The organism is Streptomyces sp. NPDC107498 (assembly GCF_055582805.1).
Genome location: NZ_JBVJPE010000001.1, coordinates 613,593 through 671,263 on the forward strand (window position 1 = coordinate 613,593; position 57,671 = coordinate 671,263).

Below are 57,671 nucleotides of genomic sequence, written 5' to 3' on the forward strand. Positions count from 1 at the left end.
CGGTACCGCGGAGGGGGTGCGGCGCGGGGACGAGTGCCCGGTGTGGGGGTGCGGGCACGGTTCACCGTCCCGGGTGGTGCCGTACGTCTTCTGCGCACGGCACCACCCGGTCGGGCTGCCGCGGACCCCGCTCGGGTCCGCGGCGACCGACCGAGGGCCGTCCCCCTCGGTCGGACTCCATGGGGAGGGTCAGCTCTGGGCCGTGATGCGGGCCAGGCGCTGCGCCTCCGCGCGCGCGTCGCGCGCGATCTGCTCCTCGTCGGCGAACAGGAGTCGGTTGTTCTCGACGATCTGCTTGCCGTTGACGAAGGAGGCGGTGACCGGGGCCGCGGCGCCGAAGACGACGGCGGTGACCGGGTCGGCGATGGAGGAGTGACCGAGGCCGTCGATCTTCCAGAGGACGAAGTCGGCGAGCTTGCCGGCCTCCAGCGAGCCGATGTTGTCGGCGCGGCCGAGGACCTGGGCGCCGCCGTAGGTGCCGAGGCGCAGGGCCTGGCGGGCGTTGAGCGCGGCCTCGCGGTGGGCGCCGAGGCGGTTGATGAGGAGCGCGTTGCGCAGCTCGGTGTGGAGCTCGCCGGACTCGTTGGAGGCGGTCCCGTCGACGCCGAGGCCGACGGGGACGCCCGCCTTGAGCATGTCCGGTACGCGGGCGATGCCGGCGGCGAGGCGCGCGTTGGAGGACGGGCAGTGCGCGACGCCGGTCTTGGTGCGGGCGAAGGCCTCGATGTCGGAGTCGTTCATGTGGACGCAGTGCGCCATCCACACGTCCTCGCCGAGGAAGCCGGTGGACTCGAAGTAGTCCGTCGGGCCCATGCCGAAGAGCTCGTGGCAGAACTTCTCCTCCTCCACGGTCTCCGAGCCGTGGGTGTGCATGCGCACGCCGAGGCGGCGGCCGAGCGCGGCGCCCTCGCGGAGCAGGTCGGTGGAGATGGAGAAGGGCGAGCAGGGGGCGACGGCGACCTGGGTCATCGCGTCGAAGGAGGCGTCGTGGTACTTCCGCACCGTCTCCTCGGTCGCGGCGAGCGCGCCCTCGGTGGTCTCGACGGCGAAGTCCGGCGGCAGGCCGCCGTCCTTCTCGCTGCGGTCCATGGAGCCGCGGGCCAGGGTGAAGCGGACGCCCATGTCGGAGGCGGCGCCGATGATGGCGCCGGACAGGTCGCCGGAGCCCTGCGGGTAGACGTAGTGGTGGTCCATGGCCGTGGTGACACCGCCACGGGCCATCATCGCCAGGGAGCCCTGCGCGGCCGCGCGGACCATCGACTCGTCGATCCGGGACCACGTCGGGTAGAGCGCGACCAGCCAGTTGAAGAGGTTGTGGTCGGTGGCCAGGCCCCGGGTGATCCACTGGTAGAAGTGGTGGTGGGTGTTGATCAGACCGGGCGTCACCAGATGACCGGTGGCGTCGATCCGGCGGACCACGTTCTCCAGGCCCTCGGGCGCCTTGCCGGCGCCGATGGACTCGATCCTGTTGTCGGCGACGACGAGGTGCCCGGAGGCGTACTCGGTGTCGTTCGCGTCGACGGTCGCGATCGCCGCGTTCTCGATGACGATGCGCTGGGCTGCCGAAGGTGCTGCCATGGCGGTGCTTCCTTCATTCCTCGGGGATGGTTCGGGCACGGCAGGACCCTAGGAGGATTTGAGTGCCGGAGCGGTGTGACGGCTCCGGGTGCCGAGATGGTGGAAGAACAGGTTCAGCAGGACGGCCACGAGCGCGCCTGCGCTGATGCCGGAGCCGAGCACCGTCTGCGCCCAGGCGGGGAAGCCGGCGTAGAAGGTGGGCGCGGCGAGCGGGATGATGCCCGCTCCGAGCGCGACGGCCACCAGGATGATGTTGGAACTGTCGTCGAGTCCGGCCTCGGACAGGGTACGGATGCCGCTGACCGCGATCGAGCCGAAGAGGACGATGCCGGCGCCGCCGAGGACGGGCATCGGGACCATGGAGACGACCGCGCCGAGGACCGGGAAGGCGCCGAGGACGAGGAGGGCGCCGCCGGCGGTGGCGACCACGTACCGGGAGCGGACCCGGGTCAGCGAGACGACGCCGACGTTCTGCGCGAAGGCGGAGGTCGGGAAGCCGCCGAAGACGGGGCCGAGCAGGGTGGCGATGCCGTCGGTGCGCAGACCGCGGGTGATGGTCCTCCCGTCGCTGCGGCGCTCGCAGATCTCGCCGAGGGCGAGCATGCCGGCGCTGGACTCGGTCATGAGGACCAGCATCACGATGCACAGGGAGAGGATCGCCGCGGGCTGGAACTCGGGGGCGCCGAAGGCGAAGGGGGCGGGCAGGGCGGCGACGGGGGCCTCGCGCAGGGCGGTGAAGTCGGCCATCCCGAAGGGGATCGCGGCGAGGGTGCCGATGAGGAGGCCGAGCAGCAGGGCGATCTGCTTGACGAAGCCCCTGCCGAAGCGCTGGAAGAGCAGGACGACGACGAGGGTGAAGCCGGCGAGGGCCAGGTACCTCATGGCGCCGAAGTCGGCGGCGGTCTTGTCGCCGCCCTGGGCCCAGCTGACGGGCACCGGCATCAGGGTGACGCCGATCAGGGTGATGACGACACCGGTGACGAGCGGCGGGAAGAAGCGCAGGAGGCGGCCGAAGAACGGTCCGACGGCGAGGCAGAAGACTCCGGCGACCATGACCGCGCCGTAGATGGCGGGGAGTTGGTGTCCGGGGGCGCTGGTCTCGGCGATGGCGAGCATCGGGGCGATGCCGGCGGACGAGGCGGCGTTGACGAACGGGAGCCGGTTGCCGGCGAAGCGTCCGAGGCCGAGGGTCTGCAGGATGGTCGCGCAGCCGGCGATGAGCAGGCTGGCCGCGATGAGCCGTGTCATTCCTGCGGCGTCCAGGCCGACGGCCTGGCCGATGATGAGCGGAGGGGTGACGACGCCGGCGTACATGGCGGCGATGTGCTGGAGTGCCGCGGGGACGAGCCGCGAGGCGGGGAGCTTCTCGTCCACCGGGTGACAGTCGGCCGAGACCGGTCCGGGGGTGGACGGAGGGGTGGAACACGGGCCTTCGGCGGTTGCCGGCCCCTTTGCAGGCTGTGCCATGAGATTCCCTCCGGTCTGGCGCGGCCCCCGCCCGACTGCGGGCGGGCGGGGGCCGTCGCTCAGATGCCGCTTAGAGGTTGGTCATGTCGACCGGGATCTGTGCCGTGGCTCCGTCGCGGAGGACGGTGGCCTCGATGAGGCCGTACATGCGGTCGGCGGCGTAGTAGACCTCGTTGTCGTTCTTCAGGCCGAAGGGCTCGAGGTCCACCAGGAAGTGGTGCTTGTTCGGGAGCGAGAAGCGGACTTCGTCGATCTCCGAGCGGTGGTTGATGATGCGCGTGGCCATCTGGTACAGCGTCTGCTGGAGGGAGTACGAGTACGTCTCCGAGAAGGCCTCGAGCATGTGCTTCCTGGTCTGCTCGTAGGACCGCTCCCAGTTGGGCATGCGCTGGTCGTCGTCGGTCCAGTTGAACCGCCAGCGGCCGGACACCTGGGTGGCCAGGATGCGGTCGTACGCCTCCTGGAGCGTCGTGTACTGGTCCTTGATGTAACCCCAGAACTCCGAGTTGGTGGAGTTCATGACGACGAGGTCCTTGAGGCCGGAGATGACCTCCCACTTCTCGCCGTCGTAGGTGATCTGGCTGACGCGGGTCTCCTGGCCCTTGCGGGCGAAGGAGTGGTTGACCTCGTCGGCGCCGATGAACTTGGAGTTGGCCTCGGAGGAGGCGATGCGCTCCCAGGAGTACTCCTCGATCCGGATGCGCGCCTTCTTGATCGGCTCCTGGCTCGTCACGAAGTGGCGGGCGAGGTGGATGCCGAACTGCTCGGCGGACTCGATGCCGTACTCCTTGGCGAACGCGAAGACGGTGTTCTTCGTCGTGTCGGTGGGGAGGCAGTGGGCGTTGGAGCCGGTGAGGTGGACGTCGTCGAGGTCGCCGGAGAGGGCGACGGAGACGTTCAGGTCCTTGATGTGGTGGGTGGCGCCGTCCCGCGTGATCTTGACGACGCGGTTCTCTGCTTTGCCGTACTGGTTCTGGCCGAGAATCGTGGGCATGTCTGCTAGCTCCCTCGGTAAACGGAGTAGCCGAACGGGTTGAGCAGCAGCGGTACGTGGTAGTGCTCGCCCGGCTTGACGGCGAACGTGATCGCCACCTCCGGGAAGAACGCACCGCTGTCCCTTACGCGGGGGGCGTCCTGCTGCGCCTCGGCTTGCTTCTTGGCGAAGTACGTCTCGGTCTCGAAGTCGAGACGCACGTGGGTGGTTTCTTCCGGCAGCGCCGGCAGGTCCTTGCAGCGCCCGTCCGCGTCGGTGGCGGAGCCGCCGAGCGTGATCCACTCCGCGCCGGAGCCGCTGCGGGCCGCGAGCGTGATGGCCACGCCCTCGGCCGGGCGACCGATGCTGGTGTCCAGGATGTGCGTGGACACCGAGGCGGTGGTGTCGGTGCTCATGCGGAGCTCTCTTCCTCGGAGGTCTCGGTGGTCCCGGGGTTCCCGGGGGCCTCCACGAGACGGGTCAGCCGGATGCGGTTGATCTTGCCCAGTTCGGTGCGGACGATCTCCCGCTCCTCCTCGGGCGAGTTCTCGATCCGCTCCCGGACCGCGTCGCGCATCTGCTCGCCGGTCCTGCCGGTGGCGCAGATGAGGAAGACATGACCGAACTTCTCCTGATAGGCCAGGTTGAGTTCGAGCATCTCGGCCTTGAGCTCCGCGGAGGCGCCGGCCATCCCGCTCTGCTCGCGGGAGGAGGTCGGGTCCCCTGCCTTCGGACGACCGATCGGCGGGTGCCCCGCCATCGCCTCGGCCAGGTCCTCGTCGGTCAGCTCGGCCATGGCGGCGTCGCCGGCGAGGAAGAGGGCTTCGGCGGTGGAGTACGGGCGCTGGGCGAGGAGCTTGCTCCCCCACGCCGAACTGGAACACACCTCGTGGAGCGCGGCTGCGGCCTCGCTGTCCGAGGAGGTGTTGAACCGGGCGAGGCCCGGTGTCGTACCTGAAGTCACGGGAAGCCTCCGTGGCTGTTTTTCGCTGTGCGTCGGACGGGCTGCGGATAGCTAACGCCCTCCGCAACACAACGTCAACACTTTGTTGAAAACTCGGCCATACAAAAGCCGTCGTCCCGACATCTGGACGACGGCTCCTGCACGCACATGATCAACTAGTCGCCCTTGGCGGCCTTTTCCCTGTTCAGGGCGGTCTCCCGGTTCAGGTAGTTGTAGACCGTGAAGCGGCTGACGCCGAGCGCGCCCGCCACCGTCTCCACTCCATGGCGCACCGAGAAGGCACCGCGTGCCTCCAGCAGCCGGACGACCTCCTGCTTCGCCTTGCGGTCCAGCTCGGCCAGCGGCATTCCGTGCCGCCGCTCCATCGCCGCGAGGATGCGGTCCAGGGAGTCCGAGAGCTGGGGCAGGCGCACGGCGAGCACGTCCTCGCCCTCCCAGGACAGGACGACGTCGTCGCCCTCCGCCTGCGCGGGGACGAGCAGCTCGGCGCCCATGGCGTCCACCAGGGGCTTCACGGCCGCGACCAAGGGGTGCTCGCTCACTTCCCACCTTCCCCGATCACGTTCACCTGGAGCGAGACGCGCGTGGCGCCCGCCGCGAGCGACTCGCGCAGCAGGGTGTCGACGGCGGTGAGCACCGCGTCGGCGTCCCCTTCCGCCGTGTTGCCGAAGGGACCGACGTCGACCGCGTCCAGTGCGGCCGCCTGGATGACCTCACGGGCCACGACCGCGTGCGCCGGCGCCTCGTCGAGGTCGAACGGCTCGGTCGTGAACTCCACTCTCAAACGCTCCATGGCCCCACGCTACGGCCCCGCCCGGCCCCACGGGAGCCCCGGACCTGCGGGGACCTCTTGACAAGTGCGCCACCCGCCTTGCAACATTCCGTCAGACAGAAACTTACTTCCGCAATACGGAAGGAGCGCCGCCCCTCATGGGATACACGGACCAGCGCTTCGATGTGAACCTGTCGATCCTCTTCACGGAACTCCCGCTCCTGGAGCGCCCCGCGGCCGCCGCCGCGGCGGGCTTCACCGCGGTCGAGCTGTGGTGGCCCTGGATCGACACCGCCACCCCCGAGCAGAGCGAGCTCGACGCCCTCAAGAAGGCCCTTGAGGACGCCGGCACCCAGCTGGTGGGCCTGAACTTCTACGCCGGGCAGCTCCCCGGCCCGGACCGCGGAGCCCTCTCCGTGCCCGGGGAGGAGTCGGACCGCTTCCGCGCCAACATCGAGGTGGCCGCCGACTTCGCCGCCTCCGTCGGCTGCAAGGCGCTCAACGCGCTCTACGGCAACCGCGTCGAGGGCGTGGACCCGCAGGTCCAGGACTCCCTCGCGCTGGAGAACCTGGTCCTGGCCGCCCGTGCGGCCGACCGCATCGGCGCGATCCTCCTCGTCGAGACCCTCAACAAGCCGGAGTCGCCGCTCTACCCGCTGGTGAGCGCCCCCTCCGCGATCGAGGTCATCGACAAGGTGAACGCGGCCACCGGCCTCGGCAACGCCAAGTTCCTCCTCGACATCTACCACCTGTCGATGAACGGCGAGGACGTCAGCCGGGTCATCGCGGAGTACGCGGCCAAGACCGGCCACGTCCAGATCGCGGACAACCCGGGCCGCGGCGCGCCGGGCACCGGCGACCTGCCGCTCGAGCAGCTCCTCGACGAGCTGAAGAAGGCCGGTTACGACGGCTGGGTCGGCCTGGAGTACAAGGCCGCCGATGCCGCCGCGTCCTTCGAATGGCTGCCGGCCGAGGCCCGCGCCGCCCGCTGACGCAGGACTCCTCCCCGTACCACCTTGCTTTGAGAGGCACCCTCACCATGAGCACTCTTCCCAAGATCGCTTGGATCGGCCTCGGCATCATGGGCTCCCCCATGTCCGAGAACCTGATCAAGGCCGGCTACTCCGTCACCGGCTTCACCCTGGAGCAGGACAAGCTGGACCGCCTGGCCAAGGCCGGCGGCGCCGCGGCCGGCTCGATCGCCGAGGCCGTCAAGGACGCCGACGTCATCATCACGATGGTGCCCGCCTCCCCGCAGGTCGAGGCCATCTCCTACGGCCCCGAGGGCATCCTGGAGAACGCCAAGCAGGGCGCGCTGATCGTGGACATGTCCTCGATCACCCCGCAGACCTCGGTCGACCTCGCGAAGAACGCCAAGGAGAAGGGCATCCGCGTCATCGACGCCCCGGTCTCCGGCGGCGAGGCCGGCGCCATCGAGGCCGTGCTCTCGATCATGGTCGGTGGCGAGCAGGCCGACTTCGACGAGGCCCTCCCGATCCTGGAGGCCCTCGGCAAGACCATCGTGCTCTGCGGCCCGCACGGCTCCGGCCAGACGGTGAAGGCCGCCAACCAGCTGATCGTCGCCGTCAACATCCAGGCGTGCGCCGAGGCCGTGGTCTTCCTGGAGAAGTCGGGCGTGGACCTCAACGCCGCCCTCGACGTCCTCAACGGCGGCCTGGCCGGCTCGACCGTGCTGACCCGCAAGAAGGACAACTTCCTGAACCGGGACTTCAAGCCCGGCTTCCGGATCGACCTGCACCACAAGGACATGGGCATCGTCACCGACGCCGCCCGCAACGTCGGTGCGGCCCTCCCGGTCGGCGCGGTCGTCGCCCAGCTCGTCGCCTCGCTGCGCGCGCAGGGTGACGGCGGCCTGGACCACTCGGCCCTGCTGCGCGCCGTCGAGCGCCTCTCCGGCCAGCAGGTCTGATCCCTGGGGCCCGTCTTCCGGGTCAGGCCCCAGCCCCTTCCCGGGGCCCCTGATTTCCGGTCGGCGGCGGCGCTGACAACCTGTCCTGTCGCGCCCAGGCGTCGCCGCCGACCGGAACACCACACCTCATTTTCAACAAACTGTTGACGTTACGTTCAGGCCGAATTTACGCTCCTCGGACCGTCAGCAGAGCTCCCGTACGGAAGGTCACGATGTCGAAGCGCGTGCTTACGACCGAGTCCGGCGCCCCCGTCGCCGACAACCAGAACTCCGCCACCGCCGGCGTCGGTGGCCCTCTCCTCCTCCAGGACCAGCACCTGCTGGAGAAGCTCGCGCGCTTCAACCGTGAGCGGATCCCGGAGCGCGTGGTGCACGCGCGCGGCTCCGGCGCGTACGGCTACTTCGAGGTGACCGACGACGTCACCGCGTACACCAAGGCGAACTTCCTCGGTGAGGTCGGCAAGCGGACCGAAACCTTCATCCGCTTCTCCACCGTGGCCGACTCGCTCGGCGGCGCGGACGCGGTCCGCGACCCCCGCGGCTTCGCCCTGAAGTTCTACACCGAAGAGGGCAACTACGACCTCGTCGGCAACAACACCCCGGTGTTCTTCATCAAGGACCCGATCAAGTTCCCCGACTTCATCCACTCGCAGAAGCGCGACCCCTTCACGGGCCGTCAGGAGCCGGACAACGTCTGGGACTTCTGGGCGCACTCCCCCGAGTCCACCCACCAGATCACCTGGCTCATGGGCGACCGCGGCATCCCGGCCTCGTACCGCCACATGGACGGCTTCGGCTCGCACACCTACCAGTGGACCAACGAGGCGGGCGAGGCCTTCTTCGTCAAGTACCACTTCAAGACGAACCAGGGCATCCGCTCCCTCTCCGCCGAGCAGGCCGCCGAGCTCGTCGGCAAGGACGCCAACTCGCACCAGACCGACCTGCTCCAGGCCATCGAGCGCGGCGTGAACCCCTCCTGGACCCTGTACGTCCAGGTCATGCCGGCCGCCGAGGCCGCGGACTACCGCTTCAACCCGTTCGACCTCACCAAGGTGTGGCCGCACGCCGACTACCCGCTGCAGCGCGTGGGCCGTCTGGTCCTCGACCGCAACCCGGACAACGTCTTCGCCGAGGTCGAGCAGGCCGCGTTCTCCCCGAACAACTTCGTCCCGGGCATCGGCCCCTCGCCGGACAAGATGCTCCAGGGCCGCCTCTTCGCCTACGCGGACGCCCACCGCTACCGCCTCGGCGTGAACCACACCCAGCTCCCGGTGAACGCCCCCAAGGCGACCGTGGCCGAGAACTACGGCCGCGACGGCCTCATGGCCACCCGCAACGGCTCGCGCCACGACAAGAACTACGAGCCCAACTCGTACCAGGGCCCGGCCCAGACCGACGCCGCGCTCTCCGCGCCGCTCGCGATCCACGGCTGGACCGGCACCCACGAGGCGCCGCAGCACACCAAGGACGACGACTTCTTCCAGGCCGGCGAGCTCTACCGCCTGATGTCCGAGGACGAGAAGAAGCGTCTGGTCGCCAACATCGCCGGTGGTCTGTCCCAGGTGTCCCGCGAGGACGTCATCGAGAAGAACATCGCGCACTTCGCCGCCGCCGACGCGGACTACGGCAAGCGCGTGGCCGAGGCGGTCAACGCCCTGCGCGAGGACTGACCGAACAGCAACACCCAGACTGCGTAGCGCACCTGACGGGAGGTCAGTGCGGTACGCGGTCCGGATCGCCGGCCCGGATGAGGGGTGGCCGGCGAACCGGACAAGCGTGAGGACCGCGGCGGCTCCGAGCCAGTGCGGTGGTCAGGACGCCGGGCCCCCTTCTTGACCTGAAGGAAGGGGAACCGCCACGGCGCCCGTCGGCACCGCCGCGGTCCCAACGCCCCCTTCCCGAAGGGGCCCCGAGACTCCGCCCGGCGACGCGAACGTCCTGTCGCGCCAGCCTCGTGCCGCCGGGCGGTCACCAACGGGAGAGCGCGGAACCAGGTTTACGGTCCCTGGTTCCGCGCTCTTCTCCTTTCACGGGTACGGAAGCCGGCGCGCGCCGGCCGGATCGCGGTCGAGCGGCGCCTCCCCGGCCCTCCCGTCCGCCCGGGCGAGCAGGAACGTCACCGTGAGCGAGGCGAGGGAGAGCAGCACCATCCCCGTGCGCGGTGACGTGTACTGGGCGAGGGCCCCGGCCAGGGCCGCGCTCACCCCCTGGAGCGCCAGCATCCCCGAGGTGTGCAGCCCGAGGGCGTGACCGCCCAGCTCCTCCGGCACCAGGGCCATGAGCCGCTCCTGGTGCAGCAGGCTCGCCCCGTACCCGACCGCCGACACGGTCACGAGGACGAGCGCGAGGGGCAGCCCCGGGTCGAGGGCGAACAGCGGGAACGGGGCCGCGAGCAGCGCCTGGAGCGGGAAGCGGGTCCGGCCGCGCAGCCGCACCGGCAGGAAACGGCCGACGACGGTGTCCCCGGCCAGCATCCCGAACGCGCCGCAGGCGAAGAGGAGCCCCGCGCGCTCGGGGGCGTACGGCACGAAGAGGGACTCGCAGCCGACGACGAGACCGTTCGGCACCCAGAGCGCGAGGTAGGCGCGGCGGCGGGCGGGCACGGCCCAGAGCCGCCCGTTGGTGCGCCAGGTCCCGGCGACCGAGGGCCGTCCGGCCGCGCGCGGCGGACGCGCCCCGAGGCCGAGGCGGGCCGTCAGGGCGGCGGCGAGGTAGAGGCCGGCGCCCGCCAGGACCGTGCCGCGGGGCGAGAGCAGGGCGACGAGGAGCCCGCCGATGGCGAAGCCGCCGATCTGACAGGCGCCGGCGGCCATGTTCGTCACGGAGCGGCCGAGGAGGTGCTCCTCGCGCGGGAGGATCTCGTTCAGGAGCCCGTGGCGCACCCCGCCGCCCAGCGAGGCCGCGAGCCCCTCGGCGAGCAGGATCACGAAGACCGCCCGGGTCGGCAGGCCGGGGACCGCCAGGACGGCGGTGCCCAGGGCGAAGAAGAGCGCGACGCCCCCGAGCGCGGCGCGCGGCGGCAGCCGGTCGGCGGCGGAGAGCAGCGTGGTCGCGCCGAGGAGCTGCGCGAGCGAGGGGCCGAAGAGGGCCAGGGCGGAGAGGAGGGGGGACCCGGTCGCGCGGAGGACGAGCGTGGCGAGGCCGAGTCCGGCGACGGTCTGGGCCGCGGTGTGGGCGGCACCGGTGAGGAAGAGCGGGGTGAACTCGGGGGTGCGGAAGAGCGCGCGGTAGCGGGGCATGCGGGGAGTCTCGGAGGGCCGACGGGCCGGCGGTAGTGTTTCGCGGGGAGGCGAAACGTGGGCTGGTGGCGGATCGGCACGGACACCCTGGCGGGGAGCTCGTTCCTGCTCTCCCCGCTCGCCGAGGCGGTCGCCTCGCTCAAGACCCTGCACGCGGCGGCGGCGACGCACCCGGGCGAGCGGGCCTGGCTCGACCTGCACCTGCCCGCCTACCGGGAGCGGCTCGCGGCCGAGCCGCTCGACGCGCTGCGCGTGCGGGCGGCGATCGGAGCGACCTGGAACGCGGACTTCCTCACCCCGACGCCGCTGGGCGACCGCGAGCGGAGCTTCGAGGAGGAGGTCGAGGCGGTCCTGGCGACCGGACCGGACGACGCCGTGGACCAGTTGGCGGTGGCCGTCGGCGGGCCGGTGCCGGAGCCGCTGCGCTCGGCGCGCGACCTGCCGGAGCGGCTCGCGGGCGTGCTCGGCTGGGTGTGGCGGGAGGCCGTCCTGCCGGAATGGGCGCGGCGGCGACGGATCCTGGAGGCCGACGTGCTGGCGCGGACGGCCCTGCTGAGCCGCGGCGGCTGGGCGGCGGCGCTCGACGCGCTGTGCCCGGGGAGGACGCGCTGGCTCGGCGACGGACGGCTCCAGGTCAACACCCGCGCCTACCCGCCGCGTTCGGTCGACCGGGGGCGGTTGCTGTGCGTGCCGGTGACACCGGCGACCGGCTGGGTCTCCTGGGAGGGGACGGAGCGGTACGCGATCGTCTACCCCTGTGCGGGGGTCCTGGCGGACGCGGCGGGACCGAGGGTCCCGGAGGCCCTGGGGGCCCTGCTCGGGACGGCCCGCGCCGGAGTGCTCGTACGGCTCGGGACCCCGCTGTCCACCAGCCAGCTGGTGGCGCTCACCGGCCAGGGCCTCGGCTCGGTCGGCCGCCATCTGAAGGTGCTGCTCGACGCCGGGCTCGTCCGGCGGGGGCGGGCGGGCCGCTCGGTGCTGTACGAGTGGACGGAGGCGGGCGCGGTCCTCGTGGCGGCACAAGGAGACCCCCGCCCCGGTGCTCCTCGGGGCGGGGGCCGTCTCACGGCTCCGTGATCGGACGCTCCGCGATCAGACCTGGAGGGCCTTGATCGCGGTCGGCGCGTGACCGGGCTCGGTGGCCAGGTCCTCGAACTCGGTGACGTCGCTCATGTCGACCGTCTTGCTCATGGCGATGTTGGTGATGCGCTCCAGGATCGCCTCGACGACGACCGGGACCTGGTGCTCGACGGCCAGCTTCTTGGCCTCCTCCAGCGCCTCGCCGAGCTTGTCCGGGTCCTCGACGCGGATCGCCTTGACGCCCAGGCCCTCGGCGACCTTGACGTGGTCGACGCCGTAGACGCCGATCTCCGGGGTGTTGATGTTCTCGAACTCGAGGTTGACCTCGAAGTTGATGCCGAGACCGCCCTGCGCCTGCCGGATCAGACCGAGGTAGGCGTTGTTCACGAGGACGTGGACGTAGGGGACCTTGTGCTGGGCGGCGACCGCCAGCTCCTCGATCATGAACTGGAAGTCGTAGTCGCCGGAGAGCGCGACGACCGGGGTCTCCGGGTCGGCGGTGGCGGCGCCGATGGCGGCCGGGATCGTCCAGCCGAGCGGGCCGGCCTGGCCGCAGTTGATCCAGTGGCGCGGCTTGTAGACGTGCAGGAACTGCGCGGCCGCGATCTGGGAGAGACCGATGGTGGTGACGTAGCGGGTCTCCGGGCCGAAGGCCCGGTTCATCTCCTCGTAGACGCGCTGCGGCTTCATCGGGATGTTGTCGAAGTGCGTGCGGCGCTGGAGGGTGGCCTTGCGCTCCTGCGCGGAGGCGGCCCAGGCGGAGAAGTCCGGCAGCTTGCCCTCGGCCTTCAGCTCCTCGGCGATCTCGATGAAGAGCTCCAGGGCGACCTTGGCGTCGGAGGCGATGCCGTAGTCGGGGGCGAAGATCTTGCCGAGCTGGGTGGGCTCGATGTCGACGTGGACGAACTTCCGGCCCTTGGTGTACGCCTCCAGGTTGTAGCCCGTGTGGCGGTTGGCCCAGCGGTTGCCGATGCCGAGGACGAAGTCCGACTCCAGGAAGGTCGCGTTGCCGTAGCGGTGCGCGGTCTGGACGCCGACCATGCCGGCGGCGAGCTCGTGGTCGTCCGGGATGGTGCCCCAGCCCATGAGGGTGGAGATGACCGGGATGCCGGTCAGCTCGGCGAACTCGACGAGGAGGTCGGAGGCGTCGGCGTTGATGATGCCGCCGCCGGCGACGATCAGCGGGCGCTCGGACTCCAGGAGGAAGCTCAGCGCCTTCGCGGCCTGCGCGCGGGTGGCCTGCGGCTTGTAGACCGGCAGCGGCTCGTAGGTCTCCGGGTCGAACTCGATCTCGGTCAGCTGGACGTCGATCGGCAGGTCGATGAGGACCGGGCCGGGACGGCCGGAGCGCATCAGGTGGAAGGCCTGCTGGAAGACGCCGGGGACCTGCGCGGCCTCCAGGACGGTCGTCGCGGCCTTGGTGACCGGCTTGGCGATCGTGGCGATGTCGACGGCCTGGAAGTCCTCCTTGTGGAGCTTCGAGACCGGGGCCTGGCCGGTGATGCAGAGGATCGGGATCGAGTCCGCGATCGCCGAGTACAGGCCGGTGATCATGTCGGTGCCGGCGGGGCCGGACGTACCGATGCAGACGCCGATGTTGCCGGCCTTGGCACGGGTGTAGCCCTCGGCCATGTGGGACGCGCCCTCGACGTGGCGGGCGAGCGTGTGGCCGACGCCGCCGACGTTCTTGAGCTCGCGGTAGAAGGGGTTGATCGCCGCGCCGGGGACGCCGAACGCCTGGGTGACGCCTTCGCGCTTGAGGATCTCAACGGCCGCTGCGGCGGCGGTCATACGAGGCATGGGAGTGCTCCTGCTTCGGCCGGGCGGATCCAGGCGGGCGCCTCGTCTCGGGAGGCCCCGGCACCTGTTTCCGTAATGCGGAAATACTGTTCTGCTATACGGAAGCAATGTAGGTCGGGGGTCGGAGAGCCGTCAAGAGAAGTCCGCCCGCCGGGATCACGGAAGTGGCCGAACACCCTCCCCCGGGCCCCCGGATGGGTGGACGATGGGACGGAACGACAGGGGGTTGGGCTGTGGGCGAGTCGGTACCGGTGCGCTGTCCGGAGTGCCTGCGCACGCAGGCGTACGCGGCGCCCGTCTTCCCCTGCGCGTGCGGGAGCCCCGTCGCGCCACCGGTCCTGGCGGGCGCGGTCGCGGAACCGATCACGCACCGGAACTGGGCGGACGAATGGGTCACCGTCCGCTGCGGGGCCTGCGGCCACGAGAACGACTGGCCGCACCCGGAACTGGGCTGCTCCTGCGGAGCGGTGCTGCGGGTCCCGGTGCGCCCGGCGGAACCGGGCCCGACGGCGCCCGGAACCGCCACCGACGCTGCGGACGGCACGGCGGACGGCGTGGCCGGAACGGTGACGCCCCCGCTGCCGCCGCCGACGCGCCCCGGCGCGGCGCCCCCGCGAGCGGTGGAGGGGCGGGGTGAGGACGGGACGGGGGGTCTCGGCGTGGATGGGGGCCGCGCCGGTGGGGCCGGTGCGGACGCCCCCGGTGCGGACGCCCCCGGTGCGGGAGCTCCCGGGAGTGGCGGAACCGGGACGGCCGGCGGGGGCGGGGGCGCCGGTGGGCGGGACGGGGGCGCGACGCCCCTCCGTGGGGTGCCCTCCGCGCCCGGGGAAGCCGGATCCCCGTGGTTCGAGCCCGGGCCGAAGGTCCGGGGCCCCGTCGGCCCGGCGGCGCGCGGCGCGGACGGGACCGGACCCGCGGGGCCCCGGACCTTCGCCGAGCGGTACCCCGCGCACGTCCCGCTGCCGTCCACGGCTCCCCACCCGGCTCCCCTGCGCGGGACGTTCCGGCCGGTGACGATCCGGACCTCGCGGGACGCGGTCGCGGCGGCGGCCGGGTACCTGCGCTGGCTCGGCTTCAAGGACGTCGTGCAGCCCGAGGAGCGTCCCGCGTCCGGCGTGGACCTGCGCGCCCCCGGCCTGGTCGCCCAGGTCGACCCGACCACCCGGCCGACCGGGCTGCGGGCCGTCGAATGCCTCTGGCTCAACGGGCTGAGCACGGCCGCCGCAAGCGTGTTCTTCTCGCTCGCGGGCTACACCCCGGAGGCCCGTTCGCGGGCCGCCGAGGTCGGCCTCCCGCTCTTCGTCCTCGACCTGACCGGCACCCCGCAGCCGGTCAACGACGCCGCGGACGAACTGACGGCGGGCGGCGCCTGAGCCCCCTCGTTCCCCGGCATCCGAAATCGGCCATTCACGCGTGACGATCACGCTCCGCCGGGCACAACACTCTCGGGGGGTGGGCGTCATGCCGACGGGGACGTGGTGGTTCATCGGAGCGGCCTGGGGCGGACTGCTGCTCGCCGTCCTGCTGTTGAGGGGCGACGGAACCCGCAGCGCGGAGAGCGGGACGGCCCACACGCCGCCGCCGCAGGCCCTCGCGCTGCTGCGGGGCGGGCGGCGGGCGGCCGTCACGGTCGCCCTGGTGGCGCTGCACCAGCGCGGGGCGGTCGCGGCGGGGCGCAAACATACGATTCGGGCCAACGGCGGACCGGGCCGCACGCGTGACCCCGTACAGCTCGGGGTGCACCGGGCACTGCACCGGGCCCTCGCGCTCGGGGCCCTCGCGCAGCGCCCCGAGGCCCGGCGGGCCGTGGACGCGCTGCGCGGCGAGCTGTGCGGGGCCGGGTTGCTGCGCCCGCCGGAGCGGTTGTGGACCGCCCGGGCGCTGCTGGGCTGCGTACCGCTGACGACCCTGGTGGGGCCGTTCGCGGCCGGGGCGTCCGGAACGGGCCTCGTCATGGCGCTCGCGGCCGGGGCGCCGCCCGCGGTCGCGGCGTTGGCGCTGCTGCGGCTGCCGGACACGACGGGAGCGGCGCGGCGGCTCCTCGCGGGCCTGCGGGAGCGGTATCCGCTGCCGGCCCACCGGCGGGAGGTGACGGACGGCGGGCTGGTCCAGCTGTACGTGGCGCTGTACGGGGATCCGGCCCTGGCCCTGTTCCTGCCCCGCTTCTCGCGCGAGGGCGGCCTGCTCGACCGGCCGCCGGAGGACGACCGGGACCGCCCCCCGGCGGCCGGGGGCCCGGGCGCGGACGGCGTCCCCTGCTGAGGCCGCGCCATACTGTCGTATGCGCATCAGAGCGGCCGCTCCGGCCGAACTCCCGCTGCTCCAGGACATCGAACGGGCGGCGGGCGAGCCGTTCCGCACGCTCGGCATGGCGGCGATCGCCGACGACGACCCCCTGCCCCTGGACGTCCTGGAGGCCTACCGGCGTGCGGGCCGGGCGTGGGTGGCGGTGGACGCCGCCGACCGCCCGGTCGCGTACCTGCTCACGGACACGGTCGACGGCGCCGCCCACATCGAGCAGGTGTCGGTGCACCCGGACGCCGCCCGCCGGGGCGTCGGCCGGGCGCTGATCGAGCACCTCGCGGCAGCGGCCGGGGACCGGGGCCTGACGGCCCTGACGCTGACGACCTTCGCCGAGGTCCCCTGGAACGCCCCGTACTACGCGCGGCTCGGTTTCCGCCCGCTCGCCGACTCCGACCCGGAGCTGACGGAGGGCCTGCGCGCCATCAGCCGCGCCGAGGCAGCCCACGGGCTGTCGGCCTGGCCCCGCGTCTGCATGCGCCGGGAGGTGGTCCGGGGGGTGTCCGACGGACCCGGGGAAATGTCCGGCAGACCCGGGGAAGCGTCCGACGGGACCTAGGGGTGTCCGAACAGACCTCAGGGGTGCCGGCAGACCTCAGGACCCCTCGCCGTACCTCTGTCGCAGCTCCACCTTCCTCACCTTGCCGCTCACCGTCATCGGGAACTCGGCCAGGACCTCCAGCCTGCGCGGGATCTTGTAGTGGGCGAGCCGGTCGCGGCAGAAGGCGGTGATCTCGTCCAGGGTGGGCGGGGCGGCGGGGTCGCGCGGGATCACGCAGGCCAGGATCTCCTCGCCGTACCGCTCGTCGGGGACGCCGACGACCTGGACGTCCGCGATCCCGGGGTGTGCGTAGAGGAACTCCTCGATCTCGCGCGGGTACACGTTCTCCCCGCCCCGGATGATCATGTCCTTGATGCGGCCGACGATCTGCACGTAGCCGTCGTCCCGCATGACCGCGAGGTCCCCGGTGTGCATCCAGCGGCCGGTGTCGATCGCCTCGGCGGTCTTCTCCGGTTCGTCCCAGTAGCCGAGCATCACGCTGTAGCCGCGGGTGCACAACTCCCCCGCCGTGCCGCGCTCGACGGTCAGTCCGATCGCCGGGTCGACGACCTTCACCTCGACGTGCGGCATGACCCGGCCGACGGTGCCGGTGCGGCGCTCCAGGTCGTCGTCGCGGCGGGTCTGGGTGGAGACGGGCGAGGTCTCGGTCATGCCGTAACAGATCGACACCTCCGCCATGTTCATCTCGGCGACGACCCGTTTCATCACCTCGACCGGGCACGGCGAGCCCGCCATGATCCCGGTGCGGAGCGTGGAGAGGTCGTACGCGGCGAAGTCGGGCAGGTTGAGCTCGGCGATGAACATCGTCGGCACCCCGTACAGCGAGGTGCAGCGCTCCTCCTGGACGGCCCGGAGGGTGGCCGCGGGGTCGAAGGAGGCGGCCGGGATGACCATGCAGGCGCCGTGCGAGGTGGCCGCGAGGTTCCCCATGACCATGCCGAAGCAGTGGTAGAAGGGCACCGGGATGCAGACGCGGTCCTGCTCGCCGTAGGCGATCATCTCGCCCACGAAGTAACCGTTGTTGAGGATGTTGTGGTGGGAGAGCGTGGCACCCTTCGGGAAGCCCGTCGTCCCCGAGGTGTACTGGATGTTGACGGGTTCGTCGCAGGAGAGCGGCTCCGGGCGCAGCCCCCCGGCCGTCCGGGCGAGCAGCGCGTCCCAGCTCGGGTCGCCGAAGTAGACCGCCTCGCGCAGCTCCGGGCACTCGCCGCGCACGTGCTCGACCATGGCGCGGTAGTCGCTCGTCTTGTGGGCGAGGGTGGCGAAGAGCAGGGAGACGCCGGCCTGCTTGAGCACGTACGCCAACTCGTGTGCGCGGTAGGCCGGGTTGATGTTGACCATGATCGCGCCGATGCGGGCGGTCGCGTACTGGACGAGCACCCACTCGGCGCAGTTCACCGCCCAGATCCCGACCCGGTCGCCCTTGCGGACCCCGCTGCCGAGGAGCGCGTCCGCCAGCCGGTCGACGTCCGCGCCGAACTCCGCGTACGTCCAGCGGCGGCCGGCGGGGACGTCGACGAGGGCCTCGCGGTCGGGCCAGGCGGCGACGGCCCGGTCGAGGTTGGCGGCGATGGTGTCGCCGAGCAGCGGCGTCTCCGACGCCCCGTGCGCGTACGAGAGTTCCGTGGTGCTCTCCGTCGGGCCGGTCACGTGAGGTCCCCTTCCGTGTACTCCGTGCCGCCGCCCTCCGCCGTGAGCCGGCGCAGTTCGACGCGGCGGATCTTCCCGGAGACGGTCTTGGGCAGGTCGGCGAACTCGATGCGCCGGATCCGCTTGTACGGGGCGAGGACCGCGCGCGAGTGGGCGAAGAGGGCCTTCGCGGTCTCCTCGCCCGGCTCCCAGCCCGCCGCGAGGACGACGTACGCCTTGGGGACGGCGAGCCGCAGCGGATCGGGGGCGGGGACGACGGCCGCCTCGGCGACGGCCTCGTGCTCCAGGAGGGCGCTCTCCAGCTCGAAGGGGGAGATCTTGTAGTCGCTCGCCTTGAAGACGTCGTCGGCGCGCCCGATGTACGTGATGTAGCCGTCGGCGTCCCGGGAACCGATGTCGCCGGTGCGGTAGTAGCCGCCCTCCATCGCCTCCGCCGTGCGCTCCGGGTCGCCGTGGTAGCCGGTCATCAGGCCCACCGGAGCGGCGGCGAGGTCGAGGCAGATCTCGCCCTCCTCGACGTCCGGCCGGCCGCTCGCCGGGTCGACGAGGGTGACCTTGAAGCCGGGGCTGGGGCGCCCCATGGAGCCCTCCTTGAGCCGCTGGCCGGGGCTGTTGGAGACCTGGACCGCGGTCTCGGTCTGGCCGAAGCCGTCCCGGATGGTGACGCCCCAGGCCCGCCGCACCGACTCGATGACCTCGGGGTTGAGCGGCTCGCCGGCGGCCACGACCTCGCGGGGCGGGGTCTTCAGCCGGCCCAGGTCGGCCTGGATCAGCATCCGCCACACGGTCGGCGGGGCGCAGAAGCTGGTGACGCCGTTGCGCTCCATCTCGTCCATGAGGCGGGCCGGGTCGAAGCGGGTGTAGTTGTGGATGAAGACGGTCGCCTCGGCGTTCCACGGCGCGAAGAGGTTGGACCAGGCGTGCTTGGCCCAGCCCGGCGAGGAGATGTTGAGGTGCACGTCGCCGGGCTTGAGGCCGATCCAGTACATCGTCGAGAGGTGCCCGACGGGGTACGAGGTGTGGGTGTGCTCGACCAGCTTGGGGCGGGCGGTCGTGCCGGAGGTGAAGTACAGCATCAGGGTGTCGTCGGCGAGGGTGGCGCCGTCGGGCTCGAAGACGTCCGACTCCTGGGCGGCGAGCTCGTACCCCAGCCAGTCCGTCCCGTCGCCGCCGACCGCGATCCGGGTGTACCCGCCGGGGACGTCGTCGAACTTGGCGGTGTCCTCGACGCGCACGATCACGTGCCGGGCGCGGCCCCGGTCGACGCGGTCGCGCAGGTCGGCGGGACCGAGGAGCGGGGTGGCGGGGATGAGGACGGCGCGCAGCTTCATCGCGGCGAGCACGGTCTCCCACAGCTCGACCTGGTTGCCGAGCATCAGGACGATCCGGTCGCCGGCGCGCACGCCCCGGGCCCGGAGCCAGTTCGCGACCCTGTTCGAGCGGGCGGACATCTCGGCGAAGGACACCTTCGTCTCGGAGCCGTCCTCCTCGAGGATGTGCAGCGCGGTCCGGTCGTTGTCCCGCGCGATGACGTCGAACCATTCGAGCGCCCAGTTGAAACGGTCGGGCCGGGGCCAGGCGAAGCCCTCGTAGGCCGTCTCGTAGTCCTCGCGATGCCGCAGCAGGAAGTCCCGGGCGGCCCGGAACCTCTCCGTCGCACCGGTCGCGCTCGTGGCCGTCATGTGTCCTCCTCGTTGCGGGACTGTCCCGGACATCGTGTAATCGGTGACCCAGGTCTCACTACCCCCGTTCGGGGGTGAAGGAGTGGTTCCGTGCCCGAGATGGTGGAAGCGGTGGAGTTGCGCACGGCGCTGCTGCGGCTGAGGCGCGCCAGTGGGCTGCCCGTCGTCTTCGGAGGGCTGCTCCAGGAGGGCCGCGCGATGCGGATCGCCGAGCTGAGCGGGGCCGTCACGCCCGCGCTGCGCGGCCTGGCGATCTCGGCCGGATCCGGGCTCGGCGGGAAGTGCCTGGCGCTGTCGCGGCCGTGCGCGGTCACGGACTACCCGTCGTCGCGGCACATCACGCACGAGTACGACGGCCCGGTCTCGGCGGAGGGCCTGCGCGCGGTGATCGCGGTCCCCGTCGTCGTGCGGCGCAAGGTGCGCGGCGTGCTCTACGGGGCGCTGCGCGAGTCCCTCCCGATCGGCGAGCGCGTCTTCGACGCGGCGATGGCGGCGGCCCGTGACGTCGAGCAGGCCCTCGCGGTACGGGACGAGGTGCGGCAGCTGCTCGCGCCCCCGGCGCCCGGCCCCTCCTGGGAGGAGGTCCGCCAGGCGTACGGGGAGCTGCGCGAGCTCGCGCCGAAGGTACTGGACCAGGGGCTGCGGGCGCGCCTGCTCGCGGTGTGCGGGCGTCTGGAGACGGCCGCTTCCGCCCCGTCGCCGGTGCCGGGCGTGGCGCTCACGCCCCGCGAGACGGACGTCCTCGCGGCGGTCGCCTCCGGCGCGACGAACGCGACGGCGGCGGAGCGTCTGGGCCTCCGCCCGGAGACGGTGAAGGGCTACCTCCGCTCGGCGATGCGCAAGCTGGGCGCCCACACGCGCCTGGAGGCGGTGGTGGCGGCCCGGAGGACGGGGGTGCTGCCGTGACCGACCCGGCCAGGGCCGCCGGACCGCCGGACCGCCGGACCGCCCGGAACGGCTCCGACTGCCGGCCCGTCCCGGTCGGCCTCGGTCTCCTTCCTCGTCGTGCGCGGTACGTCAGCCCTCCGCGCCGTCCGCGTGGACGATGTCGTACGGGGTGCCGGGAGGCGTCACGATCCGGAGGATCCGCTCGGCCTCGGTGGCGAGCGCGGTGCGCGTCGCGCGCGTCACGGGCGCGAAGGGCTCGACGACGAGCGTCGTGCGGTCCTTCGCCTCGTCGAGGTGCCAGATCCCGGCGAGGAACCCGTCGACGAGGAACGTGCGGTGCGCCTGGTTGCCGGTCCAGGTGCGGCCGTGGTGCTCGACGGGGACGACGCGGCCGCGGTCGGCGTGCGAGAGGAGCAGGTTGTCGAACTCGGGCAGGAAGCGGGGCGGCGCGGGGGTGTCCCCGTCGGGACGGGGCGCGTCGGGGAGGTCGAAGAGCTCGGTGCCCCGCTCGTCCCGGAGGACGAGCAGCTCGGGCCGCAACCGCTCGAAGGCGGGACGCAGTCGGGTGAGTCCGCACCAGGTCTGCATGTCCTTGACGGAGGCGGGTCCGAAGGCGCCGAGGTAGCGCCGTACGGTCTCGTCGAGGTCGGCGGCCTCGTCCTCGGGCCCGTCGAACCACGTACGGGCGGTGGTGAGCGCGACCTGCCCGCTGCGCCCCCACAGACCGCGGGGGGTGACCTGCACCATCAGGAGCAGGCAGCGGGCGGCGACGGTCAGCGCCTGCGGATCGGCCTCCGGCCACTCCCGGAGCAGTCGTTCCCGCAGCTCCTTGGGGGTGCGGGGCCGCTCCTCGACGTAGGCGGTCGCCAGGGAGGCGAGCCGGTCGAGGTCGACGCCGTCGAGCCCCTTGCGGAACGCCTTCAGCTCCCGGTCGACGGCCCCGGCCTGGACGAGCCGGCGCAGTCCGACGGCGTCGCGGGCGGTGTGGGTGTGGACGGTGGACCGGAGCGAGACGATCCGGGCGACCCGCCGGGACTCCATGAGGACGGACAGGTCCTCGGGCCGGAACCCGTCGAGGCGGGCGGCGAGCGCGTGGTACGGGGGCTTGGTGTTCTGGGCCTGAAGACCGACGAGCCGGTCGACGGCCTCCTCGACGCCGAGCGGGGCGGGGCGCAGGAGCAGCTGCCGGTCGAGGGTGGCGCGGTTCAGGGCGCGGGGGCCGAGCACGGGGTGGGTCGTCCTGGGGGCCATGGTCGGCACGCTATCGACAGTTGCGGACAGCTGCCGTCCGCAAGGGTGACCGGCGAGATCCGGACGGGAAGGATTCACCCCATATATCCTGCTCTAGCCCCGCATCCGTTCTCCCCCGCATCCCCCTTCCCCACGGAGGAACCGAGCCCCACGGGCACACGAGACCCGCAGGCACACCGAGACCCGCAGGCCCCCCGAGCCCGCAGACGCGCCGAGACCACCGACCGAGGAGGAGGTGAGCGACGATGTCCGACCGCCGCCCCCGCGCGACCTGGCGCCGCCGCCCGGAACCACCGCCCGGGGCCCCGCCCACGCAGCCGCCCCCGGCAGCGCCGGGCGCGACGCCGGCGAACGGGACGCAGCCGGGCGGCGTGCGGCCGAGCGTGGTGCAGTCGACGCTCTACCGCGACGGTCGCCGGGTCTCCTCCCCCCTCACCCTCGCGGACACCTTCCACCAGCTGCGCGAGCACCCCGACGGCATGGCCTGGATCGGGCTCCAGCGCCCCACCGACGAGGAACTCCACTCCTTGGCAACCGAGTTCGACCTGCACGAGCTGGCCGTCGAGGACGCGAGGGAAGCCCACCAGCGCCCCAAGCTGGAACGGTACGGCGACACGCTCTTCGTCGTCCTGCGCGCCGCCCGCTACCTCGACGGCCCGGAGGAGGTCGAGTTCGGCGAGCTCCACGTCTTCGTGGGCCCGGACTTCCTCATCACGGTCCGGCACGGCGCCGCCCCGGACCTCTCGGCCGTCCGTCGCCGCATGGAGGAGAACCCGGACCTGCTGGCCCTGGGGCCCGAGGCCGTCCTGTACGCGATCCTCGACGCGGTGGTCGACGGCTACGCGCCGGTGGTGGCGGGCGTCCAGAACGACATCGACGAGATCGAGACGGAGGTCTTCGGCGGCGACCCGGCGGTCTCCCGCCGCATCTACGAACTCTCCCGGGAAATGGTCGAGTTCCAGCGCGCCACCCGCCCCCTGGTGGGCATGCTCCACGCCCTGATGGCCGGCTTCGCCAAGTACGGCACGGACGAGGAGCTCCAGCGCTACCTCCGCGACGTCGCCGACCACGTCACCCACACCAGCGAACGCGTCGACGGCTTCCGCCAGGCCCTGACGGACATCCTCACGGTCAACGCGACCCTGGTCACCCAACAACAGAACGCCGAGATGCGCGCCTTGGCGGAAGCGGGCTTCGAACAGAACGAGGAGATCAAGAAGATCTCCTCGTGGGCGGCCATCCTGTTCGCACCCACGTTGGTGGGAACGGTCTACGGCATGAACTTCGACCACATGCCGGAGCTGCACTGGGCGGGCGGGTATCCGTTCGCGGTGGTGCTGATGGCGGTGGTGTGCACGAGCCTGTACGTGGTCTTCAAGAAGAAGGACTGGCTGTAGGCGGTGAGTCGGGCAGCCGACCGGCTTCGCAGCGACGAAGGCCGATGAGGGGCCCGTCCGCGCGCCCGGGGAGGACGCGCGGCACCGGGGGAAGGACCGGGTGGCCGGGGGTCCGTCCGCCGTACGACCGGACTTCATGGTTCCGTCGCCGCCGCGGAAGGCGGCCGTCGGCGTATATGAAACGTAGATGGACGGCTGCGAGGCTCTTCGGCACAGCCCGCAAGCCGACCGGGAGCCGCACACGGCGCCTGGACCGACAGACAGGATCCACCGTGCCGCACCTCCGCACGTCCGTCACGCGCCGTCTGGCCCTTCTCGTCCCCGCCGCGCTCGTCGCGCTGCTCGCCGTCGGCGCCACCGCCGGCGCCCCCGCCCTCACCGCGGACCGCGGCACGAACGTCTCGGCCGACGACGTCACCGGGCCCCACCCGCGCCTGGACCACAACGAGTTCAACACCCGGGCCTGACCGCCGCGCCCGTCCCCAGCAGGGCGCGGGCCTCCTCGGCCTCCGGGAGGCCCGCCCGCTCGAACACCTCCAGGGCCTCGCCCGCGTGCCCGAGCCCCTCCTCGCGCCGGCCCGCCGCCAGGCAGACCCCGGCGTGGATCAGCAGGGCGTAGCCGCGGTCCCGGCCCCGGCCCGGCACCGTGCGCAGATGGGCCACGGCCCGGGCGGAGGCCTCCAGTGCCTCCCGGGTCCGGCCGAGGTCGCTCAGCGTCCGGGCGCAGCGGTACTCGGCCTGCGCGCGCTGGCCCGGGATCCGGACCGCGTCGCACAGGTCGAGGCACTCCTCGTACGCGGCCAGCGCCTCCTCCAGCCGGCCGAGCTCGTGCAGGGCCTGCCCGCGCACGCACAGCGCGTGGGCGACCCCGTGGTGGTCGGCCATCTCCCGCAGCGCCGCCAGGGCCTCCTCGCACGCGGGCAGCGCCTCGGCCGCCCGACCGCCGCGGACACGGGCCAGGGCGGCGTTGAGGGTGATCGTCAGGGCGCCCGAGCGGTGGCCCTGCTCCCGCGCCAGGACGAGCGCCTCGTCGAAGCACGCGGCCGCCTCGCCGAAGCGGTGCTCGAACTGGGCGATCACCCCGAGGTCGTTGTGGGCCTGCTGCAGGATCGCCCAGTCGCCCGCCCGGCGGCAGGCCCGCACGGCCAGCTCGGAGGCGGCGCGGGCCCGGACCAGATCGGTGGCCTGGAGCGCCGCGTTCCCGGTGAGGAAGTGGGCGCGCCCGGCCGCGCGGTCGTTGCCGCGCAGGGTCGCCGCCCGGGCCAGTTCGGCGGCGGTCGCGGCGATCCGCGCGTACGGGATGTCCTGTCCGAACGAGCTGAGCGCGACCAGCAGGTCGGCGGCCGTCGTCAGCTGCTCCGTGTCCGCCGCGTCCGGCCGGCGCACCACGAGCTGGACGGCGTGCAGCGCGCAGTCGAACTCCGCGACGACCCAGGCGCGGGCCCCGGTCAGGTCCGCGAGCCGTCCCTCCCCCGGTTCGACGGCCGCCGCGACGATCGAGCGGTGCACCGGGTCCCCGGGGATCATCCACTGGAAGGCCTCGGCCGCCATGCCCAGCAGGTGGCGCAGGAGCCGGTGCCGCACCGGCGGGCCGGGCTCACCGGCCGGGGCGGGCAGGTTGAGCGCGAAGTCCCGGCCCAGCTCGTGGTGGCGGTAGCGGCCCGGCTCCGGTGATTCGAGCAGGGCGGCGTCCACCAGGGCTTCGAGCAGCTCCTCGGCCTCCGGCTCGGCCAGGTCCAGGGCGGCGGCCGCCGCGGCGAGGCCGATGCCGGGCCGGGAGACGGGGGCGAGCCGGCGGAACACGCTCGCCTGGGGCCCGGTCAGCTGGCGGTGGCCCAGCTCGAAGACGGCGGCGACGGCCAGGTCGTCGGCCCGCAGCTCGGTCAGCCGGCGCCGCTCGTCGGCGAGGCGGGCCACCAGGTGCGCGACGGTCCATCCGGGCCGGGCGGCGAGGCGGGCGGCGACGATGCGGACCGCCAGCGGCAGCCGGGCGCAGGCCGCCACCAGCGCGGCCGCGGCCTCCTCCTCCCGGTCCACCCGGTCGGCGCCGACGATCTGGCGCAGCAGCCCGAGCGCCTCCGCCGGGGTGAACTCCGCGAGCTGGACGTGGCGTCCCGACAGCAGCCCGCCCAGGCGGGCCCGGCTGGTGACGACCACGGCGCAGCCCGCGGCGCCCGGGAGCAGCGGTTTGACCTGGGCGATGTCCCGGGCGTCGTCGAGCAGCAGGAGCAGCCGGCGGCCGTCCAGGACGGTGCGGAAGAGCCGGGCGCGGTCCTCCGTCGAGGGCGGCACCTCGCGGCGGGGCACGCCGAGGGCGCCGAGCAGACTGGCCAGGACGGTGCCGGGGTCGGCGGGGTCGCTGCCGGTGCCGCGGAGGTCGGCGTAGAGCTGGCCGTCGGGATAGGCGTCCTTGACGTGGTGCGCGACCCGCAGGGCCAGGGCGCTCTTGCCGATGCCGCCCATGCCGCTCACGGCGGCGACGGCCAGGGCGGTGCGGGCCGGGTCGCTCAGGGCGCCGGTGAGGGCGGCGAGCTCGGCGGCGCGGCCGCTGAAGTCGGCGATGTCGGCCGGGAGCTGGGCGGGGCGGACGTATCCGGCCGCACCCCGCCCCTGTTCGAGGTCGGGCGCCACGGCGGCCCCGGGCACCGCGGCCCGGGCCCCGCCCCGCGCCCCTGCCCGGTCGGCTCCCGGGGTCCCGGTGGCTGCCGCGGCCCCGGGCCCGGGCCCGTGCGCCACCGCCACGGCGGTCTCCGGCATCCCGGCCGGACCGGCGCCGTACGCCCCCGCGGGACCGGCGGCGGGCACGCCCGCGGGACCGGCCGGTGCCCCGGCGGACGCCACCGGGAACCCCTCGGGTCCCGCGGGCGCGCCGACGGAAGCCGGTGCGCCGCCCGGGGCGACACCGTGTGCTCCCCCGGGCGCCGTCGGCGCGGTGCCGGAGCGCGGGGCCGGGATCCGTGCGGGCGGCCGGCCTCCGGGGCCGGGGCCCCCGGAGGGGGGGAGCAGGGCCGGGTCGCCCGCCAGGATGCGGGCGTGCAGGGAGCGGAGGTCCGGGCCCGGGTCCAGGCCCAGTTCGTCGGCCAGCATCTCGCGGGCCCGGCCGAAGACGGCGAGGGCGTCGCCCTGCCGCCCCGCGGCGTACAGCGCGCGCATCAGGAGCCCGTACGGGCGCTCCCGCAGCGGCTCCTCGCTGATGAGGGCGGTGAGCTCGGGGACGGCCCGCTGGTGCCGCCCGAGCAGCAGGTCCGCCCCGAGGCGCTCCTCCAACAGGTGCAGCCTCAGCTCCGCCAGGCGCGAGCGCTGGCGCTCGGCGAACGGCCCCGGCACCCCGGCCAGCGGCTCGCCCCGCCACAGGGACCCGGCCTCGGCCAGGGCTTCGGCGCAGACCTCCGGCTCCCCGGCCGCCTGGGCGCGCGCGGCCTCCGCGGCCAGCTCCTCGGCCCGTACGGCGTCGACCGAGCCCGGCGGCACCGCGAGCCGGTAGCCGTCGTTCGCCGACTCCAGGACCTGGGCCCCGCTCCTGCCGGGCCCCTCGCCCTCCAGCAGCTTCCGCAGCCGCCAGACGTAGGTCCGCAGGATCATCACCGCGGAGCCCGGGGCGGACTCCCCCCAGACCGCGGCGGTCAGTTCGTGCAGCGGCACGACATGGCCCGCGCGAAGCGTCAGGACGGCGAGGGTCGCCTGCTGCTGCGGTGGTCCACCGGTCAGCACCGGCCCTCCGTGGGACACGCCCACGGCTCCGAGCACGAAGAATTCCACGAGTTCCCCCTGTGCGCGCGCACAGCTCCCCACGGCGGTCGGTCCCCAGGCGTCCTGGCCCGCCGATGTACGGAGCGTCATCCTAAGCGGTTTGTATGGCCATGCCATCGGAGTGGGTCGCGGCGGCGCGGCGGCGGCCCGGCCGGGCCCGGGCAGCGCGGGGAAGGGGCCGTGGCCGGATCACACCCATCCGAGACGGGCCGCGCGCAGCCCGGCCTCGAACCGGCTGCGGGCACCCAGCCGTTCGGTCAGCGAGGCCATGATCCGCCGGGCGGTGCGGGCCGAGATGTGCAGCTGTCCGGCGGCGGATTCGTCGGTGTGCCCCTCGGCCAGCAGGCCCAGCAGGGAACGCTCCTGCTCAGTGGGTACGTACGCGGCCTCCGACGGATCCGTGCCCAGCGGTACGGCCGCTCCCCATTCCCGCTCGAAGAACGCGACCAGCGGGGCGACCATGCCGGGCGCGGAGAGGAACAGCGCGCCCTGGCGGCTGTCCGCCGGGTCGATGGGCACGAGGGCGTGGGTCCGGTCGACCAGCACCATCCGGGTCGGCAGCGCGGCAACCGTGCGGAAGGCCCCGCCGCCCGCGACCAGCGCCCGGCCGTAACGCAGGGTGGCCGGATCCCGTCGGACGAGGTCGAGGCCGATGGTGCGAACGGCGACGCCGCGGCCGAGCACGAGGGCGTCGTTGCGTTCGGCGGCCTCCAGCGCGGCCGCGGACTGGGGACCGCCCGGCATGAAGGTCAGCACCTCGGTCCCGGCCTCCAGCGCCAGGCGCTCCAACCTCCGCTGCACGGCGTCGAGTCCGGCCAGCCGCTCGACGCCGTCGGCCGGACGGCCGCCGGAGCCGACGCCGGCGAGGATCCGGACCAGGGCCTGCTGGTGGCCCGCGGCCTGGCGGTGCCGGCGCACCAGTTCCTCGTGCTGCTGGTCCAGAAGCCGCTGCATCCCGAGGACCGGGTCGACGACGGTGAAGCGGCCGGGCGTCTCGAAGGACGCCTGGACCAGGCGCAGTGCGAACAGCCGGTCGAGGCAGTCGCGGACCCGGTCGGGCTCCGTCCCGAGCCGGGCGGCGAGTTCGGTCAGGCCCAGTTCGGGCCGGGCCAGCATCTCCTCGTACACCGTCTGGTCGAACTCCTCCAGGCCGAGCGTCACGGACATCGATTCCCCTCTTCGCATGCGGTCGCCCTCAATCCACGAGCAGCCTGCCTGCCGGAGATCTACGCGACATAAACGCGGCCTCTACGCGCGTCGACGCGGCTCCGGTCGCCCGTGAACGCGGCTTCGATCGTCCGTGAACGCGGCTCCGATCGTCCGTGAACGCGGCTTCGATCGCCCGTCGACGGGGCCTCGGCAAGGCCTTCGGCAGGAGTCGGCGGGCCCGTCGACGGGACCTCGGCGGGAAGGCCGGCCCGGGGGTGACCCACGGCGGCTGTCCCAAAGCGTCCTGGCCGCTTCCGCCACCCCTGAACCCGTTCCCCCGGGTCGACGCCGCGGCCAGGATGAAGGCGTGCCGCTCGGCACCCCTTCCCCACTCCCGATGAGGGCACCCCCATGACTTCTCGCGTCCACACCGCCGTCCGTCCGGTCCGCACCGCTGCCGTGGCCGTCGCCGCGGCCCTCGCCGTCGCCCACGCCGTGCTCGCGGCCGCCGTCGGCGGGCCGTCCGGTGCGGACACGGCCGGGGCCGGTGGCGTCCGGGCGGCCTCGACGCCACTCCCGGCCGCCCCGGGCGCGGTCACGTACGGCCTCATCTGGGACTGACCCGGACGCGTGGAGCTGACCCTCGTCTCCCTCGTCCCGCCCGGGCCCGGCCCCGGTCCCGCGGACGACGGCCGCCTGCTCCGCCTGCTCTGGGGCGCCGCCCGCCCGGAGGAGCGACTGGAGCACATCAGCGTGCGGAGCGGTCCGCACGGCGTGGACCTCGGGCTCTTCACCGTGGCCACCCCCGGGACGACCGCCGCGGAGGCCGCCCTGGCCATCTGCCGCCGCGCGCTCGCACCCCCCTCCCCCTTCCACGGCTGGCACCTCGCCACCGGACCCACCGGCCTCACGCGCCCCGGCGCGACATCCACCACCACGACGTGACAGGAGCACCCGTGACCAACCCCTTCGAGGACGACGAAGCCACCTACCTCGTCCTCGTCAACCAGGAGAACCAGCACTCCCTGTGGCCCGCCTCGATCGAGGTGCCCGCCGGCTGGACGACCGCCCACGGCCCGGCCGCCCGCCAGGACTGCCTGGACCACATCGAGGAGACCTGGACCGATCTGCGCCCGGCCTCCCTGGTCGCCGCGCTCGGGGAGGCCTGAGCCCGTGAGCGTCCAGCGCACCGCCCGTCCCCGGCACTACCTGATGTGCCGCCCGTCCCACTTCACCGTCGACTACCGCATCAACCCCTGGATGGACCCGGCCAAGCCGACCGACACCGACCTGGCCGTCCTGCAGTGGGAGCGGCTGTACGCCCTCTACCGGGAGCTCGGGCACACGGTCGACCTGATCGACCCGGTCGAGGGGCTGCCCGACATGGTCTACTCGGCCAACGGCGCCACCGTGCTCGGCGACCGCGTCCTGATGGCCCGTTTCCGCCACCCCGAGCGCGCCGCCGAGGCCCCCGCCTACCAGGCCTGGTTCGAGGCCAACGGCTACGCCGAGGTGGTCGCCCCGGAGCACGTCAACGAGGGCGAGGGCGACTACCTGGTCGCCGGGTCCCGGATCCTGGCGGGCACCGGCTTCCGCACCGACCCGGCCTCGCACGCCGAGGCCGCACGGGTGCTCGGTGCCCCGGTGGTGGGCCTGACCCTGGTCGACCCGCGCTTCTACCACCTGGACACCGCCCTCGCCGTGCTCGACGACGACGAGATCATGTACTTCCCCGGCGCCTTCTCGACCGAGTCGCGGGCGGTGCTGCGCGAGCTGTACCCCGACGCGCTGCTGGCCACGGAGGAGGACGCCGAGGTCTTCGGGCTGAACGCGCTCTCCGACGGGCGGAACGTCCTGCTCGCCGAGGCCGCCCGCGGGCTCGCGGACCGGCTGGCCGAGCGCGGTTTCCACCCGATCGGCGTCGACCTGTCCGAGCTGTTCAAGGGCGGCGGCAGCGTCAAGTGCTGCACCCTGGAGCTCCGGCACGCCGCACCCGCCGCGGGCGGTGCCGCGTGAGCCCGCAGCCGACCACCCCCGCACCGGCCGCCGGGGCCGTCCCCTTCGCGGGCGTCCTCGACTGGCTCACCGAGCCCGGCGCCCCGGCCACCGTCCGCGCCCCCGAGCTGGCCGACGCGGCCGCCGCACGGAACTGGCTCGCCGAGCACCGGACCGAACTGCGCGCCGCGCTCGACCGGTTCGGGGCCGTGTACGTGAGCGGACTGCCGGTCCGCGACGTCGACGACTTCGCCGTCGTCCGCGACGAGCTGGTCCGCCGGGCCACCCCGTACCGCGAGAAGGCCACCCCCCGCAGCGACTTCGGCTCCGGCGTCTTCTCCTCCACCGACCTGCCCGCCGCGCAGGCGATCCGCCCGCACAACGAGAACAGCTACACGCTGACCTTCCCCGGCCTGCTGCTCTTCGGCTGCCTGACCGCCCCCGAGGAGGGCGGCGCGACCCCCGTCACCGACTGCCGCGACGTGCTGCGCGCGCTCCCCGCCGCCCTGGTCGAGCGGATGCGCGCCTCCGGCTGGGTCCTGACCCGCACCTATTCGGAGACCCTCTCGGTCGCCTGGCAGTCCGCCTTCGGGGCCACCACCCGCGAGGAGGTCGAGGCGTACTGCGCCGAGAACGCCATCGCCTGTGCCTGGGACGACGAGGGCACGCTGCGCACCAGCCAGGTGCGGCCGGGCGTCGTCCGCCACCCGCGGACCGGCGACGAGGTCTGGTTCAACCACATGGCGTTCTGGAACCGCTTCTCGCTGGACGAGGAGCTGCGCGAGGTCCTGCTGGACGAACTCGGCCCGGAGGGGCTGCCGTTCGACACGGGTCTCGGTGACGGCGTCCCGCTGACGGAGGCGGACCTGGCGGCCGTCAACGCCGCCTACGAGGGGGCCACCGTGCGCCGCGCCTGGCAGCCGGGGGACCTGCTGATCGTCGACAACGTCCTGACCGCGCACGGCCGCGACCCCTTCCGCGGCGACCGGCGGATCGTCGTCGCCATGGGCGACCCGGTCGCGGTGGCGGACTGCGCCCCGACCGTCGCCCCGCGCGCCGGAACCGTGGCGGCGGTGTCCCGTGGCTGAGCCGACGAACCTGGTGGAGCGGTTCCTGGACGCCGCCCGGGCCTTCCCCGGCCGGGCCGCGGTGCACGCCGCGGACGGTTCCCTGACCTTCGAGGAGCTGGCCCGGCGCACGGCCCGGCTGGCGGCGGCGCTGCGCGCGCTCGGCGTCCGCCCGGGCGACCGGGTCGGCGTGAACCTGCCCCGCGGTACGGGCTGGGCCGTGGCCCCGCTGGCGGTGTGGCGGGCCGGTGCGGCCTACGTCCCGCTGGACCCGGCGTACCCCGGGGAGCGGCTCGCGCGCGTCGCGGCCGACGCCGGGCTGCGTGCGGTGGTCGGGCGGGCGGGGGCCGCGGCCGAGTGGGCCGCGGGCCTGCCGGTCCTGGACCCGGACACGACGGTCACGATCACGACGGACACGGCGGCGACGGACACGGCGGCGCCCGCCGCGCGGGCCGGCGCGGAGCCGTCCGGCCGTGCCGGACACCCGGCCACCGCGGCCTACGTCATCCACACCTCGGGCTCCAGCGGTCCGCCCAAGGGCGTGGAGGTCACGCACGGCGGCGTCGCCGCCCTCGTCGCGGGCCTGGAGGAGCGGGGCGTCCTCCCGTCCGGCCACCGCGTGGTCGCCTGGAACGCCGGCCTGTCCTTCGACGCGTCCGTGCAGCAGTGGGTCCGCGTGTGCCGCGGCGACACCCTGGTCGTCCTGGACGACGAGGACCGCACGGACCCGGCCCGGCTGGACGCGCTGCTCGACGCGCACGGCGTGACCGACCTCGACTGCACCCCCTCGCACTGGCAGCTGACCGGTCCGCGGCTGCGGCCCGGGCGTCCGCTGCGACTGCTGCTGGGCGGCGAGCCGGTGCCGGTGCCGATGTGGCGGGCGCTGGCCGAGGACCCGGCCGTGGAGGCGTGGAACCTGTACGGCCCGACCGAGTGCACCGTCGACGCCACCGCGACCCGGATCACCGGGGCCGCCCCGCACCTGGGCGAGCCGCTGGCCGGGGTCCGCGCCCACGTCCTCGACGAGCGGCTGCGGCCGGCCGACACGGGCGAGCTGTACCTGGCCGGTCCGGGCGTGGCCGTCGGCTACGTCGGCCGGCCCGGGCTGACCGCCTCGCGGTTCGTCGCGGACCCCTTCGCCGCCGACGGCGGCCGGATGTACCGCACGGGCGACCTGGTGCGCCGGCGGGCCGGCTCCGGTCTGGAGTTCCTGCGCCGCACCGACCGGCAGCTCAAGGTCCGCGGCTTCCGGGTGGAGCCGGGCGAGCTGGAGGACCGGCTGCGCGGCCACGCCGCGGTGGAGGCGGCCGTCGCCGTGGCCCGGACCGGGCCGGACGGCGACACCCTCCTCGCGGCGTACTGCGTCCTGGCCCCCGGGGCCCGGGTGACCGACGCGGAGCTGCGCCGGCACTGCGGGGCCGCGCTGCCCGCGCACTTCGTCCCGTCCGTCCTCGTCACGGTCGACGCGCTCCCGCTGACGCCGAACGGCAAGGTGGACACCGAGGCGCTGCCACCGCTGCCGACGGCCCCCGCGACCGGGCCGGAGTCCTCCGGGCGTGCCCCCGAGGGCCCGCTGGAGGAGCTGATCGCGACCGTGTGGGCCGAGGTCCTCGGCCGGGACGGCGTCGACGCGGAGGCCAACTTCTTCGCGCTCGGCGGCCATTCGCTGCTGGCGCTGCGCGTGGTGTCCCGACTGAAGAAGGACGCCGGGATCGCGCTGCGGACCAAGGACGTCTACCGCTTCCCCGTCCTCGCGGACCTGGCCCGGCACGCGCGGTCGGTGCGCACCCCGGCCGCCGGGGAGGCCTCGTGAACGTCCTCGACACCACCGCGGTGCGCCTGAAGGAGACCGGGGAGGGCGCGCCCACCCTGGTCTGCCTCGCCTTCTGCGGCGGGGGCACCGCCACCTTCCACGACTGGATCCCGGCCCTGCCGGACGGCGCCGGCCTGGTGGCCGTCTGCTATCCGGGGCGCGAGGGGCGGTTCGCCGAGGAGTTCGCCCGGACCTGGGACGAGCTCGCGACGGACGCCGCCGCCGGGGTCGCGGCGGTGGCCGGGCAGGGACCGTACGTCCTGTTCGGGCACAGCATGGGCGGCTGGATGGCCTTCGACGTCACCGTGCGGCTCGCCGCGGCGGGCGCGCCCGCGCCGCGCGCCCTGGTCGTCTCCGCCTGCAACGCCCCGGACCGCGGGGTCACCGACCGGGACCGGTTCCTGGCCCAGGGACAGCGCGACGACGAGCTGCTCGGCTGGATGCGCACCCACGGCCTGCTGCCCGAGCACGTCCTCGAAGAGCCCGAGCTGACCGAGATGGCCGTGGAGCTGATGCGGGCCGACCTGGCCGCCCGGGACACCTTCGCCCACACCCCCGGCGCCCGGACCGGCGTCCCGCTCCAGGTGTTCTCCGGGGACGCGGATCCGGTCATCGGCGAGGACGTGGGGCCGCGCTGGGCGGCGCTGACCGACGGCCCGTTCCGCCACGACGTCCTGCCCGGCGGCCACTTCTACACCCCGGAGGTGTGGCGGCGCCTGCCCGCCCGGATCGCCTCCCTGACGGCCGGGGCCGACGCGGCCCCCGCCCCCTCCCCGTCCGCCGCCCCGCGAGGGACGGCGGCCCCATGACGAACGGCAGCTCCATGACCTTCTCCCCCGCCTTCGGCATCAGCCACGTCGAGTCCTACGTCGCCGACCTCCCGTCGGCGGCGGCCGAGCTGACCGACCGCTTCGGTTTCCGTGCGGTCGCCCGCGCCGCGTCGGCCGACGCGGAGTCCCTGCTCCTGCGCCAGGGCCGGATCTCCCTCGTCCTCACCCAGGCCCGCTCGCCGCACCACCCGGGCGCCGCCTACGTCCTGGCCCACGGCGACGGCGTCGCCGACATCGCGCTGAGCGTGCCCGACGTGACCGCCGTCTTCGACGAGGCGGTCTCCCGCGGGGCGGTCCCCCTGGCCGTGCCGCACCGGCACCCCGACGGCCGCACCCGGGCCGTGGTCGCCGGGTTCGGCGACGTCGTGCACACCCTCGTCGAGCCTGACCCGGCCGGGCTGCCCCCGGGCTTCACCCCGCTGCCGGACGCCGCCGCACCGGACGCGGACGGCGAACTCCTGGAGGAACTGGACCACTTCGCGGTCTGCCTGCCCGCCGGGGAACTCGCCCGGACCGTGGAGTTCTACACCCGCGTCCTCGGCTTCCGCATGATCTTCCAGGAGCTCATCCGGGTCGGCGCGCAGGCCATGGACTCCAAGGTGGTGCAGAGCGCCTCCGGCGAGGTCACCCTGACCCTGATCGAGCCCGACACCTCCCGCGAGCCGGGGCAGATCGACCGGTTCCTCGCCGAGCACGGCGGCGCGGGCGTCCAGCACCTCGCCTTCGCCTCCCGGGACGTCGTCCGGGCGGTCTCCGCGCTGCGCGAGCGCGGCGTGGAGTTCCTGAGCGTCCCCGACGCCTACTACACGATGCTCGCGGACCGGCTCGACCTCGCCCGGCACTCCACGCGGGAGCTCCGGAGCATCGACGTCCTGGTCGACGAGGACCACGACGGGCAGCTCTTCCAGATCTTCACCCGCTCCACCCACCCGCGCCGCACCCTCTTCCACGAGGTGATCGAACGGTTCGGCGCCCGCACCTTCGGCAACGGCAACATCAAGGCCCTGTACGAGGCCGTCGAGGCCGAGCGGCTGGGCGACGGGAAGGTCCTGCGGTGAGCGCCGGACACGACACCGCGCCGGTCCCGGTCCGGCTGGAGGACTTCGCCGGCCCCGCCCGCCGGGCGCTGCCCCCGGACGTCTGGGACTTCGTCGCGGGAGGCAGCGGCGAGGAACTGACCCTGGCCGCCAACCGGGCCGCCCTGGACCGGATCCGCCTCGTCCCGCGCGTCCTGTCGGGCTCCGGGGCCCGCGACACCTCGGCCGAACTCCCGGGCGGCCGGGCGGCCCTGCCCGTGGCGGTCGCGCCGATGGCCTACCAGCGGCTGCTCCACCCCGAGGGCGAGCTGGCCACGGCCCGCGCGGCGGCGGCCGCCGGGGTGCCGTTCACCCTGAGCACGCTGGGCAGCGTGCCGGTGGAGGAGGTCACGGCGCTGGGCGGCGTCACCTGGTTCCAGCTGTACTGCCAGCGGGACCCGGGACTCACCGCCGAGCTGGTGCGGCGCGCCGAGGACGCGGGCTGCGCCGCGGTGATGGTCACGGTCGACGTCCCCTCGATGGGCCGGCGCCTGCGCGACCTGCGCAACGGCTTCGCCCTGCCGGCGGGCGTGGCGGCCGCGCACCTCGACCCCGCCACGACCCGCCGGGCCGCCGAGCGCCGGGCCGGGACGTGCGCGGTCGCGGAGCACACCGCCGAGACCTTCGCCCGCGCCCTGGGCTGGGACGACCTGGCCCGGCTGCGGGAGCGGACGGACCTGCCGCTGATCGTCAAGGGGATCCTCGATCCGGGCGACGCCGCGATCGCGGCCGCGGCCGGTGCGGACGCCGTCGTCGTCTCCAACCACGGCGGCCGCCAGCTCGACGGCGCGGTCGCCAGCGCGGACATGCTGCCCGCGGTCCGGGAGGCGGTCCCGCCGTCCTGCCGGGTGCTCCTGGACAGCGGGATCCGCAGCGGCACCGACGTCCTGAAGGCCCTGGCGCTCGGCGCGGACGGGGTGCTGCTGGGCCGTCCCGTCCTGTGGGGCCTGGCTTCGGACGGCGCGGAGGGCGTGTCCCGGGTGCTGGGACTGCTGGCGGCCGAACTGCGCTCCGCCCTGGAGCTGTCGGGCTGCGACACCCCCGCCGACGCGCCCTGGCTGACGACGCTGGGGGCGGGCCGGTGACGCCCACGGCCGTGGCCCTGGACCGGGCCGACCTGCACGCGTCCCTCGCGGACCCCGCGCTGCTGTCCATGACCTTCCTCAACGAGATCGCGGGACGGTTCCCCGAGGCGGTCTCCTTCGCCCCCGGGCGGCCGACGGAGGACTTCTTCGACCCGTCCGACCTGCACCGCTACCTCGACGCGTACATCCACCACCTCACCGCGGACAAGGGCTACGACGGGGCCGGGGTGCGGCGGGAGCTGTTCCAGTACGGCCGCACCAAGGGCGTCGTGCACGAGCTGATCGCCCGTCACCTCGAACGGGACGAGGGCATCGTCTGCGACCCGGAGGCCGTCCTGGTCACGGTGGGGGCGCAGGAGGCGCTGTGGCTGGTGCTGCGCGCCCTGAAGGCCGGCCCGCGGGACGTGGTGCTGGCGCTGGACCCGACGTACGTCGGGCTGACGGGTGCGGCCCGGCTGCTGGACCTCCCGGTGCGGTCGGTGCCCGAGGGCCCCCGCGGGGTGCGCCCGGAGCAGGTGCGCGAGCGGATCCGCGAGGTCCGCGCGGCCGGGGAGCGCCCCCGGGCGCTGTACCTGGTGCCGGACTTCTCCAACCCGAGCGGCCACTCCCTGGGGACGCAGACGCGCCGGGAGCTGCTGGAGGTCGCGGAGCAGGAGGACCTGCTGCTGCTGGAGGACAACCCGTACGGGTACTTCCGGATGACGGAAGGTTCCCGGCCGCCGACGCTGAAGGCCCTCGACACCGGGCAGCGGGTCGTCTACCTGGGCTCGCTGGCCAAGACCTGCTTCCCCGGCGCCCGGGTGGGCTTCGCCGTCGCGGACCAGCGCGTCACGGGGGCGGGCGGTCCGGCCCTGCTGGCCGACGAACTGGCCCGGGCCAAGAGCATGCTGACCGTCAACACCCCGCCGGTGGCGCAGGCGCTGGTCGGCGGCATGCTGCTGGAGCACGGCGGCAGCCTGCTGAAGGCCAACCGCCGCCAGATCGGCGTCTACCGGCGCAACCTGCGCTATCTGCTCGAGGGGCTGCACCGGCGGTTCGCCGGGGTGCCCGGGGTCTGGTGGGTCGCCCCCACGGGCGGCTTCTTCGTCGTGCTCGACGTGCCGTTCCCGGTGACCGACGCCCTGGTCGAGGAGGCCGCCGTCCGGCACGGGGTGCTGTTCACGCCGATGCGCCACTTCAGCGGCCACGAGCGGGCCGGGCGCCAACTGCGCCTGTCGTGCAGCTCCTTGGACCCCGCCCTGATCGAGGAAGGCCTCGACCGGCTGGCGGCGCTGATCGACGAGCACGGCACGGCACCGCATGGCTGAGCCCGCCGTCCCGCCCGTACCCCTCCTCCCCCTCCCCGCACCCTCCCCGGAAGGGACGTCCATGCACACCGACGAGGCCCGCGGACCGCGGCATTCGCTCGTCCGGCCCCTGATCCGCGCCGTCCGGCGCGACCCCTCGGCGGTGGCCGTCGTCGACGGCGGCGTCGCCCGCACGTACGGCGAACTCGACCGGCTGTCCGCCGAGATCGCGGGCGGGTTCGCCGCCCGCGGCCTGGGACCGGACGACGTGGTCGCCGTCCACGGCGAACGGTCCTGGGAGCGCTGCGTCGCGGTGCTCGGCGCCTGGCGGGCCGGCCTGGGCGTGGTCTGCGTCGACCCGGGCATGCCCGCGCCGCGGGCCGCGCGGATCGCCCGGCCCTGCGCCCTGCTGGTCCGTCCCGACCGCACCGCGCCGACCGGGCTCGGCCCCGCCGAGGTGACCTTCGGCGAGTTGCGCGGCGCCCCGCCGGCGGAGCTGCGCGAGGGGAGCATCGGGTACGTCATCCCCACGTCCGGATCGACCGGCGAGCCCAAGTCGGTGGCCGTCCCCCCGTCGGTGCTGGCCGCGCTCGGCGACTGGCACGTGCGGCACTGGGCCCACGACCGCCCGCCGCACACCCTCCAGGCGGCCTCGATCGGCTTCGACGTGGGCTACGAGGAGATCGTCACCACCTGGCTGGCCGGGGCCGCGCTGGTCGTGGTCTCCGACGAGGAGCGCCAGGACCCCTTCGCGCTGATGGACCTGATCCGCGAACACCGCGTCGCCCGGTTGTTCCTGCCGGTGGTGGGGCTGCACGCGCTGGCGACGGCCGCCGTGTTCGAACCGGACGCGATGCCCGACCTGCGGGAGATCGCGGTCGCGGGCGAGCGCCTCGTCGTCAACTCCGAGGTGCGGGAGTTCTGCGCCTCCGCCGGGGTCGCCCTGGTCAACGAGTACGGGCCCAGCGAGACCCACGTGGTCACGCAGTACCGGCTGGACCCGCGGGAGGCCGCGTCCTGGCCCGAGCACCCGCCGATCGGCGGTGCCGTCGCCGGGGCGGAGCTGCTGCGCGAGGCGGACGGCGTGCTGCGGCCGTTCGCGGCGGGCGAGGAGGCGGAGCTGGTCGTCGGCGGGGGCGGTGTCGGCCTCGGCTACCTGGGCGACCCGGAGCTGACCGCGGCCCGCTTCCGGACCCTGCCCCACCGCGACGGGACCCCGCGCCGCACGTACGCCACGGGGGACGTCGTCCGGTTCGACGGGGCGGACTTCCACTTCGTGGCCCGGGCCGACGACCAGCTCAAGGTGAGCGGGTACCGGGTCGAGCCCGGCGAGGTCGAGGCGGTCCTGGGCGCGGTCCCGGGGGTCCGCCGGGCCGTGGTGGTGGCGGTGGAGGTCGCGGGCTCGCGCCGGCTCGCGGCCGTGTGGACCCGGACGGGGGCGGACGGCCCCGGGCCCGAGGAGCTGGCCGCGGCGTGCGCGGCGCACCTGCCCGCGTACATGGTGCCCCGGCACTTCCGGTCCGTGGAGGACCTGCCGGTGACCGCCAACGGAAAGGTCGACCGGGCCGCGCTGCGGGCGCTGTTCGCCCCGGCCGGCACCGCCGTCTGACGAGCCCGCGGAGGGCCGCGGAGAACGAGAACGAGGAAGACCATGAGGGGAATCGACGTGACCGAGGCGGAGCGGATCCTGTGCGGTGTCCTGGCGGACCTGTTCGGGATCCCGGAGGTCGGCCCGCAGGACGGATTCGTCCGGCTCGGCGGTGACAGCATCATCGCCGTGCAGGTGGTCGGCGCGGCCCGCCGGGCCGGGCTGCGCGTCACCGTCCGGGACGTGCTGGCCCTGCCGGACGTGGCGGCCCTGGCCGCCGCCGCCCGGCCACTGGACCGGCCCGCCCGGCCGGGCGCCGGCGACGGGGTCGGACCGGTCCGGCCGACGCCGGTGATGCACTGGCTCGACGGGCGCGGCGGGCCGGCCGACCGCTACCACCAGTACCTGGTGGTGCGTACCCCGGCCGGGCTGACCGCGCAGGGCGCGACCGAGGTGCTCCAGGCGGTCCTGGACCGGCACGACATGCTGCGCGCGGTCCGGGACGGCTCCGGTTGGCGGACCCGCCCGGCCGGGTCGGTGCGCGCCGCGGAGTGCCTGCGCCGGGTGGCGACGGAGGGCCGCGAGGCCACCGTCGAGGAGGTCGGGCGGGAGGTGCGCGCGGCCCGCGACCGGCTCTCGGTGCGCGACGGGGTGATCGTGCGGGCCGTCTGGTTCGACGCCGGGGCCGGGTTGCCCGGGGCGCTGGCCCTGGTCGTCAACCACGTGGTCGTGGACGGGATCTCCTGGCGGGTGCTGACCGGCGACCTCGCCCGGGCCTGGGAGGCGGTCGCCGCCGGGCGGGCCCCCGCCGGCGCCCTCGATCCGGTGGCCACCTCGTTCCGCCGCTGGTCCGAGCTGCTCGCCGCGGAGGCGGCCGGGGAGCGGACCGCGGCCGAGGCCCCGTACTGGAGCGGTGTGGTGCGGCCGGGCGCGGGCATCGCGGGCCGCCGCCCGCTGGACCCGGCCCGCGACCACGAGGACCGCGCCGGGCACCTCGCCCTGAGCCTGCCCGCGGCGACGGCCGGGCCGTTGCTGACGTCGGTGGCCGACCGGTTGGGCGCCGACGCCAACGAGGTGCTGCTGACCGGGCTCTCCCTGGCCCTGGCCCGGTGGCGGCCCTGCGGCCCGGAGGTCCTGGTGGAGCTGGAGGGCCACGGCCGGGAGGACATCGGCGCCGAGGCCGACCTCTCCCGCACCGTCGGCTGGTTCACCACCCTCTTCCCCGTCCGCTTCGCCCTGGAGGGCCTGGACGCGGCGGACGCCGAGGACGGCGGCCCCACCGCCGGGGAGGCGCTGCGGCGGGTCGGGGAGCAGCTGCGGGCGGTCCCGCGCAAGGGCATCGGGTACGGCCTGCTGCGCCACCTCGACCCGGTCGTCGGCGAGGAGCTCGCCGCGGCGGAACCCGCGGGCCTCGGTTTCAACTACCTGGGACGGCTGGGCGGTCCGGGCGGCGGCGACTGGCAGCTGCTGCCCGCCCACGGGGCCCGGCTCGACGCCCCCGGCCCGGGCATGCCGATGGCGCACGCCGTCGAGGTGAACGCCTTCGTCCTGGAGTCGGCGGACGGACCCGTCCTGCACGCCGACTGGGCCTGGGCCGACGGCGTCCACGACGGGGCGGAGGTCCGGGCGCTGGCCGAGGACTGGTTCCGGATGCTCGCCGCCCTCGTCGTCCACGCCGACCGCACCGGCCCCGCGGCCCCGTCCGCCTCCGGCCTGACGCTCGACGCGATCGGCCAGGACGAACTGGACGACCTCGCGGCCTCCCTCGACCTCCTCTGACCCCGACCGGACCGCACCCCCGCCCCGCCGCCGCTCTCCGACGGTCTCCCAGAAAGCGACATCAGCCATGAACACCAGCCGGCCGGCCATCGAGGACGTCCTGCCCCTCTCCCCGCTGCAGGAGGGCATGCTCTTCCACTCCGGGTACGACGAGGACTCCAAGCACCTCTACATCGCCCAGTTCACCGTCGACCTGGACGGAACGCTCGACGCGGGACGGCTGCGCCGGGCCGCCGGGGAGCTGCTGCGCCGCCACGCCAACCTGCGGGTGGTCCTCACCCACCGCAAGAACGGCGACCCCGTCCAGGTGGTCCGCCGGGACGTGGAACCGGCCTGGCAGGAGCACGACCTCGGCGCCCTGCCCGCCGGGGCGTCCGCGGCCCGGGCCGCGGAGCTGACGGAGGAGGACTGGGCGCGGGGCGTCGACAGCCGCCGCCCGCCGCTGCTGCGGTTCACGCTGCTGCGACTGGCGGACGACCGGCACCGGCTCCTGGTGACGGCACATCACATCCTGTTGGACGGCTGGTCGTTCGGGCTGCTCTTCCGCGAGCTGTTCACCCTGTACGCGGGGGGCGAGCCGGAGCCGGTGCGGCCCTACCGGGAGTACCTGGCGCACCTCGCGCGCCGCGACCGGCCCGCCGCCGAGGAGGCCTGGCGCACCGCCCTGACCGGTCTCGACGCACCCGGCCGGATCGCGGACGGCGCCGGCCGGGTCTCCCCCGGCGCCACCCCCGAGGACGTGGTGGTGGGGCTGGACGAGGAGCGGACGGCGGCGCTGACCGCGCGGGCCCGGGAGTGCGGACTGCTGCTGACCAGCGTGGTCCAGGGCGCCTGGGCGGCGCTCATGGCCCGCGCCACCGGGCAGGACGACGTGGTCTTCGGCCTCACGGTCAGCGGTCGCCCCGCCGAACTGCCGGGCTCGGAGCGGATGATCGGCATGCTGATCAACACCGTGCCCGTGCGGGCCCGGATCGACGCGGCCGCCCCGCTGCGCCGGGTCTGCGCGGAGCTCCAGCGCGAGCGGGCGGAGCTGGTGGACCACGACCACCTGGGGCTGACGGAGATCCAGAAGCTGGCCGGCTCCCCGTCCGCCCTCTTCGACACGAACCTGGTCTTCGAGAACTTCCCGATGAGCGACTACGCGCTCGACCTGCCCGGCTTCGGCCTGGAGGCGCGGATCCGGTTCCGGGACACCACGCACTTCCCGCTGACCCTGGTGGTCGAACCGGGCGCGGCGCTCGGGCTGCGGCTGAGCCACCACCCCGGACTCGTCGGCACCGGGCGGGTGCGGGAGCTGGGCGAGCGGCTGGTGCGGCTGCTGGAGCGGTGGACGGCCGACCCGGACGCGCCGGTGGAGGTCCTGGACGCGCTGACCGCGGCCGAGCGCCACCGGGTCCTGGCCGAGTGGAACGACACCGCCGCCGCCCTCCCGGAGACGACGCTGACCGCGCTGCTCGCGGAGCAGGCGGCCCGGACCCCGGACGCCACCGCCGTCGTCTTCGAGGGGGAGCCCCTGACCTACCGGGCGCTGGACGAGCGGGCCGGCCGCCTCGCGGACGTGCTCGCGGCCCGCGGCATCGGACCGGAGAGCCTGGTCGCGGTCGCCGTGCCGCGCTCCGCCGACCTGGTGGTCGCCCTGTGCGGCGTGCTGAAGGCGGGCGCCGCCTACCTGCCCGTCGACCCCGGCCAGCCCGAGGAGCGCAACCTCGGGATCATGGCCGACGCCGCCCCGGCGCTGGTGCTGAGCACCGGCTGGGAGGCACCGGGGACGCCGACGCTGCGGCTGGACGCCCCGCTCCCCGCGGCGGATCCCGCACCGCGGCCGGTGCTCCTCCCCGACCACCCGGCGTACGCGATCTTCACCTCCGGCTCCACCGGCCGCCCCAAGGGCGCGCTGGTCCCGCACCGGGCCGTCGTCAACCGGCTGGAGTGGATGCAGCGGGAGTACGGCCTGGAGGCCGGGGACCGGGTGCTGCAGAAGACGCCGAGCGGCTTCGACGTCTCGGTGTGGGAGTTCTTCTGGCCGCTGCTGACCGGGGCGACCCTCGTGGTCGCGAGGCCCGGCGGCCACCAGGACCCCGCCTACCTGGCCGACCTGATCGCCCGGGAGTCCGTCACCACCGCGCACTTCGTGCCGTCCATGCTCGACGCGTTCCTGCGCGAGCCCGCCGCGGCGGGCGCCCGCTCGCTGCGCCGGGTGGTCGCCAGCGGCGAAGCGCTGCCCCCGCACACCCAGGACGCCTTCTTCCGGGTCCTGCCCGGCGCGGAGCTGCACAACCTGTACGGCCCGACCGAGGCCGCGGTCGACGTCACGCTCTGGCCCTGCCGGGCCGGGGACGCCCCCGTCCCGATCGGCCGGCCCGCCGCCAACACCCGTACGTACGTCCTGGACGGCCGGCTCGCCCCGGTGGCGCCCGGTACCGCGGGCGAGCTGTACCTGGCCGGCGTGCAGCTGGCCCGCGGCTATCTCGGCCGGCCCGGGCTGACCGCCGACCGGTTCGTGGCGTGCCCCTTCGAGCCGGGGGCCCGCATGTACCGCACGGGCGACCTGGTGCGCTGGCGGGCCGACGGCGTCCTGGAGTACCTGGGCCGCACCGACGACCAGGTCAAGATCCGCGGCTTCCGCATCGAGCCGGGCGAGGTCCAGAGCGCCGCCGCGGGCTGCGCGGGCGTCTCCCACGCGGCGGTCGTCGTCCGCGAGGACCGTCCGGGCGACCCCCGCCTCGTGGCGTACGTGGTGCCCCGCCCGGGCGCCGCGCCGACCCCCGCCGGGGTGCGCGGCGAGCTGGCCGCCTCGCTGCCCGAGCACATGGTCCCGGCCGTGGTCGTGCTGGACGAGCTGCCGGTGACGCCGAACGGCAAGCTCGACCGGCGGGCCCTGCCCGCCCCCGCCCCGCGCACCGGCGGCCGCGGCGGCCGCACCGAACGGGAGCGGATCCTGACGGGCCTGTTCGCCTCGGTCCTCGGCCTGCCCAAGGTGGGAGCCGACGACGACTTCTTCGAGCTGGGCGGCCATTCGCTGCTGGCGATGCGGCTGGTGGCGCAGGTGCGCGGGGCGTTCGGCGCGGAGCTGGGCATCCGTGAGGTGTTCACCGGCCGCACCCCGGCCGCGCTCGCCGCGCTGATCGACGGCGCGGACCGGGCCCGTCCCGCGCTGCGGCCGCAGCCGCGGCCGGCACGGCTGCCGCTCTCCCCGGCGCAGCGCCGGCTGTGGTTCCTGGACCGGCTCGACGGGCCGAACCCGGCCTACCACAGCGCGGTCGCGGTCCGGCTCGGCGGTCCGCTCGACGTGGAGGCGCTGCGCGGGGCGCTGGCCGACCTGGCCGAGCGGCACGAGATCCTGCGCACCGTCCACCCGGAGGCCGACGGCGAGCCCCGTCAGGTCGTCCTGCCCCCGGCCCCGCCGGTCCTGGAGCTCCTCGACGCGGTCGGCGCCGTCGGGGCGGCCGGGGCGGCCGGGCTCGTCGCCGAGGTGGCGGGCCGCCCGTTCGACCTGGCGGCGCAGGTGCCGCTGCGGGCCGCACTGCTGGTCTCCGGGCCGCAGGAGCACACGCTGGTGCTGGCCCTGCACCACATCGCCACCGACGGCGAGTCCTGGGGGCCGCTCCTCGACGACCTGGCGCACGCCTACGCGGCCCGCACGGGCGACCGCCCGGGCCCGCGCGCCCCGCTCGCCCTGCAGTACGCGGACTACGCCCTCTGGCAGCGCGACCTCCTCGCCGACATCGGCGAGGAGCAGCTGGACCACTGGCGCACCGCGCTGGCGGGGCTGCCCGAGGAGCCCGCGCTGCCCACCGACCGGCCCCGGCCCGCTGTGGCCGACCCGGCGGGCGCCGCCCTCGGGTTCGGTCTGGACGCGGCGCTGACCGCGGAGCTCGAGGCGCTGGCCCGGGCGCATGGGTGCACCGTCTTCATGGTGCTCCAGGCGGCCCTGGCGGTGGTGCTGTCCCGGCTCGGCGCGGGCACCGACGTGCCGATCGGGACGGTCGTCGCGGGCCGCACCGACGAGGGCCTGGACGAGCTGGTCGGCTTCTTCGTCAACACCCTGGTCCTGCGCACCGACGTCTCGGGCGACCCGACCTTCGCCGAGCTCCTGGAGCGGGTCCGGGACACCGACCTGGCCGCCTTCGCCCACCAGGACGTCCCCTTCGAGCAGGTCGTCGAGGCGGTCAACCCGCGCCGTTCCCTCTCCCACCACCCGCTGTTCCAGGTGGCGCTGACGATGCGCCGGGCGACCGCCGCGGCCGCGCTGGAACTGCCGGGGCTGACCGCGGTGACCGAGGAGGTCGACGTGCCGCAGGCCGAGTTCGAGCTGGCGCTGCAGTTCACCGAGGCGGGCTCCGCGGGCGAGGGACTGCGCGCGGTCGCCAAGTACCGTACGGGCCTGTTCGACGAGGCCACCGTGCGCGCCCTCGTGGAGCGGCTGCGGGGAGTCCTGTGGGCCGCGGTGCGCACGCCGCGCGGCCGGGTCTCGGCGCTGGAGGTGCTGCTGGAGCGGGAGCGCGAGCAGCTGCTCGGCACCTGGCTGCCACAGGGACCCGAGCGGACCGCGGCGGGCGCCGTGCACCAGGAGTTCGCCCGCCGGGCCGCCCTGCACCCGGACGCCGTGGCCCTCGTCTCGGGCCCGGACGCGATGACGTACGGAGAGCTGGACCGGTGCGCGGACCGGCTGGCCCGGCGCCTGGCCGGGTACGGGGTCGGCGCCGAGACCCCGGTCGGCGTGCTGATGGCCCGCTCCCCCGAGGTCGTCGTCGCGATGCTGGCCGTCCTGAAGGCCGGCGGGGCGTACGTGCCGCTGCACACCGGGTACCCGGCCGCACGCATGCAGAAGATCCTGGCCGACGCGGGCTGCCCCGTCCTGCTGGTCGACGGGGCCTTCGCCCCGCTGGGGCTGGAGTGCGCCCGTACGGTCCTGGTCACCGGGGCCGACACCGCAGCGCCGGAAGGGGAGTTCACGCCCGTGCCCTGCCCGCCCGGGCAGCTCGCCTGTCTGATGCACACCTCGGGCTCGACCGGCGAGCCCAAGGGCGTCGCCGTCACCCACCGGGACGTCCTGGACCTCGTGGCCGACCGGGGCTGGCACACCCGGGGCGCCGAGCGCGTCCTGTTCCACGCGCCGCACGCCTTCGACATCGCCGACTACGAGCTGTGGGTGGCGCTGCTGTCGGGCTGGCAGGTCGTCGTCGCCCCCGAGGGCGAGCAGACGGTCGTCGGTCTCGGCGCCCTGATCCGCGAGACGGGCATCACCGCCGTGCACCTGACGGCCGGTCTGTTCCGCGTGGTCGCCGAGGAGGACCCCGGCCTGCTGGCCGGCGTCCGCGAGGTGCTGACCGGCGGCGACGTCGTCAGCCCCGCCGCGGTCCGCGCCGTGCTGGCCGCCTGCCCCGACACCGTGGTCCGCCACCTGTACGGGCCCACCGAGGCGACCCTGTGCGCGACCGCCCACCTGATCACCGGCGCCGCGGACGCCGACGGCCCGGTGCCGATCGGCCGCCCCCTGGACGGCACCCGTGCGTACGTGCTCGACGAGCGGATGCGGCTGGTGCCGCCGGGCGCCCCGGGCGAGCTGTACCTCGCCGGTGCCGGAGTGGCGCGCGGCTACCACCGACGGCCCGCGGCCACCGCGGAACGGTTCGTCGCCGACCCGTTCGGCGCGCCCGGGACGCGCATGTACCGCACCGGCGACCTCGCCCGGTGGCGGGCCGACGGGCTGCTGGAGTTCCTCGGCCGGGCCGACGAGCAGGTGAAGGTCCGCGGCTTCCGCGTGGAGCCCGGCGAGGTCGAGGCCGCGCTGGCCGCCTGCCCGGGCGTCCGCCAGGCCGTGGTCGCCGTACGGGCCGCCTCCGACGGCGAGAAGCGGCTGGCCGGGTACGTGGTCGGAGAGGTCTCCGGGCCCTCGGTGCGGCGCCGGCTGGAGCGGCTGCTGCCGGACTACATGCTGCCCTCGTACGTCCTGGTCCTGGACGCGCTGCCGCTGACCCCCAACGGCAAGGTGGACTACCGGGCCCTGCCCGGGCCCGCGCTGCCCGCCTCCGGCGGACGCGCCCCCCGCACCCCCCGGGAGGAGATCCTGGCGGGGCTCTTCGCCGAGTTGCTCGACGTCGACGCGGTCGCCGCCGACGCGGGCTTCTTCGACCTGGGCGGCCACTCGCTGCTGGCGACCCGGCTGGTCAGCCGGATCCGCACGGCCCTCGGGGTGGAACTGTCGCTGCGCGACGTCTTCCGCGCGCAGACCGTGGCCGCCCTCGCGGAGCTGGCGGACGGCGCCGACCGGGCGCGGCCGCCGCTGCGCCGTGCGGAGCCCGGGCAGGGCGCGCCGCTGTCCTCGGCGCAGCACCGGCTGTGGTTCGCGCACCAGGCGGAGGGCCCGTCCGGCCACCACAACGTGCCCTTCGCCTACCGGCTGCGGGGTCCGCTGGACGCGTCGGCGCTGCGTGCGGCGCTCGGCGACGTGGTGGCCCGGCACGAGGTGCTGCGGACCGTCTTCGACGAGCGCGGGGGCGAGCCGGTGATCCGGCTGCTGGAGGGCGCGGCGGCCGAGGTGCCGCTGGAGGTCCTCGCCGTCGAGGAGGCCGGCGCCGTCGCGGACGCGGTACGGGAGGTGACGGGGCACCGCTTCGACATCTCGGCCGAACTCCCCCTGCGGGCACGGCTGCTGGAGCGGGGACGGGAGGAGTGGGTGCTGGTGCTCGTGGTCCACCACATCGCCACCGACGGCTGGTCGTGGGGGCCGCTCCTGGCCGACCTGGCCACCGCCTACGCCGCCCGGAGCGCGGGCGCGGCGCCCGCCTTCGAGCCGCTGCCCGTGCAGTACCGGGACCACACCGTCTGGCAGCGCTCCGTGCTCGGCGCGGAGGGCGACCCGGACGCGCTGATCAGCCGCCAGCTCGACTTCTGGGCCAAGGAACTGTCCGGCGCCCCGGCCGAACTGGCCCTGCCCACCGACCGGCCCCGGCCCGCGGTGGCGAGCTTCGCGGGCGGCTCCGTCCCCGTCGAGCTGGACGCCGAGCTGCACGGACGGCTCCTCGAACTGGCCCGGCAGCACGGCTGCACCCTCTTCATGGTCCTCCAGGCCGGCCTGTCGGTGCTCCTCTCCCGCCTCGGCGCGGGCACCGACATCCCGATCGGCACCGTCGTCGCGGGCCGCACGGACGAGGCGCTGGACGACCTCGTCGGCTTCTTCGTCAACACCCTGGTCCTGCGCACCGACGTCTCCGGCGACCCGGCCTTCACGGACCTCCTCGCCCGGGTGCGGGAGACCGACCTCGCCGCCTACGCCCACCAGGACGTGCCCTTCGAGCGGGTCGTGCTGAGGGTGAACCCGGAACGGTCCCTCGCCCGGCACCCGCTCTTCCAGGTGCTGCTCCAGGTGCAGAACGAGCCGCCCGCCCTGCCCCGCCTGACGGGCCTCACGGCGGAGCCGCACCCCGTCGAGTGGGCGGTGTCCAAGTTCGACCTCGGCGTGGACCTCGGGGAGCGGCGCGCCGCCGACGGCGCTCCGCTGGGCCTCACCGGGGAACTCACCTACGTCACCGAGCTGTTCGACCGTACGAGTGCCGAGCGGTTGGCGGCGGACCTGGCCCTGGTGCTGCGCGGTCTCGCGGCCGCCCCGGACCGGCCGGTCGGCTCGGTCGACGGCCCGGCCCCGCGCACGGCCGCGGCCGCCCCCGCCGCGCCGGAGCCGGCCGCGGACCCGGGCGGCAGCACCGAGGACCGCGTCCGCGCCCTGTACGCCGAGGTCCTCGACCGGGACGAGGTCGGCCCGGACGACAACTTCTTCGCCCTGGGGGGCCACTCCCTGCTGGTCACCCGGCTGATCAGCCTGATCCGGACCGAACTCGGCCGGGAGCTGAAGATCCGCCAGCTCTTCCAGCACCCGACCCCGGCCCGCACCGCCGCCCTGCTCGCCGACGCGCCGAAGGCCCGTCCCGCGCTCCGCCGCGCCGCCGATGCCTGAGCCGTCCCCCGTCCCGCGCTCCGCCGCGCCGCCGACGCCCGAGCCGTCCACCGCCCCGCGCACCACCCCGCACGCCCCTGGAGGTCCTGTGTTTCCCGTTTCGTCCGCCCAGCGGCGGCTGTGGTTCCTCAACCAGCTCGGCGAGACCGGCGCCGCGTACAACTGCCCGCTCACCACCCGGCTGCGCGGTCCGCTGGACCCGCGGGCACTGGCCGCGGCCCTCGGCGACCTGACCGGGCGGCACGAGGTGCTGAGGACGGTCTTCCCCGAGGTGGACGGCGAGCCCGTGCAGCAGGTCACCGACCGGGCGCCGGAGCTGCCCGTCGTCCGCCTCGGCGAGGCGGAGCTCGCCGAGGCGCTGGCCGCCGAGGCCGGGCACGTCTTCGACCTCGCCGCCGAACTCCCGGTGCGCGCCCGCCTCTTCGCCCTGGGCGACGAGGAGTGGGTGCTGGCGCTGGTGATCCACCACATCGCCACCGACGGCTGGTCGTGGGGGCCGCTCCTGACCGACCTGGCCACCGCCTACGCCGCCCGGAGCGCGGGCGCGGCGCCCGCCTTCGAGCCGCTGCCCGTGCAGTACCGGGACTACGCGCTGTGGCAGCGCGAGCTGCTGGGCGCGGAGGACGACCCGGAGAGCACGCTCGCCGAACAGTCGGCCTTCTGGAAGCGGGAACTGGCCGGTTCCCCGGCCGAACTGGCCCTGCCCACCGACCGGCCCCGGCCCGCGGTGGCGAGCTTCGCGGGCGGCTCCGTCCCCGTCGAGCTGGACGCCGAGCTGCACGGACGGCTCCTCGAACTGGCCCGCGAGCACGGCTGCACCCTCTTCATGGTCCTCCAGGCCGGCCTGTCGGTGCTCCTCTCCCGCCTCGGCGCGGGCACCGACATCCCGATCGGCACCGTCGTCGCGGGCCGTGACGACGAAGCCCTCGACGAACTGGTCGGCTTCTTCGTCAACACGCTCGTCCTGCGCACCGACGTCTCGGGCGACCCGGCCTTCACCGAGCTCCTGGAGCGGGTGCGGGAGACCGACCTGGCCGCCTTCGACCACCAGGACGTGCCCTTCGAACAGGTCGTGGAGGCGGTCAACCCCGAGCGGTCCCTCGCCCGCCACCCCCTCTTCCAGGTGATGATGACCCTGGACGGCGGCGAGGGCCCCGCCCTCGTCCTGCCCGGCCTGGAGTGCGCGGAGCAGTCCGCCGCCTGGGACGTCGCCAAGTTCGACCTCACCGTCGACTTCCAGGAGCGGCGGGACCCGGGCGGCGCGCCGGCCGGGATCGGCGGCGCCCTGGAGTACGCGACGGACCTGTTCGACCGGGCCACCGCCGAGGACCTCGCGGCCGCCCTCGCCCGGGTGCTGGAGCGCCTGGCCGCCGACCCCGCCGCCCCGGTCGGACAGGCCGACCCGCTCTCCGCCGAGCAGCGCGCGCTGGTCCTGTCCGGCTGGAACGACACGGCCGCGCCGGTGCCCGCGGGGACCCTGCCCGAGCTGTTCGAGGAGCGGGCCGCCCGCACCCCCGGCGCGACCGCCCTGGTCTTCCGGGACACCGCGCTGACCTTCGCCGAACTCGACGCCCGCGCCGACGCGCTGGCGCACCGGCTCGCCGGGCACGGGGTCGGCCCGGAGCACCTGGTGGCCCTGGCCCTGCCCCGGTCCGCCGACTCCGTCGTGGCGCTGCTCGCGGTGCTCAAGGCGGGCGCCGCCTTCGTCCCGGTCGACACGGACTACCCGACCGAGCGGATCGCGCGGCTCCTCGGCACCACGACCACCGTCGTCACCGACGCCGCGACCGCCCCGGAGCTCCCGGACACCGGTGCCGTCCGCGTCCTCGTCGACGCGCCGGGCCCGGTCCCGGCGGGCGCCGCCGGGCCCGTCCCGGGCCGCCGGATCCTGCCCGGCAGCGCCGCGTACGTCATCCACACCTCGGGGTCGACCGGCGAGCCCAAGGGCGTCGTCATCGACCACGCGGGGCTGCGCAACCTGTACGCCTTCCACCGGGCCGGGGTCATCGCCCGCGCGGAGGAGCTGCACGGCGGACGCCGGATGCGCATGGCGCTGACGGCCGCGCTGTCCTTCGACACGTCGTGGGAGGGGCTGCTGTGGATGGTGGCCGGCCACGAGCTCCACCTCGTCGACGACGACACCCGCCGCGACGCGGCCGCCCTGGTCCGGCACATCGCCCGCGCCGGCGTCGACGCCCTCGACGTCACCCCGACCTACGCCGAACAGCTCGTCGAGGAGGGCCTGCTGGACGACCCCGCGCACCGCCCCAAGGTGCTGCTGCTCGGCGGCGAGGCGGCGGGCGCGGCCCTGTGGACACGGGTCCGGGCCGCCGAGGGGATGCTCTGCCACAACCTGTACGGGCCCACCGAGTGCAGCGTCGACACCCTGTGGTGGGACGCCGCCCTCAGCGAGGAGCCGCTCGTGGGCCGCCCGCTCGCCAACACCCGGGCGTACGTGCTGGACGCCGGGCTGCGGCCCGTCGCCCCGGGCGTCCCGGGCGAGCTGTACCTGGCCGGACCGAGCCTGGCCCGCGGCTACCTGAACCGGCCCTCGCTCACCGCGGGCCGCTTCGTGGCCTGTCCGTTCGAGGACGGCGCCCGCATGTACCGCACCGGCGACCTCGTCCGCTGGGACCGCGAGGGCCGCGTCGAGTACCTCGGCCGCGCCGACGACCAGGTCAAGATCCGCGGCTTCCGCATCGAGCCCGGTGAGGTCGAGGCCTGCCTGCGGGCCTGCCCGGAGGTGGCGCAGGCCGCGGTGCTCGCCCGGGACGGCGGGCCCGCCGGGAAGCGCCTCGTGGCGTACGTGGTGGCGGCCGCGGGCCGCGACGCCGATCCGGGCGCGCTGCGCGGGCGGCTCGCCGCGCGCCTCCCGGACCACATGGTGCCCTCGGCCTTCGTGGTCCTGGACGCCTTCCCGATGAACCGCAACGGCAAGCTGGACCGGGCGGCGCTGCCCGCGCCGGACTTCGGCGCGCTGCGCTCCTCGCGCGCCCCGCGAGGGCCCCGCGAGGAACTCCTGGCGGAGCTGTTCGCGCAGGTGCTGGGGCTGCCGTCGGTGGGCGCCGAGGACAGCTTCTTCGACCTGGGCGGGCACTCGCTGCTCGCGACCCGGCTGCTCTCGCGGATCCGGGCCGTCCTCGGCGGCGACCTGGGCATCCGCCGGCTGTTCCAGCACCCGACGGTGGCCGGCCTGGCCGCCTGCCTGGCGCAGGACCCCCCGGCCGGGGCGGCCCCCCGTCCGGCCCTGACCGCGGTGGCGGAGCGGCCCGAGGCTCCGCCGCTGTCGGCCGCCCAGCGCCGGCTGTGGTTCCTGAGCCGGGCGGGCCAGTCCGCGGGCTACCACTGCCCGTTCGCGCTGCGGCTGCGCGGCCCGCTGGACACCGCGGCGCTGACCGCGGCCCTGGGGGACGTCACCGACCGGCACGAGGCCCTGCGCACGGTGTTCCCGGAGGCGGCGGGCGAGCCGTACCAGCGGGTGCTGCCCACCGGGGGCGGCGTGCCCCTGGACCTGGTGGAGTGCGGTCCGGAGGGGACCGCCGGGGCCCTCGACGCCCTGCTGGCCCGCCCGTTCGACCTGGCCGCGCGGCCCCCCGTACGGGCGGCGCTGCTCGCGGTCGGGCCGCAGGAGTGGGTGCTGGCCCTGGTGGTGCACCACATCGCGCTCGACGGGTGGTCCTGGGGGCCGCTGTTCCGGGACCTGTCCGAGGCCTACGCCGCCCGGTGCGCGGGCGCCGCGCCCGGTTTCGCACCGCTGCCGGTGCAGTACGCCGACTACACGCTGTGGCAGCGGGAGCTGCTCGGCGCGGAGGACGACCCCGCGAGCCCGCTCTCCCGTCAACTCGCCTTCTGGACCGGCGCGCTGGCCGGTGCGCCCGCCGAGCTGGCCCTGCCCCACGACCGGCCGCGCCCGGCGGTGGCGGACTTCGCGGGCGGCTCCGTCCCCGTCGAGCTGGACGCCGAGCTGCACGGCCGGCTCCTCGAACTGGCCCGACAGCACGGCTGCACCCTCTTCATGGTGGTGCAGGCGGCGCTGGCCGTGACCCTGTCCCGGCTCGGCGCGGGCACCGACGTACCGATCGGGACGCCGGTCGCGGGCCGCGACGACGAGGCCCTGGACGACCTCGTCGGCTTCTTCGTCAACACCCTCGTCCTGCGCACCGACGTCTCGGGCGACCCGACCTTCGCCGAGCTCCTGGGCCGGGTCCGGGAGACCGACCTCGCCGCCTTCGAGCACCAGGACGTGCCCTTCGAGCGGGTCGTGGAGGCGGTCAACCCCGAGCGGTCCCTCGCCCGCCACCCCCTCTTCCAGGTGCTGCTCCAGGTGCAGGACGGCGAGGACGGGACGCTCGCGCTGGCCGGCCTCGACGTCAGCCCCGAGCCGTTCCGCTTCGACGTCGCCCAGTTCGACCTGACGCTGGACGTCCAGGAGCGCCGGGACGCCCGGGGTCGCCCCGCCGGGATCTCCGGCTTCCTGGAGTACGCGGCCGAGCTGTTCGACCACGCCACCGCCGAGGACCTCGCCGCGGCCCTGGTGCGGATGGTCCGGCTGCTCGCGGCGGCGCCGGAGCTGCCGGTCGGCGCCGCCGACCCGCTGGCCCCCGAGACCCGCCGACGGGTGCTGACCGAGTGGAACGACACCGCGCTGCCGGTGCCGGACGCCACCGTGCCGGAGCTGTTCGCGGAGCGTGCCGCCCGCACCCCGGACGCGACCGCACTCGTGCACGGCGCCGAGCGGATCGGCTTCGCCGCCCTCGACTCCCGGTCCGACCGGCTCGCCCGGCGTCTCGTCCGGGACGGGGCGGGTCCGGAGCGGGTGGTGGCCGTCGCCCTGCCGCGCTCCCCGGCGGCGGTGGTCGCGATCCTGGCCGTCCTCAAGGCCGGTGCGGCGTTCGTCCTGGTGGACACGGAATACCCCGCCGAGCGGATCGCGCACATGCTGGCCGACTCCGCCCCGGCGCTGCTGGTCACGGACTCCGCGACCGCCCCGCTGCTGCCGCTCGCGGAGCCGGCGGGGGTCCCGCTCGTCCTCGTGGACGAGGCGGACGAGGCGGACGAGGCCGACACGGCCGCCGCCTCCGCGCCCGGTGCCGGGCCGCTGCCGCGACCCCGGCCGGGCGACGCCGCGTACGTCGTGTACACCTCGGGGTCCACGGGCCGGCCCAAGGGCGTCGTCGTCGACCACGCCGCGCTGCGCAACCTGTACGCCTTCCACCGCGCCCACACCATGGCCGAGGCGGAACGGAGCGCGGCGGGACGGCGGTTGCGGGTGGCACTGACGGCCTCGCTGTCCTTCGACGCCTCCTGGGACGCCCTGCTGTGGATGGTGGCCGGGCACGAGCTCCACCTGATCGGCGACGCCGTGCGCCGCGACTCCGCCGCCTTCGCCCGGCACGTCGCCGACGCCGCCCTCGACGTCGTCGACACCACCCCGACGCACGCCGAGCAGCTGATCGAGGAGGGCCTGCTCGACGCCCCTCCGCGGCTGCTGCTGATCGGCGGGGAGGCCGCGGGCGAGGGGCTGTGGAGCCGGCTGCGCGCCACGGAGGGGATGCGCGCCCACAACCTGTACGGCCCCACCGAGTGCACGGTCGACGCCCTGTGGTGGGACACCGCGCGCAGCGAGCGCCCGCTCATCGGCGGCCCCGTCGCCAACACCCGCGCCTACGTGCTCGACGCGGCGCTGCGCCCGGTGGCGCCGGGGGTGCCCGGCGAGCTGTACCTGGCGGGCGCCGGGCTGGCGCGGGGCTACCTGCGGCGCCCGGGGACGACGGCGGAGCGGTTCGTGGCCTGCCCGTTCGAGGACGGCGCCCGCATGTACCGCACCGGCGACCTCGTCCGCCGGGACCGCGAGGGCCGCGTCGAGTACCTCGGCCGCGCCGACGACCAGGTCAAGATCCGCGGCTTCCGCGTCGAGCCCGGCGAGGTCGAGGCCGCGCTCGCGGCGGCGCCCGGGGTGGACCGGGCCGCGGTGACCGTGCGGGAGGACGGTCCCGGTGGTGCGAAGCGGCTGGTCGGGTACGTGGTCCCGGTCCCCGGCGGCGACGGCGGCACGGGCTCCGCGGTGGACGTGGCGGACCTGCGCGCCCATCTGGCGGGGACGCTCCCGGCCCACATGGTGCCGTCGGCCTTCGTCGTGCTCGACGCCTTCCCGCGGACCCCGAACGACAAGCTCGACCGGGCCGCGCTGCCCGCGCCGGAACCCGGCGCGGCCGGGGAAGGCCGTGTGCGCCGGGCGCCGCGCGGCCGGCGGGAGGAGGTCCTGGCGGGCCTGTTCGCCGAGGTGCTGGGGCTGCCCGCGGACGCCGTGGGCGCCGACGACGGCTTCTTCGACCTGGGCGGCCACTCGCTGCTGGCGGCCCGGCTGATGGCCCGGGTGCGCCAGGCACTGGGCGAGGAGCTCGGGGTGCAGGACCTGTTCGCCGCACCCACGGTCGCGGGGCTCGCCGCCCGCTCCGGCGGCGCGGTCCCCCGCGGGGACGCGGACCCCCGCGGGGACGCGGACCCGCTGGCGCCGCTGGTCACGCTGCGCGCGGGAGCGCCCGGCGCGCCCGCCCTGTTCTGCGTCCACCCGGGCGCGGGCACCGGCTGGGTGTACCGGGGGCTGCTGGAGCACCTGGACCCGCGGCGGCCCGTGCACGCGCTGCAGTCGCGGGCGCTGAGCGAGCCGGGGGCACGGCCCGGGAGCGTCGCGGAGATGGCCGCGGAGTACGCGGCGCGGATCCGCGCGGTGCAGCCGCACGGCCCGTACCACCTGCTGGGCTGGTCCTTCGGGGCGGTGGTCGCGCACGCGGTGGCCGTGACGCTCCAACGGGACGGCGAGGAGGTGGCCGGGCTCACCCTGCTGGACGGGTACCCGGTGGCACCCGGCGGGACGGCGGCCCCGGCCGCGGACCCGCTGCGGGACCTGCTGGAATCGCTCGGCTATCCGTCGCGGGAGGCGTGCGGCGCGGCCGGAGGGGGGGCGCTGCCCCTCGCCGGGCTGGTGGCGGCGGCCGCCGCCGAGGAGGGCCCGCTGTCGGTCTTCGACGGGGAGACGGTCGCCGCCCTGGGCGGGGCCTACGTCCACCACGACCGGCTGGCCGCCGCCCACCGTCCGGGGGTGTTCCGGGGCGGGGTGACGCTGGCCGTCGCCGCCCACGAGCCGGACGCGCCCGGGCCGCGGGCGTGGGAGCCGTACGTCACCGGTCCGGTCGCCCACCACGAAGTGCCCTGCGCGCACGGCGAGATGATGGCGCCCAAGCCCGCCGCCGAGATCGCCGCGCTGCTGGGCGAGGGCACGGTGGACCGGTGAGCGCCGGTCGCGGCGCGCCGCGCCGCCGGGACTTCCGGCTGCTGTGGGCGGGGGAGTCCGTGAGCCAGTTCGGGAGCGCGGCCACCCGGGTGCTGCTGCCGCTGATCGCGGTGGACACGCTGGACGCGGGGCCCTTCGCCATGGGGGTGCTGGGCGCCGCGGCCTGGGTGCCGTGGCTGCTGTTCGGGCTGCCCGTGGGGGCGTGGACCGACCGGATGCGCCGCCGGCCGGTGATGATCGTGTGCAACGCGGTGTCGGCGCTGCTGATGCTGTCGCTGACCGCGGCGGTCTGGCTGGAGGTCCTGACGACCGGTCAACTGATGCTGGTGGCGGTCCTGGCGGGCACCGCCGACGTGTTCTTCCGGGCCGCCTACAGCGCGTACCTGCCGACCCTGCTGCCGCACGAGGAGCTCGCCGCCGGCAACGCCCGTCTCCAGACCAGCGAATCGGTCGCGGAGGTCGTCGCACCGGGGGCGGGCGGGGCGCTGGCCCAGGCCGGGAGCGCGGCGGCCGGTTTCCTCGTCGACGGGCTGAGCTTCCTGGTCTCGGCGGCGCTGCTGCTGCGGATCCGGACCCCGGAGGGCCCGCCGGGCGGTGAGGAACGGGTGGCCGGGAAGCGGTCGTTGGTCGAGGAGGTCCGCGCGGGCGTGGCCTTCCTCGCCCGGGACCCGTTCCTGCGGACGATCCTGCTGTGCGACGCGGCGATGAACCTGTTCCTGGCCGGGGCGCAGTCCCTGTCGATCCTGTTCCTGAGCCGGACGGTGGGCGTGCCGGGCGCGCTGATCGGCATCCTGATCGCGCTGGCCGGGCTGGGCGGGGTCCTGGGCGCGGTGGTCTCGCCGCACCTGGCCCGCCGGTTCGGGACGGCCCGGGCGGTCCTGCTGTGCGCGTTCTGCGGGGGCCCGTTCGGGCTGCTGATCCCGCTCACCACGGACGGGGCGGGGCTGCTGGCCTTCCTGGTCGGGGAGTTCTGCCTGATGACCGGGGTGGTCGCCGGGAACGTCGTCATCGTGAGCTTCCGGCAGGCGTACTGCCCGCCGGACATGCTGGGCCGGGTCGGCTCCACCATCCGCTTCGTGATGTACGGGACGATCCCCGTCGGCAGCCTCCTCGGCGGCGCCCTCGGCGCCCTCCTCGGCGAACGCGACGCCCTGTGGCTCCTCTACGGCGGCAACGCGCTGTGCGCCCTGCTCCTCCTGACGGGCCCGCTCCGCACCGGGAAGGACCTCCCGGCGGTCCCGGAGCCGGCCGGGCAGGGGGGCGGGGCCGCCTCGTGAGCGGCCCCGTCAGGGACGCCGGTGGACGACCGCCGCGGCGTAGCCGTCCGGGGCGACGACGTCGGTGAGGGACCAGCCCGGCGGCGGCGGGGGCGGGGTGGTGGCGGTGCCCAGGTAGTCCGTGGCCGTGCCGCGAGAGAGGCCGGTGCCGAGGGCCTTGAGGTAGGCCTCCTTGCGGGCCCAGGCGCGGC

Annotated in this window: 39 protein-coding genes and 1 pseudogene (1 of these 40 only partly in view); 25 read left to right on the plus strand and 15 right to left on the minus strand. The window is 74.9% G+C overall.

What is annotated here, in order from left to right; all coding sequences use genetic code 11:
• Positions 1–189 precede the first annotated feature (189 nt).
• The 7 genes from ACZ66Z_RS02935 to ACZ66Z_RS02965 all read right to left on the minus strand — a co-directional run bounded on the left by ACZ66Z_RS02935 (position 190) and on the right by ACZ66Z_RS02965 (position 5,775).
• Positions 190–1,578 carry an 8-oxoguanine deaminase gene (locus tag ACZ66Z_RS02935; RefSeq protein WP_469932175.1) on the minus strand — a complete coding sequence of 463 codons (1,389 nt, stop codon included), beginning with the start codon at positions 1,576–1,578 and terminating at the stop codon, positions 190–192.
• 48 nt (positions 1,579–1,626) lie between these two features.
• On the minus strand, positions 1,627–3,045 hold the full coding sequence (locus ACZ66Z_RS02940) for a nucleobase:cation symporter-2 family protein (protein ID WP_469932176.1): 1,419 nt from the start codon (positions 3,043–3,045) through the stop codon (positions 1,627–1,629).
• A 70-nt stretch (positions 3,046–3,115) separates the two neighbouring features.
• Positions 3,116–4,039: a factor-independent urate hydroxylase gene (gene pucL, locus ACZ66Z_RS02945; RefSeq protein ID WP_469932177.1), complete on the minus strand. Its 924-nt coding sequence runs from the start codon at positions 4,037–4,039 to the stop codon at positions 3,116–3,118.
• A 5-nt stretch (positions 4,040–4,044) separates the two neighbouring features.
• Positions 4,045–4,434, minus strand: a complete 390-nt coding sequence (uraH, locus tag ACZ66Z_RS02950) for a hydroxyisourate hydrolase (protein ID WP_469932178.1) — start codon at positions 4,432–4,434, stop codon at positions 4,045–4,047.
• Complete coding sequence (gene uraD / locus ACZ66Z_RS02955) at positions 4,431–4,982, minus strand: 2-oxo-4-hydroxy-4-carboxy-5-ureidoimidazoline decarboxylase (RefSeq protein ID WP_469932179.1); 552 nt, start codon at positions 4,980–4,982, stop codon at positions 4,431–4,433. Before uraD ends, uraH begins: the two co-directional genes overlap by 4 nt.
• 155 nt (positions 4,983–5,137) lie before the next feature.
• Positions 5,138–5,476 carry a helix-turn-helix domain-containing protein gene (locus ACZ66Z_RS02960; protein ID WP_469932265.1) on the minus strand — a complete coding sequence of 113 codons (339 nt, stop codon included), beginning with the start codon at positions 5,474–5,476 and terminating at the stop codon, positions 5,138–5,140.
• Positions 5,477–5,520: 44 nt separating this feature from the next.
• Positions 5,521–5,775 (minus strand): thiamine-binding protein, encoded by a 255-nt coding sequence (locus ACZ66Z_RS02965; protein ID WP_469932180.1) that lies wholly within the window; start codon positions 5,773–5,775, stop codon positions 5,521–5,523.
• A gap of 137 nt (positions 5,776–5,912) precedes the next feature.
• On the opposite strand from ACZ66Z_RS02965, the gene ACZ66Z_RS02970 reads away from it, so the two are divergent.
• The 3 genes from ACZ66Z_RS02970 (at position 5,913) to ACZ66Z_RS02980 (ending at position 9,354) form a co-directional block, all read left to right on the plus strand.
• A complete protein-coding gene (locus ACZ66Z_RS02970) occupies positions 5,913–6,746 on the plus strand; it encodes a TIM barrel protein (protein ID WP_469932181.1) in 834 nt (277 codons plus the stop codon).
• Between the two features lie 47 nt (positions 6,747–6,793).
• Positions 6,794–7,684: a 2-hydroxy-3-oxopropionate reductase gene (locus tag ACZ66Z_RS02975; RefSeq protein ID WP_469932182.1), complete on the plus strand. Its 891-nt coding sequence runs from the start codon at positions 6,794–6,796 to the stop codon at positions 7,682–7,684.
• A 212-nt stretch (positions 7,685–7,896) separates the two neighbouring features.
• Positions 7,897–9,354, plus strand: coding sequence for a catalase (locus ACZ66Z_RS02980; protein ID WP_469932183.1), 1,458 nt, complete (start codon positions 7,897–7,899; stop codon positions 9,352–9,354).
• A gap of 357 nt (positions 9,355–9,711) precedes the next feature.
• On the opposite strand, the gene ACZ66Z_RS02985 is transcribed toward ACZ66Z_RS02980, so the two are convergent.
• Complete coding sequence (locus ACZ66Z_RS02985; RefSeq protein WP_469932184.1) at positions 9,712–10,923, minus strand: MFS transporter; 1,212 nt, start codon at positions 10,921–10,923, stop codon at positions 9,712–9,714.
• Between the two features lie 57 nt (positions 10,924–10,980).
• Here ACZ66Z_RS02985 and ACZ66Z_RS02990 point away from each other — a divergent pair, with 57 nt between their 5' ends.
• Positions 10,981–12,000, plus strand: coding sequence for an ArsR/SmtB family transcription factor (locus ACZ66Z_RS02990; RefSeq protein ID WP_469932185.1), 1,020 nt, complete (start codon positions 10,981–10,983; stop codon positions 11,998–12,000).
• A 15-nt stretch (positions 12,001–12,015) separates the two neighbouring features.
• Here ACZ66Z_RS02990 and gcl read toward each other — a convergent pair whose 3' ends face one another.
• Positions 12,016–13,794 (minus strand): glyoxylate carboligase, encoded by a 1,779-nt coding sequence (gcl, locus tag ACZ66Z_RS02995; RefSeq protein WP_469932266.1) that lies wholly within the window; start codon positions 13,792–13,794, stop codon positions 12,016–12,018.
• Between the two features lie 668 nt (positions 13,795–14,462).
• Between gcl and ACZ66Z_RS03000 the strand changes: the two genes are divergently transcribed.
• The 3 genes from ACZ66Z_RS03000 to ACZ66Z_RS03010 all read left to right on the plus strand — a co-directional run bounded on the left by ACZ66Z_RS03000 (position 14,463) and on the right by ACZ66Z_RS03010 (position 16,663).
• Complete coding sequence (locus tag ACZ66Z_RS03000; RefSeq protein WP_469932267.1) at positions 14,463–15,176, plus strand: hypothetical protein; 714 nt, start codon at positions 14,463–14,465, stop codon at positions 15,174–15,176.
• 88 nt (positions 15,177–15,264) lie between these two features.
• A complete protein-coding gene (locus ACZ66Z_RS03005; RefSeq protein WP_469932186.1) occupies positions 15,265–16,065 on the plus strand; it encodes a TIGR04222 domain-containing membrane protein in 801 nt (266 codons plus the stop codon).
• A 19-nt stretch (positions 16,066–16,084) separates the two neighbouring features.
• Positions 16,085–16,663: a GNAT family N-acetyltransferase gene (locus tag ACZ66Z_RS03010; protein ID WP_469932187.1), complete on the plus strand. Its 579-nt coding sequence runs from the start codon at positions 16,085–16,087 to the stop codon at positions 16,661–16,663.
• Positions 16,664–16,699: 36 nt separating this feature from the next.
• Here the strand turns inward: ACZ66Z_RS03010 and ACZ66Z_RS03015 are convergent, their stop codons facing one another.
• A complete protein-coding gene (locus tag ACZ66Z_RS03015; RefSeq protein WP_469932188.1) occupies positions 16,700–18,316 on the minus strand; it encodes an AMP-binding protein in 1,617 nt (538 codons plus the stop codon).
• Positions 18,313–19,998, minus strand: a complete 1,686-nt coding sequence (locus ACZ66Z_RS03020; RefSeq protein ID WP_469932189.1) for an AMP-binding protein — start codon at positions 19,996–19,998, stop codon at positions 18,313–18,315. Before ACZ66Z_RS03020 ends, ACZ66Z_RS03015 begins: the two co-directional genes overlap by 4 nt.
• A 90-nt stretch (positions 19,999–20,088) precedes the next feature.
• Between ACZ66Z_RS03020 and ACZ66Z_RS03025 the strand changes: the two genes are divergently transcribed.
• Complete coding sequence (locus ACZ66Z_RS03025; RefSeq protein ID WP_469932190.1) at positions 20,089–20,904, plus strand: helix-turn-helix transcriptional regulator; 816 nt, start codon at positions 20,089–20,091, stop codon at positions 20,902–20,904.
• A 111-nt stretch (positions 20,905–21,015) separates the two neighbouring features.
• On the opposite strand, the gene ACZ66Z_RS03030 is transcribed toward ACZ66Z_RS03025, so the two are convergent.
• On the minus strand, positions 21,016–22,137 hold the full coding sequence (locus ACZ66Z_RS03030; protein WP_469932191.1) for a winged helix DNA-binding domain-containing protein: 1,122 nt from the start codon (positions 22,135–22,137) through the stop codon (positions 21,016–21,018).
• Positions 22,138–22,382: 245 nt separating this feature from the next.
• Between ACZ66Z_RS03030 and ACZ66Z_RS03035 the strand changes: the two genes are divergently transcribed.
• Complete coding sequence (locus ACZ66Z_RS03035) at positions 22,383–23,534, plus strand: magnesium and cobalt transport protein CorA (protein ID WP_469932192.1); 1,152 nt, start codon at positions 22,383–22,385, stop codon at positions 23,532–23,534.
• 272 nt (positions 23,535–23,806) lie between these two features.
• Positions 23,807–24,001: a hypothetical protein gene (locus tag ACZ66Z_RS03040; RefSeq protein ID WP_469932193.1), complete on the plus strand. Its 195-nt coding sequence runs from the start codon at positions 23,807–23,809 to the stop codon at positions 23,999–24,001.
• On the opposite strand, the gene ACZ66Z_RS03045 is transcribed toward ACZ66Z_RS03040, so the two are convergent.
• The gene (locus ACZ66Z_RS03045; protein WP_469932194.1) at positions 23,985–27,293 is read right to left on the minus strand and encodes an AfsR/SARP family transcriptional regulator; all 3,309 of its coding nucleotides are present in this window, start codon (positions 27,291–27,293) and stop codon (positions 23,985–23,987) included. The genes ACZ66Z_RS03040 and ACZ66Z_RS03045 overlap by 17 nt on opposite strands.
• 180 nt (positions 27,294–27,473) lie before the next feature.
• Positions 27,474–28,451 carry a LuxR C-terminal-related transcriptional regulator gene (locus ACZ66Z_RS03050; protein ID WP_469932195.1) on the minus strand — a complete coding sequence of 326 codons (978 nt, stop codon included), beginning with the start codon at positions 28,449–28,451 and terminating at the stop codon, positions 27,474–27,476.
• Positions 28,452–28,844: 393 nt separating this feature from the next.
• Here ACZ66Z_RS03050 and ACZ66Z_RS03055 point away from each other — a divergent pair, with 393 nt between their 5' ends.
• The 15 genes and pseudogenes from ACZ66Z_RS03055 to ACZ66Z_RS03125 all read left to right on the plus strand — a co-directional run bounded on the left by ACZ66Z_RS03055 (position 28,845) and on the right by ACZ66Z_RS03125 (position 57,480).
• Entirely contained in the window at positions 28,845–29,054 is a 210-nt protein-coding gene (locus tag ACZ66Z_RS03055) for a hypothetical protein (RefSeq protein ID WP_469932196.1), read from the plus strand.
• Between the two features lie 9 nt (positions 29,055–29,063).
• Positions 29,064–29,378, plus strand: coding sequence for a hypothetical protein (locus ACZ66Z_RS03060; protein ID WP_469932197.1), 315 nt, complete (start codon positions 29,064–29,066; stop codon positions 29,376–29,378).
• An 11-nt stretch (positions 29,379–29,389) separates the two neighbouring features.
• Positions 29,390–29,602: an MbtH family protein gene (locus tag ACZ66Z_RS03065; RefSeq protein ID WP_469932198.1), complete on the plus strand. Its 213-nt coding sequence runs from the start codon at positions 29,390–29,392 to the stop codon at positions 29,600–29,602.
• Between the two features lie 4 nt (positions 29,603–29,606).
• Positions 29,607–30,449 (plus strand): dimethylargininase, encoded by an 843-nt coding sequence (ddaH, locus tag ACZ66Z_RS03070; RefSeq protein WP_469932199.1) that lies wholly within the window; start codon positions 29,607–29,609, stop codon positions 30,447–30,449.
• Positions 30,446–31,516, plus strand: a complete 1,071-nt coding sequence (locus tag ACZ66Z_RS03075) for a TauD/TfdA family dioxygenase (protein WP_469932200.1) — start codon at positions 30,446–30,448, stop codon at positions 31,514–31,516. The genes ddaH and ACZ66Z_RS03075 overlap by 4 nt, the downstream gene beginning before the upstream one ends.
• Positions 31,509–33,308, plus strand: a complete 1,800-nt coding sequence (locus tag ACZ66Z_RS03080) for a non-ribosomal peptide synthetase (protein WP_469932201.1) — start codon at positions 31,509–31,511, stop codon at positions 33,306–33,308. The genes ACZ66Z_RS03075 and ACZ66Z_RS03080 overlap by 8 nt, the downstream gene beginning before the upstream one ends.
• Positions 33,305–34,117, plus strand: a complete 813-nt coding sequence (locus ACZ66Z_RS03085; protein ID WP_469932202.1) for a thioesterase II family protein — start codon at positions 33,305–33,307, stop codon at positions 34,115–34,117. Before ACZ66Z_RS03080 ends, ACZ66Z_RS03085 begins: the two co-directional genes overlap by 4 nt.
• Complete coding sequence (gene hppD, locus ACZ66Z_RS03090; protein WP_469932203.1) at positions 34,114–35,196, plus strand: 4-hydroxyphenylpyruvate dioxygenase; 1,083 nt, start codon at positions 34,114–34,116, stop codon at positions 35,194–35,196. Before ACZ66Z_RS03085 ends, hppD begins: the two co-directional genes overlap by 4 nt.
• Entirely contained in the window at positions 35,193–36,299 is a 1,107-nt protein-coding gene (locus tag ACZ66Z_RS03095; RefSeq protein ID WP_469932204.1) for an alpha-hydroxy acid oxidase, read from the plus strand. Before hppD ends, ACZ66Z_RS03095 begins: the two co-directional genes overlap by 4 nt.
• The gene (locus ACZ66Z_RS03100; RefSeq protein WP_469932205.1) at positions 36,296–37,606 is read left to right on the plus strand and encodes an aminotransferase-like domain-containing protein; all 1,311 of its coding nucleotides are present in this window, start codon (positions 36,296–36,298) and stop codon (positions 37,604–37,606) included. Before ACZ66Z_RS03095 ends, ACZ66Z_RS03100 begins: the two co-directional genes overlap by 4 nt.
• A gap of 61 nt (positions 37,607–37,667) precedes the next feature.
• Positions 37,668–39,194 carry an AMP-binding protein gene (locus ACZ66Z_RS03105; protein ID WP_469932206.1) on the plus strand — a complete coding sequence of 509 codons (1,527 nt, stop codon included), beginning with the start codon at positions 37,668–37,670 and terminating at the stop codon, positions 39,192–39,194.
• A gap of 42 nt (positions 39,195–39,236) precedes the next feature.
• Complete coding sequence (locus tag ACZ66Z_RS03110) at positions 39,237–40,952, plus strand: condensation domain-containing protein (RefSeq protein ID WP_469932207.1); 1,716 nt, start codon at positions 39,237–39,239, stop codon at positions 40,950–40,952.
• Positions 40,953–41,019: 67 nt separating this feature from the next.
• On the plus strand, positions 41,020–48,909 hold the full coding sequence (locus ACZ66Z_RS03115) for an amino acid adenylation domain-containing protein (protein ID WP_469932208.1): 7,890 nt from the start codon (positions 41,020–41,022) through the stop codon (positions 48,907–48,909).
• 88 nt (positions 48,910–48,997) lie between these two features.
• Positions 48,998–56,203, plus strand: a pseudogene (locus tag ACZ66Z_RS03120) (amino acid adenylation domain-containing protein); the annotation flags it as partial.
• A complete protein-coding gene (locus ACZ66Z_RS03125) occupies positions 56,200–57,480 on the plus strand; it encodes an MFS transporter (protein ID WP_469932209.1) in 1,281 nt (426 codons plus the stop codon). The pseudogene ACZ66Z_RS03120 and the gene ACZ66Z_RS03125, both read left to right, overlap by 4 nt.
• Positions 57,481–57,489: 9 nt before the next feature.
• Here ACZ66Z_RS03125 and ACZ66Z_RS03130 read toward each other — a convergent pair whose 3' ends face one another.
• On the minus strand, positions 57,490–57,671 hold the 3' end of the coding sequence (locus ACZ66Z_RS03130) for a 4'-phosphopantetheinyl transferase family protein (protein ID WP_469932210.1). Its footprint extends 541 nt past the window's final position; the window shows 182 of its 723 coding nt (coding positions 542–723); the start codon falls outside the window, past its right edge; the stop codon is at positions 57,490–57,492.

What these genes read in the sequence shown, in the direction of transcription:
- ACZ66Z_RS02935 (WP_469932175.1), bottom strand. Translation starts at nt 1,578, where the DNA reads ATGGCAGCACCTTCGGCAGCCCAGCGCATCGTCATCGAGAACGCGGCG.
- ACZ66Z_RS02940 (WP_469932176.1), bottom strand. Translation starts at nt 3,045, where the DNA reads ATGGCACAGCCTGCAAAGGGGCCGGCAACCGCCGAAGGCCCGTGTTCC.
- pucL (WP_469932177.1), bottom strand. Translation starts at nt 4,039, where the DNA reads ATGCCCACGATTCTCGGCCAGAACCAGTACGGCAAAGCAGAGAACCGC.
- uraH (WP_469932178.1), bottom strand. Translation starts at nt 4,434, where the DNA reads ATGAGCACCGACACCACCGCCTCGGTGTCCACGCACATCCTGGACACC.
- ACZ66Z_RS02960 (WP_469932265.1), bottom strand. Translation starts at nt 5,476, where the DNA reads ATGGGCGCCGAGCTGCTCGTCCCCGCGCAGGCGGAGGGCGACGACGTC.
- ACZ66Z_RS02965 (WP_469932180.1), bottom strand. Translation starts at nt 5,775, where the DNA reads ATGGAGCGTTTGAGAGTGGAGTTCACGACCGAGCCGTTCGACCTCGAC.
- ACZ66Z_RS02970 (WP_469932181.1), top strand. Translation starts at nt 5,913, where the DNA reads ATGGGATACACGGACCAGCGCTTCGATGTGAACCTGTCGATCCTCTTC.
- ACZ66Z_RS02975 (WP_469932182.1), top strand. Translation starts at nt 6,794, where the DNA reads ATGAGCACTCTTCCCAAGATCGCTTGGATCGGCCTCGGCATCATGGGC.
- ACZ66Z_RS02980 (WP_469932183.1), top strand. Translation starts at nt 7,897, where the DNA reads ATGTCGAAGCGCGTGCTTACGACCGAGTCCGGCGCCCCCGTCGCCGAC.
- ACZ66Z_RS02985 (WP_469932184.1), bottom strand. Translation starts at nt 10,923, where the DNA reads ATGCCCCGCTACCGCGCGCTCTTCCGCACCCCCGAGTTCACCCCGCTC.
- gcl (WP_469932266.1), bottom strand. Translation starts at nt 13,794, where the DNA reads ATGACCGCCGCCGCAGCGGCCGTTGAGATCCTCAAGCGCGAAGGCGTC.
- ACZ66Z_RS03005 (WP_469932186.1), top strand. Translation starts at nt 15,265, where the DNA reads ATGCCGACGGGGACGTGGTGGTTCATCGGAGCGGCCTGGGGCGGACTG.
- ACZ66Z_RS03010 (WP_469932187.1), top strand. Translation starts at nt 16,085, where the DNA reads ATGCGCATCAGAGCGGCCGCTCCGGCCGAACTCCCGCTGCTCCAGGAC.
- ACZ66Z_RS03020 (WP_469932189.1), bottom strand. Translation starts at nt 19,998, where the DNA reads ATGACGGCCACGAGCGCGACCGGTGCGACGGAGAGGTTCCGGGCCGCC.
- ACZ66Z_RS03030 (WP_469932191.1), bottom strand. Translation starts at nt 22,137, where the DNA reads ATGGCCCCCAGGACGACCCACCCCGTGCTCGGCCCCCGCGCCCTGAAC.
- ACZ66Z_RS03035 (WP_469932192.1), top strand. Translation starts at nt 22,383, where the DNA reads ATGTCCGACCGCCGCCCCCGCGCGACCTGGCGCCGCCGCCCGGAACCA.
- ACZ66Z_RS03050 (WP_469932195.1), bottom strand. Translation starts at nt 28,451, where the DNA reads ATGTCCGTGACGCTCGGCCTGGAGGAGTTCGACCAGACGGTGTACGAG.
- ACZ66Z_RS03055 (WP_469932196.1), top strand. Translation starts at nt 28,845, where the DNA reads ATGACTTCTCGCGTCCACACCGCCGTCCGTCCGGTCCGCACCGCTGCC.
- hppD (WP_469932203.1), top strand. Translation starts at nt 34,114, where the DNA reads ATGACGAACGGCAGCTCCATGACCTTCTCCCCCGCCTTCGGCATCAGC.
- ACZ66Z_RS03105 (WP_469932206.1), top strand. Translation starts at nt 37,668, where the DNA reads ATGCACACCGACGAGGCCCGCGGACCGCGGCATTCGCTCGTCCGGCCC.
- ACZ66Z_RS03110 (WP_469932207.1), top strand. Translation starts at nt 39,237, where the DNA reads ATGAGGGGAATCGACGTGACCGAGGCGGAGCGGATCCTGTGCGGTGTC.
- ACZ66Z_RS03115 (WP_469932208.1), top strand. Translation starts at nt 41,020, where the DNA reads ATGAACACCAGCCGGCCGGCCATCGAGGACGTCCTGCCCCTCTCCCCG.